Here is a 55738-nt window from a genome sequence, read left to right as displayed (position 1 = left end):
ATCGAACTGATGCATCGCATTCGCAAAGACCAGTTCGATCTCACCCGCGTGCACCTCAAAGATACCACTTCGCCGTCGGTCTGGATGGCGGTTCTTTCGGCTCGTTGAGGGGTCCGAAAGAAGAGCGTTACTTCGCCTGCCTACTCAGTTTGCACCACAACCATCATGAGTAACTCTGATCAATTGGCGTGCGAGCGCGCATGGTTGTGCAACTTGCACGACCTGCCCGATGGCGGCGCGCGCGGCTTCGATCCGTGCGAAACCGGCCGGGACACGATCTTCGTCGTGCGCAGGAACGGCGAACTGCGTGGGTACGTGGACTCCTGCCCTCATCATCCCGGCGCTCCGATGGCATGGCGAAAGGACGCCTGGCTGAACGCGCGGGGCACACATATCGTCTGTCATGGCCACGGTGCGCAGTTCGACATTCTGACCGGGGCATGTGTGCTAGGGCCCTGTCTCGGTCAGGCATTGACTCCCGTGGTTCTCCATGTCGCCAGCGGAGATGAGATATGGGTTCGACTGTCTTCGCCCTGGGAGCCTTGAGACGGGCCCACCTTCACCGCTGCGATACCTCCCGGCCCTGCGCCTTGACGGCGCGTTTGCGCTTCCCGTGAGTCGCTTCGCCTGAGGACGCCAGGCTCTCGGCAGCCTCCTTCAGCAGTCCTCGCAGCCAGAGGATCGCAGGGTCGTGCTCCTGATACTTGTTCCACTGAACCTTTTCGGTAAACGACGGAATTTCGATTGGGCAGGGCAACACCCGCAACGGGAAGCGTTCGGCGATCTTGTGGGCGAGGCGCGTCGGCAACGTGGCGATACGCCGGGTTCCGATCAACAGCTCCGGGATGAGGGAAAACATGGGGGCGATGATTTCCTGCCGGCGCACCCTCCTGCCCGTTGACAGGATGCGGGCGTCGTAAGTCACGCGCCGCCCGCCACCCCATTCGATCCCGACATGCCCGGCCGCGAAATATTCGTCGGCGCTCAGCGAATCCGCATGTGCGTTGACCGTGCCGCACACGAGGCACGAAAACGTATCGCTGAACAGGGGTTCGCCGGGATGCCCGGCGACCGTGTTGAACTCTGGCGCAATGAGCAGTTCGGTCTCGCCACTTTCCAGATGTTCGGGGGACTGCGGATTGATGGCGCGCAGATCGAACTGCATGAGGGGCGCGAGGTCTGCAGCCCGGCGCACGACTTCCGAAAGCAGCAGGCTGATGACGTAGTCCGAGGCTTCGATGGTGAATTGGCGCGCCGACGTTGCCGGTTCGAAGACCGGGCGCGCCCGGGTGATCGTCCTGATCTGGAGGAGGACGTCGCGGACGGGTTTGCTCAGTTCGGCGGCGAGCGGCGTGAGCACAAAGGTTTTCCCGACCGGAACGAGCAGTTCGTCATTGAAATACTCGCGCAGGCGGCCCAGAGCGCAACTGGTTGCGGGCTGGCTGAGGAACAACTGCTCCGCGGTGCGTCCGACGCTGCGCGTGGAAAGCAGCGCGTCCAGCACGACGAGCTGGTTGAGGTCGAGGTTTTCGAATCGCATGGCAGATTTATACAATCAATATTCGATATTTGAACAATAAATTTGATAAATGTCATCCCCGAAATCGATAATGTCCGAAACCCATGAAACGGGGCGGCCCACCGCGGCAACGCCTCGCATGTCGACAAAAAGCCGCCCGCCAAACGGGCATTCGCAGTGGAGACGGCGAAACATGACAGAAAGCAGCAAGGGCACATCGCGCAGGGCGCAGTGGGGGCTGGTCGCTTTTCTTACCTGTATCAGCATGCTTGCGCAGATCGACAAGAACATTCTCGTGTTGATGGTCGGGCCGATCCAGCGCGACTTCGGCGTGGGCGAAGTGGAGATCAGCTTCCTGATCGGCACGGCGTTCGCGGTTGCCAACGTCCTCTGCGGCTTGCCCGCCGGCTGGCTGGCCGACCGCGCCGACCGGCGCACGGTCGTGGCGCTCGCAGTGGCGCTATGGTCGATCGCGGTCGCATCGAATGCTGCGGCATCGACTTTCCTCGCACTTGTCGTGGCGCGCGTCGTGGTTGGCGCGGCGGAAGCGTTGGTGCCGCCGTCCGCATATTCGCTGATTCGCGACGGCGTCGACGAGAGCAGGCGGGCACGCGCACTGTCCGTCTACACGATGGCGCTCATGCTGGGCACCGGTCTGTCGCTCGTACTCGGCGGCCCGCTGATCGGCATGGTCAGCGCTTCCGGTATCCACGCGTTGCCGCTGTTCGGGCACGTCTTCAGCTGGCAAATCGTGCTGCTGCTGGTCGGCATCGCAGGCGTTCCGTTGAGCGGCCTGATTTTCCTTTCGGCCGATCCGGGGCGTCGAGCCGGCGCGTGCGAGCAGGCCGCAGCCGCGCCCGCGCGCGTGGGCCGGTATCTGGCAGACAACCGCAGGGTGCTGATGCCGTTGTTGGTGTTTGCCGTCGCGCACTCGATGATTACCTACGGGCTCGGCAGCTGGATGCCGACGATGACCGCGCGGCGCTTCGGGCTGGGCTTGAGCAGTATCGGCCTGTTGCAGGGCGGATTGCTGCTGACAATGGGGCCGCTCGGCCTCTGGGCGGCCGGGTGGGCGATGGGACGCGAAGGCGGCCAGCGCCCGGCCACGGCCATCGAAGTGGGGACGTTCGTCACGCTCGCGTTGACCGTACTGGTCGTGGCGATGTGCTCGACGAGATCGCTGGTGACGTTCTGGATTGTCGACGCGATGGTCGTGCTGTTTTCGTGGACTTTCATGGCGGTGACTTCGACCCTCGTCGCGGTGATCGTTCCGGCGTCGATTGTCGGTAGCGTCATGGCGGTCGTCCTGGTACTTGTCGGGCTGATCGGGCAGGGGAGCGCGCCTTCGGTCATCGCCCTCGTCAGCCGGTATGGCTTCGGTCCCGGAGTCGACTCGCTGCCTGACGCGATGGCGGTCGTGTTTCTCGCGTCCGGCGTGGTGGCGTTGATCGCGGCGCGGGTGCTGCGCAGGAGACTGCGCGACCTTGTGCACGACATTTCAGCGGACGATGCGCAGGTCGCCCGGGAGCGGCCGCTGCACTCGAACTGAATCACTGAAGTGGGCCGCTGCGGATGTGCATCAGGATATTTAATTCGGACTACAAAAAAATAATGCGGGAGATCGTGAATGAAATGGAGGAGAGACGTGAGGCTCTGGAGATCATTGGCGGGCGTGGGGGTGTTCGTGGCATTCCCGGTTGTGGCAACCGCTCAGTCCAGCGTAACGCTGGGCGGCCTGCTCGGCACCGGCATCGCCTACACGAACAACGCAGGCGCGGGACACGCCCAGGTTCAGATTAACGGAACCCATGCGGTGCCGTTCTGGCTGCTGTCCGGCGTCGAACAGCTCGATAGCGATTCGTCGGCATTCTTCCGACTCAGCCAGTATGCGTTCATCAATAACGGGACGAGCACGCCCTTCGAAAGCTATGTCGGCCTGAAGTCGAACAGGCTGGGAACGATCACGCTCGGATCGATGTACGACCTGCTGGCCGACCTGGTTCCCTATACATCGGAGCGCTATACGTCGCTGCTCGCAACCCACCCGGGGAACCTGGACAGAACGGTAGGCAATGCGCTGAACAATCTCGTGAAATACAAGTCGCCGCTCTACGGCGGTGTGTTGCAGTTTGGCGCCATGTACGGATTCGGACAGGCGGGCTCCACGACCAATACCGGGCGTGCCGTGGGCGCCGAAGTGAGTTTCGTCAGCGGTGGCTTTCAGTCGGTGGTGGTCGCGGAGTCCGTGAATGGCGTTCCCTACGCGCCATATACGCGTCTCGGCGTCCCGGAACTATACGGGATCAACTTTGCTGCCAAACCCGCCTTGACGATCAGTCAGTCGCAGAACACCGCGACGGTCGGCCTTGCCTACAGCGGGGACAGCTATCGCGTGATGGGCAACTACAGCTTCACGCATCTGAAGGCGGTGGGCGAAACGGAGAACGCGCAGACGGTTGATGTCGGTGCCCACAAGTACATCACCCCGAGTACGCGCGTGGGTGGGGGGTATTCGTACACCACCCTGGATTCGTACAAGTGGAATCAGTTTCACGCGCATGTCGACTACGCGCTCTCGAAGCGTACGAGCCTCTATGTGCTGAGCGTGTTTCAGATGGCCGGCAGCGGGCAGCACGCGGTCATGCGCAACCAGGCTCCGGCCAGCACCTCGCGGCAGGTGGAGTTTGAAGTGGGCGTGACCCATTTGTTTTAGCGACCCGACGGTGGCCGCGGGTGCGAGAGCTGTCTGAATCGCATACCGCGCGACCTCGGGCTGGACTCATTGTTTTTGACTGGAGAAGCGGGATGCTGTGGGACGTCATTGTCGTGGGAGGGGGGCCTTCCGGCCTTACGGTGGCAGCCGAACTGGCTGGGGCAGGCGTGCGGACGCTCGTGCTCGAACGCCGGACTGGAGGTGTCCAGTCCCGTGCGGGCACGATTTTGCCACGCGTGCTGGAGTTGTTCGACGCACGTGGCATTGCGGACCGCTTTATCGAGCGCACGCGGACGATCGTCGATTATCCGTTTCGCCGTGCGCATATCTGGGCCGGCTTTCCGGGAATTCAGTGGCGGTACCTGGAATCGCGTTTCGGGTTCACGCTGGGCCTTCCGCAGAACCAGACCGAGGAAATACTCTGGGCGTGGGCGCAGGAATGCGGCGTGGAAATACGCCAAGGCGAGGAAGTGCGCGCCCTGCGGCAGGACGAGGAAGGTGTCGAGGTCGATGCCGCCGACGCCGAGGGCAACACCCGGACCTATCAGGCGCACTACCTGATCGGCGCCGATGGCGGACGGAGCCTCATACGCACGAAAGCCGGCATCCCGTTCGACGGCCACTCCGGCACTTTCCGCGGGATCGCAGTCGATACGATTCTGGATGCCCCCTGGCCCGGCAAGCGTGCCGACGTCAACAACGAAATGGGCTGGGCGCGCGGGTACGCATTCGGCTCCGGCATTACGCGTTTCAACATCGTTCATCGCGACCGGCGCCACGCACCGAAAGACGAGCCCGTCGATGTCGAGGAGATTCGTCAGTGCCTGCGCGATATCCACGGCACCGACTACGGCATCGAGCGGCTGCACTGGGCGTCGCGCTTCGACGACACGATGCGCAGTGTGCCGACCTTTCGGTCGCGGCGCATCATGCTGGTCGGCGAGTCCGCGCGGATTCACTATCCAGCCAGCGGGGTCGGCATGAACTTCTGCCTGCAGGACGCCTTCAATCTGGGCTGGAAACTCACTGCCGTGATCAATGGCACTGCAGAAGAATCGATCTTGAACACCTACGACGCGGAACGTTTGCCGGTCATGCGGGCGCTGCTCGAAAGCGTAAAGGCGCAGTGCGCGCTGCAGTTCAACTTCGAACCGGATGCGGTAACGCTCAAGCGTCGTCTCGCGCAACACATCGTCGGGCTGCCCGAGGTGCAAAGCAAACTCGTGCGCGAACTGAGCGGGCTTGAGTTTCCCTACCCCTGCGATGCAGCGAGTCATCCACTAACGGGGCACCGGTTGCCCGACTTCGACGTCGTGATGCTCGACGGCCGGTCGGCGAGCGGCACCGAACTGCTGCGCAGCCGACGCTTCGTTCTGCTGGATCTGGAGGGCGAGAGCGCCCAGTTTGCGCCGATCGCCACATGTGGATTGCCGGTGGACGTCGTTCAGGCGCGTCTTGCGCGGGTTCCGTCGCAGATGGATGGTGTGAAAGGGATCTTGATCCGGCCGGATGCCTACGTGGCGTGGGCGTCGTCCGAGGTCGGCGAGTCGCAAGCGCTCTGGAATCAGTTGCGCAAGTGGCTGGAGGGACCGGCCACGCACGCGGCGTTTCAGTGCGTGGAGGCATCGTTGCGGGAGTCGGTCCAATGATCGCGCGGCAGACCTTGCTGGCCGGCGGGTGGGTGTTGAGCATGGACCCCGCTATAGGCGATTTGCGCGTCGGCGACGTACTCATGGAAGACGGGCGCATCGTTGCAGTGGCACCGAAGCTGGAAGCGCCCCATGCCGAACGTATCGACGCCGGCAACATGATCGTGCTTCCGGGATTCGTCGATACGCACCGGCACACTTGGCAAAGCTGCATGCGCCATCGCTACGCGGATATCGACCCGCAGATCTACTTCGCCGAGATGCTGGGCCCGCGCGGCGCGGGGTTCAGGCCCGAAGACGTGTATGCCGGCACGCTGCTGGGCGCCGTTTCTGCGCTGGATAGCGGCATCACGACGATGCTGGACTGGTCGCACGTCCAGAACAGTCCCGACCACGCCGATGCTGCGATTGCCGGCCTGCGTGATTCCGGAATACGCGCCGTATTTGCGCACGGTTGGCCATTGATCGACGGCGCCGCCTGGATGTTCGATAGCGCGCGCGGGCATCCCGAGGATATCCGTCGCTTGAAAGTCGAATACTTTTCCTCCGACGATCAGTTGCTGACCCTGGCCATGGCCGCGCGCGGCCCGGAGATGGCGCAGCGTGACGTATGGCTCCAGGACCTGCGCCTTGCGCGCGAGTTGTCGATTCGTTCGACGATCCATATGGGGGCCTATGCACGCAATGCGACCGTGAGAGGCATCGCGCAGATGCACGACGCGGGCGTGCTGGGCGAAGACCTGACCTTCGTTCACTGCTGCTGCAGCGGCGTGGACGAGATTGCGATGATGGCGGATGCGGGTGTCAGCGCTTCACTGGGCGTTCACTGCGAGCTCAACGCCCAGGGCATTGGCGACTTGCCGCTCGATCGCATGCTCGCGGTGGGCATCCGACCCAGCCTGAGCGGGGATACGGAAACGAAATGCTGCGGCGACATGTTCACGCAGATGCGCCATGCCTTTGCTCACTATCGCTCATGGATGGGCGGCGGACACTCGCGAACGACCGGTGCACCGGAAACGATCACGTTGCGCGACGTGCTCGAGTTTGCGACCGTGGCGGGCGCGCGGGCGACAGGGCTCGATCGCAGGATCGGCTCGCTTACGCCGGGCAAGCAGGCCGACGTCATCATGATTCGCCGCGACGACCTGAACCTCACACCGGTTTCGGACGCGATCGGCGCAGTCGTGCTTGCCGCTCACGCGGGCAACGTGGATACCGTGTTCGTCGCGGGGCGGCCCGTCAAGCGGCAGGGGCGGATGACCTGCATTGATGTGGATGCGCTCCGGCGGCGCGCACAGGCGTCGCAGGACCATGTGCTCGGAGGGGAAGCGTGAATTCAGCTCACGAAGCGTGCCCGCTCGACCCGGAACTGGCCGCGGTGGTGGCGGCGATGAAGTCGCGCGGCGTGCCGCCGCCGTTTTCGGGTACCCCCGCGCAAGCCAGGGAGCGCATGCGCGGCACGATCATGGCGGCGCGCGAACGCACGACGCTGCCACAGATCGGATCGTTCGAGGACGTGATGGGCCATCACGAAGGCTCGTGCGTACCCGTTCGCGTCTATCGTCCATTGAAGACAGGCAAGCTGCCGACGGTCGTTTTCTTTCATGGCGGCGGCTTCGTCCTCGGCAGTGTTGAGTTGATGGACGACATCGCGCGCAAGTTGTGTCGCGATGTCGAAGCGGTGATCATCTCGGTGGACTACCGTCTCGCGCCAGAGCATCCGTATCCGGCCGCGCACGACGATGCACTGACCGCAACGCTCTGGGCGTTCCACCACGCCGCATCGCTGGGCGGCGACACAAGCTGCGTAGCGGTGGCGGGGGAAAGCGCCGGTGGCAACCTGGCCGCGTCGGCAGTCCAGGCGTTGCGCGACAGGGCGTATGCGCTGGCGGCCCAGTTGCTGGTCGTGCCCGGTGTCGACATGGCGCGTGACGTGGCTGCGCTGAAGGCAAGAAACCGCGACTTCCCGATGCTGGGTACGGCGGACTTGGAGGACATCGTTCGACTCTACATGGGCGAGCGCAGGGAGGAGGCCACGCAAAGCCCGCCATCGCCGTTGCGCGCTGTGTGCCATACGGGCCTGCCGCCCGCGATCATTGCTGTGGCTGGGCACGATGCGCTTTGTGAAGAGGGACGCACGTATGCCCGCTGTCTGACCGATGCGGGAGTGGGCGTGCGTCTGCTGCAATTCGACGACATGTTTCATCCGTTCTTTGGCTTTTTTGAGGTGTCGGCATCTGCCCGGCGGGCCAATGACCTGATTTGCCGGGAATTCGCCCGGTTGCTTCGTGCGCAATCGACTCAATCGTGACGTGCCGGGTAGTCCGGCACGCATCCTGTTCCAGTTATTCAGTAGTCTTGGAGGTTTGCATGCGTTTTGTTTCATTCATGAAGGACGGAAAATCGTGGCTGGGTGTGCGCGAGGCAGGGCAGATTCGCGTGGTTGGTGACGAAAGCCTCGAATCGCTGCTCGCGCGCGGTGTCGATCTCGTCGAGTACGGGCGGGCCGTGGCCTCTGCACAGATCGTCGATCCCGATACGGTCACTTGGCTGCCGCCGCTGCGCCAGCCACCGAAGATCATCTGCGTCGGGTTGAACTATGCCGACCACACAAAGGAAAGCCGGTACGATCAACCCGATTATCCGACGCTGTTCTTCCGCGTTAACACCAGCTTGATCGCGCACGAACAACCGATGGTCCGTCCGCGCGTTTCGGATTCGCTCGACTACGAGGGTGAAATCGCCGTCGTGCTCGGCAAGGGCGGCCGTCACATCGCCAGCGCGGATGCGTTGTCGCACGTGGCGGGATACGCGCTCTTCAACGATGGTTCGGTGCGCGAATATCAGTTCAAGGCGCCGCAATGGACGTTGGGGAAGAATTTCGACGGAACAGGCGCTTTCGGGCCGGATCTCGTGACCGCCGACGAACTGCCGCCCGGGGCCAGCGGGCTGCGTCTGGAAACGCGCTTGAATGGCGAAGTGGTTCAGTCGGCGAATTCCGATCAGATGATTTTCGATGTCGCATCGCTCATCAGCATCGTCAGCGAAGCAATCACGCTTGAGGCCGGCGATGTCATCGTCTCGGGCACACCTTCCGGGATAGGCTGGGCCCGCGAACCGAAACTCCTGATGCGAGCGGGCGACGTGTGCGAAGTGAGCGTCGAAGGCATAGGCACGCTACGAAACGCGATCGTCGACGAACCGGCGGCATGACGTTGGCGCAACGAGTGACGGCCGGCCGGGAGGCCGGCCAGTCGATATCGGGAGATTGATGTGAACGATTTCAATTTGGCGAAGCCGCGGGCCGCCGTGCATTCGATCGATCATTTTGCCCTCGAAGTGCCGTCGGTGGCCGATGCCGAACGTTTCTTCGACACGTTCGGTCTGGAGGTCAAACGCACGGGCGAGCGGAACGAGGCGCTCGACCTGTACGCGGTCGACGGCCATCGCTGGGCGCGCATTTTGCCTTCGGCCCGTAAGCGGCTCGCGTATCTGAGCTTCAACTGCTTCGATTCGGACGTTGTCGCGCTACGCGATCAGGTCGAGGTGGCGGGAGGCGCGATTTGCACCGCGCCCGCAGGAGTGGACCCGTCGGGCATCTGGTTTCACGATCCCGATGGCAATCTCATTCAGGTCAAACCGGGTCCGAAGACCACACCGGATTCGAAGGACCGGCACGTGCACAGCGGAGGGGTTGCGAATGAGCGCGGCGCCTCCACCCGGTCAGCGACCGCGCCCGTCCGGCCGCGTAGACTCTCGCATGTACTACTGTTCACATCTGATGTGCTGCGCGCCGTCGATTTCTACGAGCGGGCTATCGGGTTGCGGCTTTCGGACCGGTCCATGAATCTGATCGCGTTCACGCATGCGCCCCACGGCTGCGATCATCACCTGGTCGCCTTCGCGAAAAGCGCCGGTCGCGGCTGGCATCATTCGTCGTGGGATGTCGAGAACGTTGACCGGGTCGGCGAGGGCGCTGCGCAGATGGCGGCTGCAGGCTATGTGCGTGGATGGGGGACGGGGCGACACGTGCTTGGGTCGAACTACTTTCATTACGTGCAGGATCCGTGGGGCTCGTTCTGCGAGTACTCGGCGAATATCGATTTCGTCTCGGCCGGTATCACCTGGGCCAGCGGAAACTTCCTTCCAGAAGAGTCGCTGTACCTGTGGGGGCCGGAAGTGCCGGACGACTTTGTCCGCAACACAGAAGTAGATGCACCAGGTGTCGAGGGATAAATGTGAGTCGCTGAATTTCCAGACGTGTTCGATCAACCGCAATACTGGAATAGACAGAGGTTTTCGGCGAGTGCGCCAAAGGTTCGGGAAATCAGGACTGGAGTCGAGCCCACATGCAACAGAAGTCTGCACTGCGCGTCCGATCGTTAGGCTGCTTTGTAGAACTGTCGCCGCTGCGACGGCAATATGAGTGACCCGTTGACCCGCCTTCGCCGGTGACACAATCATTTCGCTCTTCCAAACCCTTGTCGCGTAGAGTCGCGCCCCATCGGGACCGAGTTCCGGCCGCGCGGGCAGCGAGGGGCGCAGGGCAAGACGCCGTGCACGGTTCGGCTGACACACCGCGGGCCGCCTGCAAACGGGAAGCGTTTGCGCTTTTCAGGGAAATGCCGGAGGGATGGGGATTCCCTTCACCGAAGCGATCACATCGGGCCGTCTTCCGGTAGGGGGCGTATTTGCCCCACCGAGCTGGAACTGCGGGATCAGTACGGGACGAGCCGGCATACCGTCCGTGCGGCGTTGAATGAGCTTCAGCGACTGGGCCTCGTGTCGCGGCGCAAGAACGCCGGCACGCGCGTGGAATCGATGCGGCCGCGCAACGACTTCCGGCCGTCGCTCGCGTCGATCGACGACGTGGTCCAGTTCGGCACCGAACATCTGCGGGGCGTGCAGTTTTGGGTGCCTGGGTGAACCGATAAAGGAATAGGTGGCTGCGGCTCATGAAGGCAAACGCGTCATGCGGAAGCAATTCATCGGGGGTTGTGGTTCCGCGAGCGTTGTAATATGACGACGTCGCTGTCCGGTGAACTCTACGGAAGTGCTGATGGAAGGCCTGGCGATTTTTGCGGATCAGTTCCGTTGTGTTCCGCCATTGCGCCAACCATACAACACCACATCGACCAATTCCCAACGGGGGCTGGCCTGAGCGGTCTCAATGAGAGTGCGATTCGGTGCCGGAAAGACGTACCAATTGAAAGACCATTCGGTGTAGGTTTTGGCGTAACTTTCGAGATTCAGGCTTGAGGGGAAAAGGCAATTCACTACTTCGAAAAGAATGAGTAGTCAGATTGACATTCGGATGAACGCCGGTATCTGCGATTAGGTTATTGAGAAATAAGCGATTTTTAGAATTTCGTGGCGTGATTGCAGCTGCCTCTTCGCATATCAGAAAAAATAATGAACGAATTAAAGAAAAGTAATATTCGGCTCGATGAGGAGCGGTCGGATTTGCTGGGTTTAAATATAAGTAATTGATTTAAAATGCGTTCTGTTGGGTGCCAAGTACTGGGTTAGTTAGCCTCCGCTCACCTTTCTCTGTTTGAGTCGGCTATGCCGGCGTAGGTTTTTTCCCGTGTTGGGAGAGAACCTACGCCATATGTCTTTCTCCGCAAAAAACCTACGCCGGGAATCGACAACCCTTCGTGCATCGCCGCGATGCCACCGGCCCGAAAGAGTGATCTGATCGCCACGCTTCTCGACATGGACCAGTTCAATGAACTCGCGTCGCGCTTGAGCTTGACTTTAACCACCTGGCGCTATGCAAATGCGCTTGCGCCCCGCTGGCCTGACGCCTTTAGTGTTTTTGCACAGACTTGTGCTTCCAAAAGGCCGGGTTTTCGATTCCATTTCGGTCGCACTCACTCGCACGTTTGCATTGGTCAAGCGGCGAAATAGCGCTCTATAAAGATAGGAATACTTAGTGTGTCACGAACGTAGGCGAGAGCCTGCGGTGCTGTACTGAAGATGGGAGTAGGCCTCCCGGAGTCGGCTTTCAGGAGCAGGCTTCAAACCGCCCGGTGCTGCTGCGTCCAAAAGGCGTGGTGGTGAGCGACTGTGGAAAAGTCACCCGTCAAGGGTGGCAGGTACGTGTTGAGCAGATGAGCGAAAGCGAACCGTCCGATGACGCATCGTTACTTATTTAAAGGCGCTGTCAAAACTGGGGTCGTAAGTTTGCTCCAGGATCAGTCGGGACGACACCTGATTACGGACCCGACGGCAGCCGGTGTAAAGGCGGCATGAACTCAATACAGGCTTCGGTATGGAACGTGAGAACCTTGCTTCGAATGCAAAGGGAAATGACAAGTGGCAGACACCATGAGGAAGAATACCGATGTCGGAGCAAGGGGCGGAGCTGCTCGTAGTAGTGCTGAGGCCTTTGTAATGAAGGTGGAGCGAAGGGGCGGCGTTATCCTGTTGACGAAGGTCACCAACCTGCGCTGGGGATGAGTGACATGACATCAACGAAACCGTACAGCATTGCGAAGCGGGTCGTGTGGGAAGCATACCAGTTGGTGAGAGCCAATCGCGGCGCTGCTGGCGTGGATGATGAAACCGTCGCCATGTTTGAGCAGAACCTTTCGGGAAATCTGTACAAGCTGTGGAACAGGATGTCGTCGGGATCGTACTTCCCGCCACCGGTGAAGCAGGTTGAGATTCCGAAGGCCAAGGGCGGCACGAGAAAGCTGGGGATTCCCACCGTATCTGATCGGGTGGCGAAAAGTGTGGTTAAGCTGATGATCGAGCCGACGCTCGACCCGATATTCCATGAAAATTCATATGGCTATCGGCCGGGCAAGTCGGCGAAACAGGCGATTGCCGTGACGCGCACGCGTTGCTGGAAATACGACTGGGTTGTTGAGTTTGACATCAAGGCGGCATTCGACCAGATCGACCATGTGTTGCTGATGAAGGCGGTGCGACACCACATCAAGGACGGCTGGATCCTGCTGTACATCGAGCGGTGGCTGACTGCTCCGTTCGAAACTGCAGAGGGGGGCGAGTCTGCCCCGGATGCGGGGTACACCCCAGGGCGGTGTGGTCAGCCCGATCTTGATGAATCTGTTTATGCACTATGCGTTCGATAGCTGGATGCAGCGGACATGGACGCAGTCTCCCTTTGCGCGCTACGCAGACGACGCGGTGGTTCATTGCCGCAGTCTGGCGCAGGCACAAGCCGTGATGCAAGCGATTGAAGAACGGCTGGCAGAGTGTGGTCTGACGATGCATCCGGAGAAGTCCAAGATCGTGTATTGCAAGGACAGTAAGCGCACTGGCACTTATCCGAACGTGCAGTTCACGTTCCTCGGTTTTACGTTTAGACCGAGACGGGCATTGAGCAAGCATCGACGGCTATTTACTAGCTTTCTGCCGGCGGTGAGCAATGATGCCCTGAAGCGGATGAGGCATACCGTGCGGAGTTGGCGACTGCACCGACGAACACCGGCGACGCTTGATGAACTCGCGCAGCAATGCAACACGACGATACAAGGGTGGCGGAACTACTATGGGGCGTTCTATCGGACGGCGATGCACAGCCTCTTCGGCTACATCGACCTACGGCTTATGCGGTGGGCTCGACGAAAGTACAAGGGGTTGAGGCAGCACAAGCGACGTAGTGCGGAATGGCTACGCAAGATGAAGCGCGTCCACCCCCGGTTGTTTGTCCACTGGCGTGTCGTCGGGGTATCGGTTGGATAACGGGAGCCGAATGAGTCGAGAGACTCACGTTCGGTTGTGTGTCCAGCTAAGGCTGGCGTGTTCAGCAGGAGACAGACCTGCCGGAGTAGAAGTCAGAAGCTCCGTAGCTGGGATAGCAGGGTGGCGGGAAACCAAGACTCTGAAGCCTATCGACGACCGTCTCCTTGGGGGACGTGCGAGTCATCGGGCCGTAATGAAGGTGAACGTGGATGTGGCCTCGAAAGTGAATAGACCCGAGGGCCGAGCCCGCAACCGTGAGGGTGAAGGCAGCATGGGTAGCCGAATTCTGACCGACACGGCTACACCACTTCGGCGGGGTGGAAGCGACGGCACGATGACAAGGACATGCTAAGCAACTGGAGAAGCCCTCCTCGCCCCGGCGCGAAATCGCCGGAGCAAGGTAGGTCCTATAACCGGCGAACCCGGGAAGTGGACCGAAGGCGAGAGGGTGGCGGATGGGTCCGTAGTAGCGGTGAAGCCGGGTAACGCTGGTGGAGCGAAGGGGCCCTGCTGTTTGTAACGTCCTCGACAACATGGGAGGCAAGGACGAGATGACAAAGGCGTCCAGCAGTTTGCAGGACCTGAGGCGGGGAATATACGTCAAGGCGAAGGCTGAACCGTCCTGGCGTTTCTGGGGTTTGTACGTCCATGTCTGCAAGATGGAAACGCTGCTCGAAGCGTATACGTTAGCCAGAAAGAACAACGGAGCGCCGGGTATCGACGGCGTGACGTTCGAGGCTATCGAGGCGCAAGGTGTGGTGAGCTTTCTTGCGCAGATACAGGCCGAACTGATCGGGCGCACCTACCGGCCACTGCGGGCACGGCGACAGGAGATACCGAAAGATGGGGGCAAGGTCCGCGTCCTTTCGATTCCTGCTATCCGCGATCGTGTGGTCCAGGGTGCGCTCAAGCTCATACTGGAGCCGATCTTCGAGGCAGACTTCCAGTCGGGGTCGTATGGCTATCGCCCAAAGCGTACTGCGCATGAAGCGGTGCAGCGAGTGGCGACGGCAATTGTTCAGTGGAAGACCCGGGTCATAGATCTGGATTTGCGTGCCTACTTTGACACCGTGCGGCATCATCTGCTGCTCGAAAAGGTGGCGCGTCGGGTCAATGACCGGGACGTCATGCATTTGCTGAAGCTGATGCTGACGGCATCGGGTAAACAAGGCGTTCCGCAAGGCGGGGTGATTTCGCCACTGCTCAGTAACGTCTACCTCACTGAGGTGGATCGGATGCTGGAGCGGGCGAGAGAAGCCACGCGCAACGGGAAGTATACCTACGTCGAGTATGCTCGCTTCGCTGATGATCTCGTCGTGCTGATCGATGCACACCCGCGCCATGACTGGCTGCTGAGGGCGGTAAGCAGGCGACTACGGGAGGAGTTTGACAAGCTACAGGTCGAGGTGAACGCGGAGAAGAGCCGCACCGTGGATCTGAGATGCAAGGAGAGCTTCGGCTTTCTGGGGTTCGACTTCCGTCAACTCCGCAGCTTCAGGACACGGGCGTGGCGAGCGCACTACACGCCGAAGCTGAAGAAGCGTACGGCGTTACTGCGCAAGCTCAAGGAGGTGTTCCGTCGATACCAGTCGCAGCCGATAAATCGGGTGGTACAACTGATTAATCCGGTGCTGCGGGGCTGGGTGCAATACTTCGCTATCGGGGACTCTAACGAGTGCTTCAACTTCATCAGGGACTGGGTGGAAAAGAAGATCCGGCGCCACATGGGGCGATCCCGGAACCGACGGGGCTTCGGCTGGAAGCGGTGGAGTAGGCGTTGGCTGTACGAGGAACTGGGGCTGTTCAATGGCTACCGGGTTCGCCGTACCGTCGCACCGAAAGCGCGCGCGGCATGATAGGTCCCATAAACCTTGACGTGAAGCAGACAGGAGAGCGTAGTGCGGGAAAACCGCAAGCTGCGTTCGACGTGGCGGGAGCTGGAAACGTGACTATGGCAGCCGGACTGAGGTCCACCGCGAAAGCGGTGGAGAGACCACCGGAGCCTACCGTGCGCGCGCCAGTTCTCGACCCTACCTGCGAGAGACTCGGGGCGCAACTCCCCGGGTCTACTCACCTCTCAATAGTCCGGTTTAATTCCTATTTTCGATAGTTGGGGTATTCGCTCACGCAAGGAAAGTTGTGTCTAAATTGCAAGCAAAGTTGTGTCTATCGATTCAGGGCGCCCCGAACGCCTGATCAAGCTGCCTCGCACGCCGGACCTCATCCCCATGAAGGTAGATCGACGTGGTGGCAATCGATGCATGGCGCAGGTTGTCGCGTACCGTCACCAGTTCCACGCCGGCCGCGAGCGCATGCGAAGCGTGCGTGTGACGTAGCCAGTGCGGGCTGGCCCGGCGTAGCTTCTCGGCCAGCGGCGGCCGCTCCTTTTCCACGGCGAGCGCGGCCTGCAGAAAGAACCGTCGCAGGATGCGCCACAGCCGCAGGCTCGCGATCGGTTTGTCCTCTTTGTGCAGGCCAGCGACGATCGGTGTGCCGGGTGACCAGCGCGCGGGGGTGAGGGGAAGATCGCGCTGCAGCAGGTACTGAGTCAGTGCGCGGCGCGCGAGTGGCGGCAGGCCGACCTTGGCCGATTTGTCACCCTTGCCGCTTACGTGCAGCCAGTGGTCTCCGCCCTCATCCAGCTGGATGTCGCCGAGCTTCGCTTCAACGAGTTCGCCTGCGCGCAGACCTGTCGCGTAACCGAAGTCGAGCAGGAACCGCAGCCGCTGGGCTGCGGGCGCGCTCCAGCCGTCTGTCCATTCGAGGCCGCTAGCGACCGTGCGAACCAGGCGCCACTCGCTCGCAGTGAAGCTGCGACCTGTGTCGAGCTCGGCGTGCCGCGCGCGGCGTCGCACCCTGACACCGGCGAACGGGTTCGCGAACACGTAACGCTGTTCCACCAGCCAGCGAAACATCGCCGAGAGCACGCTCAACGCATACGCTGCGGATCGCGCGGTGAGCCCGGCGACGAAGGGGTGCCATTCGCCACTGTCGCGTGGCCGGGTGGGACCCGTCCAGCGCGCGTACGGGGTCGGCCGCCGCAGGAAGGCCCGGAACGCGATCGCGTCGTCCGTCGTCAGCGACGAAAGGGCCCGGCCGCGCTCGATAATCGCCCAGAGCATCAGGCGCTCGGCTTCCTTGCGGTAGGCGCGGTAGGTTCCGGGTGACTCCTGCAACGAGAGCCACGACTGCACGGCCTCATAGTCATTGGCCGCGGCAAGCAGGCAGGCCGTCCGGGGGGCACGGAACTGTCCACGGGTCCCGTTCAGCGCCGCCGGCACACGCAGTCTCTCCCATGGCGCAAGCGGCTGCTGTGCAGTTGTGGCAAGCATGGCAACAGTGTGCGCCGTCAGTTCTGGATGGGCATCGAGAAACGCCTCGACGCGCTGGCCACCAGCCTTTCCGATCCCCCGAAAGGTCTCCCACCAGCGACGCCGTCGGCGCACGCGTACGACAAGATCCGCGATCGTATGCAGTCCATGGGCCGTGAGCGGGCAGACGAGGCGCGGCGGCAGCCACATGCTGACGGGATCGCCCAGCCGAGGCGCAGGCAATGGCAACCGGCGCAGCGCCTCGATCGCCCTCGAGACGGCCGGCCCGTTGCCGCGTGCGGGGTGTTCCAGAAGTGGGCCTGCCAGCACGGCACGATTGCGCTCCCGCGCGTGGTCGACCAGTCGCCGGCGGATCCGGCCCAGCGTGCTGCGCGCGGAGGCGTCCGTGACGCATGGACGATCGAGATAACGGCAGACCGCCGTGCGCGCGCCGACACCTTCGTACCAGCTGCGCAACCCAGCGAGTTCGGCGTCGCTGGGGAATCGGGAGGACGGGGGATCAGGCGGGTGCGGTTGCATGGCAGCGACTTCCCGGGGTGAGAATCGCGCTTGTCAGTTTAGTGCTTCCCGGCGCTTGCGGGGCGACTGCGTCCCAGAGCCGGCACGACCGGGACACCGCGAAGCGGGCTCAAGCATCGAACTGGTATCAACGTCGGCGTCACGAAAATGTCACAATTCAGTTCCCAACCTGCGAGCCCCCTGCCTCGCAGACGTCCACCGGACCTGAAAAAAATGATCGGGAACTTCGAACTTCTGTCGCGCCTGCTGATTGCTGCGCTTCTCGGCAGCGTGATCGGATTTGAGCGCGAGAGACTGAACTGGGCGGCTGGCCTGCGCACGCACATGCTGGTCTGCGTCGGGGCCGCGCTCATGATGCTGGTTTCGGCGTTCGGGTTTGCCGACGTGCTGGGCGAGAAGAACGTCGTGCTCGATCCGTCCCGGGTCGCCGCCCAGGTGGTTTCCGGTATTGGCTTTCTTGGCGCGGGGTCGATACTTCTGCGTGGTGAAGTGGTACGCGGTCTTACGACGGCGGCGAGTCTCTGGTCGGTTGCCGGTATCGGGCTGGCAGTCGGTGGCGGCATGTACACGGCGGCCATTGGCGCGACGGCCATCATCCTCGTCATCCTGGTCGGTGTGAAGCCCCTGGAGCGGCGCTTTATTGCTGTGCGTCAGCAGCGCAACATCCAGTTGCTAGCCGAGCACGGGAGCGTCTCGCTGGATAGCGTTCACGAGGCACTTGGCACGGGGAGCGTTCGCGTCAAGCAGTTCATCGTCCAGCAGTCGGAGGATGACGCCGATCTCGACGACGTGCAGATCGCACTGTCGCGGGTGACGGCAAACGAGTTTACGACGATCTGTGCGCGGCTCGAAGCCATGTCGGGGGTCCGGGAGTGCCGGCGCGAGAAGTAAGGCGGGGAGACAGTCATGACGCGAAGCTACGATTACGAGGGTTTTACGCTCGAGATCGCCGTTGAGTCCGATATCCGCATCGGGCCGGCCAGGGGCGAGCCAACCCGGCCAGGGTACATTGCTGTTGTCCGGATATTTCAGGCAGCCAATACCGTTGCGGTGTTTTCCCCCCTGCGTTTCGGTGAGGTGGGTGGCCGTCCCTTTGCAACGGAGGCCGACGCGCTCATGGGCGGATACAGTGCGGCGTGCAAGATCGTCGATGATCTGTTTTGCCAGGACCGGCATTGAGCGTGGCTCGGCAGGCGGGACGTCGCCCGGCTGGCACCGGCCCTCACCCGGTCCAGGACACGCGGTAACCGTAACTCACGCAAGACCGGAGTCGACTGTTTCAATGGCGCATCGACAAGCGCCCATCCCCCGGGCGTTGCCGCCCGCCACCATCGTTCCCCTATCCCACATATTGGTGGAAATCCCTGGATCGTGTCTATTAATGGCATGGATTTAACAAAGTTAGAATAAAGACTCTAGATTGGCGCGACACTGCTCTTAACGGCTCTGTCCTGCGCGTCCATGCCGGTCACCAGCCGCAGTGGCAGCGGCCAAGCCTCGTCCGCAAGGACCTGAGAGACATTCATTGAGTACGCCTGAGAAGATGCTGTTTGCCACGACACACGAGTGCAGCGCAGTGAATCTGGCCATCCTGAACGGCCAGCTGTTTGACAGCCTCCATGAGCTGGCGCGCCTGAACATGGAGACCTGCAGGCTGGTGTTGTCTGGCGCCGGCCTGCATTGGGAAAACGTGTTGCGGGCACAGACGCCTGAGCAGCTCGCCATGCGTCAGGCCGCCACATTGCCCTGGCTCGCCATGCAGTTCGCCGGGTACACCCGTGGCTGGATGGACATCGCTTCGGAAGCGGCAGCGAAGCTCAGCCGAAGTGCCAGCGACAGTCATGACGGGCACGTGCGCCACCTGAACACAACGCTCGACGGTATGGCGAGGTGCGCACGCGGAGTCGATTCGATGTTGAGGGCGCTGCATCCGGCCCCCGTCGCGGTGGATGGTGATCTGGCAAGCCAACCGCGTGCGGCCACGCGTGATGCCGCATCCGCCGGTCTGGATAGTGCGCCAGAGGCATCTGCCGGGGCGATACCGCGAAGTCGCTCCCCTAGGCGACGACAGTCGTCCAGATAGCCGACGCTCCTTAATGTCTGCCCCGGTCCGGTCACACGCCGCGCGGTGACCACCCGACCGGATTACCGTTCACCGAGTCCCCTCCGGGAGGGAAACGCCGTGTTGAGCCCCCACGAGCTGGCCACGTTGTTGCTGGTCAAGGATGCGCCTGAGCGGATCGAGGCGGATCGTGCCGAACTGTGCGCGCTTCGCGCGCTCCAGTTCATCGCGAACGATCCACCAGAACCGGGCTTTCCGGTGCCTCGCGTCACGCCGCATGGGGACGCATTTCTGCGCGCGATCGCGCGGGTGCGCTGACCGACACTCAAGGACACAAAGCCCATTATCCGGACGGTCTATCTGTCAATATTCGTTGAGCGTGCCGCCCACGCGATCGGGCAGCGATCCTGACGAACCTGAGGAGGCTGACGTGGATCCATCCTGGCTGGGAATGCTTGTGGGCGCGATCGTGCTGGTGATCGCGTCATGCGGCGTCGCCGCTCACTATCGCCGTGAACGCCGTCGTGCCGACCTTCTGCGCAATCTGGATCACCACGAGTGGTGTCGCTGGACCAGGTCACGGCACTGAATGCCTTTGCGATGCATTTACATTCAAGAAGTAACACTGGAGGGCGGTGATTTCATTCACGCCGAACGCGGGAGGGGCGGGCAACGCGGCGGCGCACCAACACAGGGGAATCCATCGTGAGCTACGATTTCGTAGAAAAGGATCTGGCGCACATCCGCAACGTGCTCAATCATCTCGAGCACTCAGCCGGCAACCTGCACGCATGTGAAACCGGGGCAGCGATTGACTTACATTGGTGGCGGGCCAGGATACAGGCCGTTCTGGCCACGCCACTGCTACCCATTCACATCGAGAGACAGGCGAGGGACCTGCTCGTCCGCCTCGACCATCTGCCAGATCAGTCTGGACTGCGAACGGGTGACGCCCGGTGATGGTCATTGACGCCTCGCTTGCACAATATTTTCACTGTGTGGCGAGCCTCGCGGGCGTGCGACACAGTGGTGCGTTGTGGCCTCGTTGCGCACCAGCCGGGAGGAGTCTGCTCGCGTATGAGGCATTCTCGCCGGCAGCGGTCCTGTGGATGACGCCGGGGCGTCGGAATGCATCCCGCCCGGCGCAATGGCGTATTTATTGCTCTTAGACTGGCTGGTCGACGATGGCCACAGACGTAGTCCTCGACTTGTGTGGGGGAGAAGTTGCAGACGGGACAACGGCGTCTCGAAACGCAGACGTATGGAGCGATTCCATACGCGCGCTTCGGGACGCCTTTTTTTTTCATCCATGGATGACGCAACGACGCGGGCACGAAGGATGGAGCATGTGGGAGACAGATGCGTACGAGATGGATGCAGTTCTTCGCAGCCGTAGTGGGTGGAGGTGAGGCGCCACCGCGCAATACGGTGGCTGACGTTCAAAACCGCGAGATCGAACCAGAAGAGGACACGTTGCGCGAGTCGGCTGACTGGCGACCGGCGGCGCTCCGTACGCGGGGCGCTCGCAGACGCGCCGCTTTTCGCAACGGGACGTGGCGGCCGCGCCAACCGGTCCCCCGGACGTGCGGGAAAGCGCGTCGCTTCTGAAACTCCTGGCTGCGGGATGATCAGCGCAAGGGCGTCACGCCTGTGCACGGTCGCGGACACCATCCGCGGCGGCAGGGCGCTGACTAGCCGCGAGCAGCAAGAGCCTTTCGAGGTGTTCGCTTGCGCGGGCGACGATCTCAACGCGGGTCGTGGCGAGCTGGCGATCGTACTCGTTCACCACGGTCGTAAGCTCACCGATCAACGAATCAGGGAGGTTCCATTCTCCCGTCCTGTCTGCCCCGGCAAGCACCTTATCGAGATTGTGCTCGACGCGGTCAATGTCGTGAATATCGAGCCTGCCGAATCCGGCGCGGGTGATATAGCCGGTGATGAGGACGATCTGGCACATGTGATTCACCAGTGCTCGGCCGGCCTCGCCGTTGCGCAAACGCTCGAGCACAATCCGCGTGCGCAGCGCAAGATTGGCTGCTTCGTTTCGGGACATGGGAAGGAGCAATGCTTTCGAGAGAGCCCTGGAAGTCGGCTGTCGAAGGGATCGGGGCTTGTTGCTGCTGGACATGTCCAGGTCTCCGGCGCGAGAGGTTGGGGCTCGCCATGTTCTTGATGTTCCTCCCGAGGGGGAGTGAAGGCCGCTCGAATGAATGGGCCGCCTCAGTATTAGGGCGAATTGTCGGCAGCAGGAGCTTAAGGGATGCTTAAGTGTGCGTTAAGCGATGCGGGTCGACAATGAGGCGTCTCAGGAGAGGTCACGCCATGCGCCTGTTGCTGGTAGAAGATGACGGGGTGCTCGCCGGGGCCGTGCTGGAGACGATGCGGTGCGCTGGCCACGCGATTGACTGGGTGCGTGAACGATGCGAGGCGGAGCTGTCGCTTCGCGACGGAACTTACGACCTGCTTGTGCTGGACCTCGGGCTGCCAGGAGACGCAGGGCTCGACCTGCTGAACCAGTACCGGAGGCGCGGTGGCCGCGCCTTCGTGATCATCCTGACCGCGCGGGACGCGGTGCAAAGCCGCATTCGCGCGCTCGATGCCGGTGTCGACGATTACCTGATCAAGCCATTCGACCTTGAGGAACTTGCGGCGCGTGTGCGTGCTCTGATGCGTCGTCGAACCAGTCAGGCAGCGCAGGCCTATGCACACGACGGTCTTGTGCTTAACCGGGTCTCCCATGAGGCGAGCCTCCATGACGTAGCGCTCGACCTGGTACCGCGCGAATTCAGCCTGCTCAGGGCGCTCATCGAAGAACCGCACCGGGTCTTAACCCATCGTGAACTTTTAGGGAAGATGTACGGCCCGGACGACGCAATCGACAGCAATGCTCTCGAGGTGCATGTGCATCGCCTCCGGCAGAAGATTGGCGCGGAGCGGATCGTGACGGTGCGGGGCATTGGGTACGGCCTGCGGTAGCTCGCGTGACGCAGCTGTAGCCGGTGCTGGCGCAGGCGAAGGCGTCGCGCAACATCGACCGGCCGCACCTGCACGATCCGTGTCGCGTTTTGCCGGCGCCTTCACACCGGAGCGGGGTCCCGCTATCGTTCCTGCCGTCGCAACCCGGACAGCTCAGGTCCGGCGTCGCCTCGAACGTTCCGGACGGTCGCCATGGTGCGGTGCGACCGCCGGGTCTTGTGTGCGGCTTACTTCGATTTCGGTGGCCGGCCGGTCTTGACCGGCTCGACCGCCTTGACGGCTGCAAGAAGGCGTTTTGTCGGTCCGGATGCCAGCAGAAGCAGCCCCGCGCGGACGAGCTCGCTCTTTTTCACGGCGACACCCGCGTCGAGGCACCGCTGTTTGAGCACCGCGAGCTGTTCGTAATCCGCCCTGGGCATCGTGAAGATGTCACGCACGACCTTTTCCCGTTTGACATGCTCCCTGCGGTGCCCGGCAACGCGTCCGGGAGACGCTTCCACGGGCGCTGCCTTCTGGCCCTGTGGCTTTGATCCCCCGCGCCGGGCCTTTGCTGGTTGCCCGGCCTCCCCGGTTGCCGGTGCCTCACCGGACCCTTCGCCCGGGGGCGTACCCTGCCGCTTGCCGCTTCTGTTCCTGGTTGCCTGTTGTTTCATGGTTTTTTCAGGTTTGACAAATCGTATAAACAGTTTATCGTCTTTCTGGTAAGGGGAGTTTTTCAATGCCAGACAAGCACATTTCCAGCCAGTTCGATGCTGAACTTGAACACCTGTCGTCGAGATTTTTCGAGATGGGGGGACTGGTTGAGTCACAGTTGAACGATGCAATGGAGGCGCTCAGCCGCTTCGACATGGGGCTGGTCGAGAAGGTCATTGATGAGGAGCATCGACTCAATGCGATGGAAGTCGAAATCGACGCCGCGTGCAGCAACGTCATCGCGCGGCGCCAGCCCATCGCACCGACCTGCGGCGACTGATGGCTTTCTCCAAGGGCATCAGCAATCTCGAGCGCGCAGGCGATGAAGCACGCAAGATCGCAAAACGGACGAGAAAAATCGCGAATGACGCGGCGGGCCGGAATCTGAATATCGCGGAAATCCGGTTGTCCGGTCAGATGGCGGCAACCATCTTCCACGACGCGCTCGCGGCATTCGCCCGACTCGACACGGTTGAGGCCGCCAGGATCATGCGCGAGGATGAGGCGATCGATGAGGAGTACCGCGCGTTTGTGCGCAAGCTGCCGACGTACATGGCGGAGAATCCCCGCGTCATCTCTTCCGCACTCGACTATGTGTCCATTGCGTCGGCCATCGAACGGATCGGCGACCATGCAAAGAACTTGGCGGAGCTCGTCATTTATGTTGTCAAGGGCAAGGATGTCCGTCACGTTTCGCGCGCTCAGCTAGAGCGGGAAGCCCTGGATGGTTGAGGTCATCCCAGGCGCGCCATTGTGGCGGAGCGCTTCAGCCAGGACGTTGCAGATCGCCCGGTCACGCGCCGGCAGTCGCCGGACGTGCGCCCCCAGCCCGGAAGCCGGTTCAACCGGTTCTCGTACGTCGCACGCGAGCGCTGAGAGTTCGTGCCGCAGCTGTGCAGCGACGCCCGGCAAAAGTCCGGAACCGCGAAGGGCATTCAGGGCGTCCGTCCCGCTATCGAATGGGTGGCGGCCTGCTTCGCGCCGTCTGGGTGGAGGCAATCGGTCGCCGCGCTGCCTGCCCCGCAAATCCGGGCGACCGCGACAATGCCCCGATGTGCGTGTTGGGCGACTGCGCAAACTGGACCAGAACTCCTCCAGCGCATAGACAGACTGGCTGTGCGCTGGCGCACCAATGTCACCCGAAATTTTCTGAACAATGGTGTGTGTTCCTCCGTGCCGCCTGCGGCGCTGATGTACACGGAAGGCGGCAACACGCCGGAGCGCGTGGGGAAAGCCGGCAATATGACGGTACAAGTGGAGCACGGGCATGCCGACGACATTCACGCTGATCGATCTCGCGGGTTCCATCGCGCTGCTTGTGCTCGGCACGCAGATGGTCCAGACGGGCATGCAGCGGGCGTTCGGTGTGGCGCTCCAGTCGCTTCTCGCGCGCTCGCTGCACGACCGGGGGCCCGCCTTCATTGCCGGTATGGGGTCCGCCGCCGTACTACAAAACGGTGCGGCAGCCGGCTTGATGACCGCCGGTCTCGCTGCAGAGGGGCGCGTTGACCTTGTTCCAGCGCTGGCCGTCATGCTGGGGGCGAACATCGGTGCGACGCTGATTGTGCAGGAGCTGTCGTTCGATGTGGCGGCTGTCTCACCAGCACTGGTACTGGTCGGTGTACTGATGTTTCGCAAGGCGTCGAACACGCGGGCACACGATCTGGGTCGCGCGTTCATCGGACTGGGCCTGATGCTGATTGCGTTGCACGAACTGCTCGATCTGATGACCGAGTACGAAGACGCACCCAGCCTGCGTGTGCTGCTGGGCGCCACGTCGACTGTCCCGCTGGTGGATGTTCTGCTCGCCGCGAGCCTGAGCTGGGCTGCGGATTCGACCGTTGCTGCGGTCTTGCTGGTCGCGTCCCTGTGCGCCAAAAACGTCGTGCCGCCGGATACTGCTTTCGCGCTGGTGCTCGGTGCGAACCTGGGCGCAAGGCAGCCGTTGGGGGCTTAAGGGTGCGGAAGATCTTGGCGGGGGATTGAAGGCCGTTTTCCAGTTTGAGAACGGATTCAATGTGAACAACGGGAAACTGGGGCAGGGTGGCTTGATGTTTGGCCGGCAGGCGTACGTCGGCATCGCAAGCGACCATTACGGTACATTGACACTGGGCCGCCAGTACGATTCCGTGGTGGACTACCTCGCGCAGACGACCGCCAATGGCAGTTGGGCTGGCTACATGTTCTCCCACCCGTACGATAACGACAATACGGACAACAGCTTCCGCGTCAACAACACCGTGAAATATGCGAGCCCGGTCTTCGCAGGGTTCCAGTTTGGCGGCACGTACAGCTTCAGCAACAGCACGAACTTCGGGAACAACCGGCAATACAGTGTCGGTGGTCAATACGCCAATGGCGGTCTCCTGATTGCGGCGGCGTACCTCCAGGCAAATAACCCCTCCTCAAATGCATCCGGTGCGATCGATACCTTCGATCGCGGATAACTCATTGGCCAGGACGCGATGACGGCGGCGAGCCCGCCAAGCCCGAGCGATGAATCGCGTACGTGTAACGCGTTAGGCGAGTTCGCCTTCAAAAATGAGAAGCGCTCGATTGGACGCCTTGAGCGCGTACTGCTTCGCCTCCTCGTACGATGGGTCCGCGTAGCAAGCTTTCGCCTGTTCCAAGGACGGGAACTCCACGACCGACACTCGCTTTGCCGAACCGGCTTCGAGCAGGACGGCCGTGACCTCTGCCGACCTTAGCTTGGCGTCATATTTCTCGGCGATGGGCCCCCAAAGCTTACCGTACTGAGCCTGCGCGTCGGAGTCAGTGATGTCCGCGCCTAAAACAATCCAATATCCCTTCACTTGTGCCTCCTTTGTTGCCGATGTTAGTTTAGAAAAAATTCCGTAAGGCACTTGCCCGTGCGGGCGCAAGTCGCTTATGCCTACCCCTGCACGCGAGCGAGAACTCGGTCAAGCGCTCTACCGTAGTGATCGTAGGCACCGGCAGAAGAAAGTTCAGCATGAAGCTGCTCATTCAGCCCCCCGGGCGTCATCAGATAATCGATCATCTCTGTGAACGACTGAGGTGTCCTGGTCGTTTCGAGCGCCAAGCCAACGGAATATCCCGACAGGAATGTGCGAGCCGCATCGTACGAGAGGCCTTGCTTCGTCAACCAGACGGCCTGAGCTTCCAACACGGCGTAGAAACTCGCCGTAGTCGCGGTAACTGCATGTAGCGCGTCGAACTGGTTCTCGCTTGTGACTTCGATGGCTTCTCCGAGCGCAGAAAATATGGACCGGGCGATATTGTCCGGCGGAAATATCGCGGTTCCTCCGCTACGATCCGCGACCGCAGGCAACGGGATTGCGCGGGCAAGCGTGGCCGCGGGGCGAGCGAGCCGATGCAGTTTTTCAATCGACGTTCCGGGAACGAACGTGATCACGTGATGCCGCACTTCGAACCGCAGCGCTCGTAAAACGTCTTCGACAATCTGAGGAACGACGGCCACGCATATCACGTCGCTAGTATCAAGCACCTCCTGATTGGAAACGCAAACCCTAATCCGCGCGTCGAGCGTAGCCAGTTCCGCTGCAACGGCCGCATTGCGCGGTGACAACGCAATGCTCTCGAAACTTAGTTGAGAGCGGACAAGTCCAGTCACGACGGCTCGTGTGATAACACCGGTTCCGACAAAGCCAATACGCATTTCTATCCTCTTGCACAAACGGCTATCGATCCCACGATAGTCCCAACGGTCGGATCGTCGATCAACATCAGTAGTCGCAATGCTAAAAACAACGCTCCGTTAGAGTCCTGTGTTGTGGCCATGACAACTCATTCTGTCCTGGACCCAGCTCGCCCTCCCAGATGATCGTCCTACGCATTCACAGCTGCACGATGAGGAGATGAAAACGCCAATCCGATCTCACCAGCCTCGTTCAGGTCGTTCTCCCGGATGTGCGCCTTTGATCACCTTTGACGTCAAAGATGAGATGACTCTTCACATCCGTAACATCGCAATATGCGAAGGAACCGATCTGTACCAGGAATGCAGCGGTGCGATTGTCGAAATCGGCGCGTGCACAAAGCTGCATACAGCACTTCCTGTCGATTAGACCATTTCAAAATACTTGAATTATTTCAAACTATCTGCTGCCGCCCGCCGAATTGACTGTTTTGCGCCCCCCAAAACAGCACGATCTGCGGCGTGTCGTCATCGTGGCGGCGCCCTTATTGGGCTCAAATTTCCCCACATCTCATGTGCAGTATTTGGTCAGCAGCGAATGATTCGCTTGCAAACCGCGGCAGACAACATGAATTTCGCGCAACTTCATTGATTGTGATTTATGTGTTGCATCGTCTAGCCCCAGTGACCTTGACGATTGGGCGAGCGACGAGTTCAGCCCGGCGGATCTGGGCGATGCGCACATGACGTAGCGACTCGTGGCCCTCGCGCGTCGCGCTGGCTCAGAGTCCGCAGTGCTGGCTCCCGCAATCGCTCAACGGCGCCGAGCTGAAGGTGACATATCGCTTCCATTTGAGACCCGGATCGCGCAGCTCAGTTCGATTGGCGGTTTGACAATCGCGGTTTCCACGTCTGGATGAATCTTCATGGTTCGCCTGCCGCTATCCATCAGAAAAACTGAAGATATCGATCAAAACTATGAGCTTTTCTTGTTGCCGCACTTCCGCCATAGTTCTTGCCTGCCTCGTTATCGAAGCATCGCTCTTACTGCGTGAATAGCATCGTGAAAATGCCGAACCCGGAATACCTGGACCATCCGTTACGCGGCGCTTTGGCTGCAGAGCTGCACGCTCGGCCGTTTCTAAAGCTGGCCGAATCCGTTTCGCTCATCCACTACGCGGTTTTCGCCGAGCACAAGCCGTGGTTACACGAGGCGCTATTGCAGAGGTTGTGCAGGGACGCGAAAATCCCGGACCCGGCAGAAGGTGCCACGCACTATTCCGTTCAATCACCGTGCGGATGGCATCTCAAGTGGGAGCGCCATGCCGAATTCTCCACGTTTACGTTCGTCAGTCCCCGCAGCGACAAAGAATTATTCGATGACGTCGCCATTCAGGGCATTCCTGCGAACTGGTTTGCGCAACTCGCCGGGAGCCGGTTCGTCGCGTCACGCATGGAACTGCTCGCCGGTGAAGCAGCGCGTGTGGCACGTGGCGCGATACGCCATTGGATCGATGGACCGATTCTCGTCGGAAGCAATGTGCTCGGCGGGGGCCAGGCGTTTTGCGACTGGTGCGTGCGGCCCGATGGCTTCACACGCTTTCTCGTCCTCGATGACGGCTTTCGCGAGGAGCAGGGTGGCCGTCTGTTGCAGCGACTGTACGAAATTGAAACGTACCGGATGATGGCGCTTCTGGCGCTGCCTGTCGCACGCCAGATGAGCCACGAACTGGACGAGATTCACATGTCGCTTCAGGCGCTTATGCAAGGCATGGACGCGGAGGGAGCGGAGGGCGACGACTCGCAGCTACTTGTCAAACTCACGCACCTTGCGGTTCGCGTCGAATCATTGGCGGGCTCAGGCGCACGCTTTAGCGCGTCACGTGCTTACGAGAAACTGGTCCTGGCGAGAATTCACGAGTTGCGCGAAGAGCGCATTGAGGGCATGCCCACGATCCAGGAGTTTATGGAACGCCGCTTCGCCCCTGCGATGGACACATGTCGCAGCGTCTGGGCGCGCCACGAGGTGCTCGCAGCCCGTATCGCGCGTGCGGTCGATCTGTTGCGCACGCGAGTCAATCTCGCGCAGGAAAGGGATGTCACTCGCCTGCTCGGAGGCATGGAGCGCACGGCACGGAATCAACTCCATTTGCAGCATGCTGTCGAGGGGCTCTCCGTTGCCGCGATCTCCTACTACGTGCTTTCGCTGGTGGCGGCCGCCTTCAAGGCGCTACACGTGCTCAGTCTGCCCATCCAGCCAGAACTGGCCGAAGGTCTGGCGATAGGGCCCGTGGTCATGGCGGTGATCGTAATCACGAGACGCACCCGAAGCCGGCTGTTGAAGCGAAGCGCAGGCACCGAAACAAACGACATTCATCCGTTGAAGCAACCGATCTGAAATTACTGACCAACCAGCAGGAGCATCAATGAACCACCCCGAAAGCAGCGACGCGCAGGAAAATACGCAGCGCGACGACACGACGAGCGCGACCTTCATGCTGCCGTACCGTTCCCTACTGCTGGCGCCAACGGTCTCACTGGCCGGCAACCCGATCGATCGGCACGATGTCGAGACAGCCGCAATCCTGGGCTACAACTGAGTCGACTCGATCGCCTACGGTACGCGTTTGGCCGTGGGGCGACGTGCGAGTTGGTTGCGCAAGCATCTAGGTTCAGGTTGCGCAGCGGGATTCAAATAACTGGAAAGGGAGACATCAGGCTGTCTGGGCCGCCAGGTGATCTCGGTACGGCACTACGACGCGGGCGCAGCCACTTGCACGCCGCGATCAATCGCTTCGACGCCTTTTGACCGAGTATCTCGTTCTCTTACTGGCGCTGCCAGCGGGCGCTATGTGATTCATCAAGGGTTCGCCGGCTTGATGCCACCGCAATCTGCGTTAGTTCGCACAATTTTGTTCCCGTGACATGGCCGTGAAACAACCGCAGCCCGGGCCACCGGGAACAAATTTACTTTAAGAAATTCTGCAACATTTTGTTCCTCAGCCGGACACTCGAAGTAATTTTGTACCTTCGGCAACGGGGGGATGCAGGCGGCGTCCTCGACCGATCGAGCGGTTGAGGACAACACTTGCTGGGGGTATCAGCGGGACAACTTCGGCCCCGGGGGGCGGGCACAAAGTTGTGCAGAAAACGGAGCCCAAATTCTGCAAGCCAACTGGTTCGCGGGCTCTGTTGCAGTAAGGCGTTCCGCTATGATGTATGGAACGACATGAAACTGAAAGCGTGATATCCGATATGTTGCTCAAGCGCGATCCCGCGACCGCGTTCATCGACCCGGTGAGCGAGACGACCACGCTCTCACTGATCTGCGATGTGGTCGATTCCGTGCTGCATCAGCCGTACTCGCGCGATCCGCGTCATATCGCGAAGAAGGCCGAGGCTTACCTGCGGCAGACCGGCATTGCCACGACCTGTTACTTCGGGCCCGAGCTCGAGTTTTTCATCTTCGATTCGATTCGTTTTGGCCAGGACGCGCACAGCGGCTACTACTACGTTGACTCCGCCGAAGGGGACTGGAATACGGGCCGCGACGAAGGCGCGTATGGCGGCGGCAACCTCGGCTACAAGTCGCGCTTTAAGGAGGGCTATTTCCCGGTGCCGCCGCACGACACCTTGCAGGACATTCGTTCGGAGATCGTGCTGTTGCTGCTGCAGGCCGGCGTGCAGGTGGAAGTGCATCACCACGAGGTGGCGACAGCCGGGCAGAACGAAATCGACATGCGTTTTTCCACGCTCACCCGCATGGCCGACAACGTGATGATCTACAAATACATCTGCAAGAACGTGGCGCGCCAGCACGGCAAGGTGGCGACCTTCATGCCAAAGCCGCTCTTCGCCGACAACGCCAGCGGCATGCATTGTCACCAGAGCCTCTGGAAGGACAACGAAAATCTGTTCTACGACGCGCACGGCTGGGCGCTCACGTCGGCGTTGTGCCGCTGGTACATCGGCGGCCTGCTCAAGCATGCGCCGGCGCTGATGGCGTTTTGCGCGCCCACCACGAACTCTTATAAGCGGCTCGTGCCGGGCTACGAAGCGCCGGTGAATCTGGCAATCTTACAACGCAACCGCTCGGCGGCCGCGCGCATCCCCACGTACTCCGATTCGCCGGCTGCGCGGCGGTGGAGTTCCGCTGTCCCGATCCATCGGCCAATGCGTACCTCGCATTCGCTGCGATGCTGATGGCCGAGCTCGACGGCATCGAAAACAAGACGGACCCGGGCGATGCGCTCGATGTGAACATCTACGATCTGCCGCCCGAGAAAGCGAAGAACGTGCGCCAGGTGCCGGGTTCGCTCGATGAAGCGCTCAAGGCGCTGGAAGCCCACAACGAGTTCCTGCGCAGAGGCGATGTCTTCACCGAAGACGTGATCGACACGTGGCTCGAGTACAAGAGAAAGCGCGAGATCGACGCGATCCGGATGCGGTCGCATCCCAGGGAGTTCTATCTGTATTTCGATGTCTGATGCCGCGTTGACGGCGAGTGTTGAAGGCTGGTGTTGACGCCCATATTCGCCAAAGTTTCCCGCCGGATCCGCTGAATATTGGGGCTGTTTCGTCAGGGAATACGGCGCATAATTGGCCTATGTTAGTTCCCGGCCGCGACGAGGTGCTATGCGCTGCACAAACTGCGGATTCGAGAATCTCGCCAGGGCCAGATTCTGCGAAGCGTGCGGGACGCTGCTCGCGCGCGCGTGTCCCCGTTGCGGGCACGAGGCCGCTGCAGCTGCCCGATTCTGCAGTGAATGCGGGGCGCAGCTTACCGAAGCGTCGGAGCCGGCGCCACCCGCAGAGGAGTCACCGCCCGCGCCGATTCACTACACGCCCCATCATCTTGCTGAGCGTATTCGTGCTGAGCACGTCGCCATGGAAGCAAGAGGCGAGACCGCAGGCGAACGCAAGACTATCACCGCGCTGTTCGCGGACATGGCCGGTTCCACGGCCTTGATTCATGGTCTCGACCCGGAAGAAGCCCATCACCTGATCGAACCCGTCGTTGCACTGATGATGGAGGCTGTCCACTATTACGAGGGCTACGTCGCGAAGTCGTTGGGTGACGGCATCCTCGCGCTCTTTGGCGCGCCGATCGCTCACGAAGACCATCCGCAACGCGCGCTGTTCGCCGCGCTACGCATGCAGCAGGCAATGCGCTGGCACGGCGATCGCATTCGGCTGGAGAAAGGCATTCCTCTGCAGATTCGTGTGGGCATTCACACCGGCGAGGTCGTCGTGCGTTCGATCCGCACCGACGATCTGCACACCGATTACGACCCGGTTGGCCACACGATCCACATCGCCTCGCGCATGGAGGGCATCGCCACGCCCACGTCGATCCTCGTGAGCGAATCGACCCACAAACTGGCCGAGGGCTATTTCGAGTTCAAGCCGCTGGGCGCAGCCCAGGTCAAAGGCATTCCCGAGCCGCTGCCCGTGTATGAAGTGCTGGGCCCGGGTGCGCTGCGCACGCGATTACAGTTGGCGGCGCATCGCGGCCTCGCGCGTTTCGTCGGGCGCGAAGCTGAAATGGCCCATCTTGACCGGGCGCTGGAAATGACACGGGCGGGACGGGGACAGGTCGTCGCCGTGGTCGGCGAAGCGGGCGTCGGGAAGTCGCGCCTTTTCCATGAATTCAAGGAACGTTCACGGCGAGGAAGTCTGGTGCTGGAAACGTTTTCTGTTTCACATGGCAAGGCGTTTGCCAATTTGCCGCTGATCGAGCTCATGAAGAGCTATTTTCAGATCAACGCGCAAGACGACGAGCGACGTCGCCGCGAGAAAGTCGTTGGCAAGGTGTTGACGCTCGAGCGCAGTTTCGAGGATCTGGTGCCTTACCCGCTCTATCTGCTGGGCACGGGCGAATCCGCTTCGGTGCTGGCGGGCATGGATCCCAAGGTTCGGCGCGACCGGACGTTCGACGCGATCACGCAGATTCTCACGCGCGAGAGCCAAAGCCAGCCGATCGAGCTGCTCTTCGAGGACCTGCAATGGCTGGACCGGGAGACCGAGGCGTTCCTTGTGCACCTGGTTGAGCGCGTGCCGGGTACCCGTGTCCTGCTGCTCGTGAACTACCGGCCGGAGTATCAGCCGGCGTGGGATAGCAACCAGCTCCGGCTGGAGCCGCTTGGACTGGCGGAGGCCGAGGGACTGCTTGCGGCCCTGCTCGGCGAGCATGCCTCGCTTTTGCCGCTCAAGCAGCGCATCCTCGAAAAGACCGAGGGCAACCCGTTCTTCATGGAGGAAGTGGTGCAAACGCTCGTGGAGGAGCGCACCTTGTACGGCGAGCCCGGGCGTTATCGCATCGAAACGACACCCTCTGCGCTGCATATCCCGACCACGGTGCAAGGCGTGCTCGCTGCACGTATCGACCGCCTCCCGCTCACTCAGAAGGAGCTGCTGCAAACGCTCGCGGTGATCGGCAAGGAGTTTCCGTTCAGCCTGGTCCAGCGTATTTGCGACGGGCAACTCGCACGCACCGACGATGATCTTCGCGCGCTGCTCGCTCACCTGGAAGCCGCGGAATTCATTTACGAGCGGCCCGCCTACCCGGAGGTCGAGTATTCGTTCAAACACGCGCTGACGCAGGAAGTGGCGGGCCACTCGCTGCTCACGGAGCGACGCAGCGTGTTGCACGAGCGGACCGCGAAGGCTATCGAGGCGCTGTTCCCCGCGCGCATCGCGGACTACTGCAGCGAACTGGCGCACCACTACAGCCTGAGCGGCAATATTCCCAAGGCGGTGGAATACCTGCACCGCGCCGGGCAGCAAGCGCTCAGGCATGCTGCTCACCCGGATGCCATGCACCATCTCGGCGCCGCTCTGGGTCTGCTCGAGCGATTGCCCGATACGCCTGCCCGCGCGTCCCGCGAGCTGATGCTGCTGCTCGCGCTGGGTCCAGCCTTGATGAACGTGCGCGGTTATGGGGCGCCCGAGGTGGCGGCGACCTACACGCGAGCCCGGCAGTTGGGTGAACAGCTCGGCGAGGTGTCGCAGCTATTTGCGGCTATCCTCGGCTTGCGAATTCATAACATGGCGTGTGCGCAGTACGCCGTCGCGTGCAATCTGGGCGAGCAGATGCTGCGCATGGCGCAGCAAGCAAACGATCTGGACTGGCTCATGGAGGCACACGGTGCACTCGGTGCCAGCCTCTTCCTTCAGGGCGAACTGGACGCTGCTGCAGCACACCTGGAGCAGGCGCTGACCCTCTATGATCCCGAGCGGCATCAGGCACATGCGGTCTCCCATGGCGTGGACCCTGGCAGCCGGGCGTTGAATTTCCTGTCCTTGATACGCTGGCTTCAGGGCTATCCCGATCAGGCGGTCAAGCGAAGCATGGAGGCGCTCGTGCTCGCGCAGAAGCTTGCCTACGGGCCGACATTGGCATTCACGCTGGCTTACGCAGCCGAACTGCATCAGCTTCGGCGCGAGGCTGCGCTGGTCAAGGAGCGAGCCGAAGCGGCCATCACTGTCTCGACCGAACACGATTTGCCGTACTGGCTCGCATGGGGAACCATTTTGTCGGGCTGGGCGCGCATCGAACCGGGAAGCTTGCAGGAGGGCATCGCCCAGTTGCGCCAGGGGCTGGACGCCGAACAGTCAGCGGGCGGCGAGGAGCATCGCTCCTACTTTCTGGCCTTGCTTGCCGAGTGTCAGTGGCGGGCCGGCGACGTGGCGGGCGGCCTGCGCACGCTCGACGAGGCCATGGCGATCGCGGACGCAACCGGCGAGCGTTTCTACGAGGCTGAATTGCATCGGCTCAAGGGAGTCATGCTGCTCGGGGCATCGAGCGAGGACGAACGCGCGCCTTCGTCCAGCGAGGGCGCGCAAGCGTGTTTTCTCAAGGCGCTTGCCGTGGCTCGCGCGCAGGGCGCACACTCACTGGCGTTGCGCGCGGCGTCGAGCCTGGCACATCTGTGGCAGCGTGAAGGCAGACCAGACGAGGCAAGACAGGTGCTGTCCGAAACCGTCGGCAACTTCACGGAGGGTTTCGACACCGGCGATTTGCGAGAAGCCAGGGCGTTGCTCGACACGCTAGCATCGAGCAACGCGCGAACCATCGACGACGGACGGTGCTAACCCGGCAGCGAGGCGACCCATGGCGACGAAGCAGACAGAAAGCCGTGAAAGAAGCAACGACCCCGCAGCGCCAAGGCAGATCGCGCTGGCGTTGCAGGGCGGCGGGATGCATGGCGCGTTCACTTGGGGCGTGCTCGACCGCCTGCTCGAAGACAAAAGACTCGCGATCGAAGGCGTAAGCGCGACCAGCGCCGGTGCAATGAACGGCGCCGTGCTGGCGTACGGGCTGTTGAAGGGCGGCGAGAGCGGCGCGCGGGAGGCACTGCACGACTTCTGGCATGCGGTTGCCGAGTCGGCCGAACGCTATAACCCGCTGCGCTGGGTGCCGTGGCTCAAGGGGTCGCACAGTTTCGGGCTCGACCATTCGCCGCTTTATGCGTTCGCCGACATGATGCTGCGAATGTTCTCTCCCTACCAGTTCAATCCGCACAACCTGAATCCGCTGCGGGAGGTCCTTGAGCGCCACGTCGATTTTGTGGCGCTGCGCAAGGCGTGCCCGATACTGTTGTACCTGTGCGCCACCAACGTAGAGACGGGCAAGATACGCCTGTTCACGGGCGAGGACGTTTGCGCGGACGCCGTGCTCGCCTCCGCATGTGTGCCGACGCTGTTTCAGGCGGTCACCATTGCAGGCGAGCACTACTGGGATGGCGGCTATATGGGCAACCCGGCCATCTATCCGCTGATCTATCACTGCAAGACGCGCGACGTGGTGATCGTCCATATCAATCCGCTCGTGCGCCCCGGGGTGCCGGTCACGGCGGCCGATATTCTTAACCGGATCAGCGAAATCAGTTTCAACTCGTCATTGATGCGCGAAATGCGCGCGATTGCGTTCGTTACCGATCTGATCCAGCAAGGCAAATTCGCTCGCGACGAGATGAAGGAAATGCTGATTCATTCGATCCGCTCCGACGCGGCAATGTGCGAACTCAGCGTATCGAGCAAGTACAACGCGGATTGGGATTTCCTGTGCGAACTGCGGGACAACGGCCGAAAGGAAGCCGATGCGTGGCTCGCCCAGCACTATGCCGATATCGGTCAGCGCTCGAGTATCGACATTCGCGAGGAATTTCTCTGAGGCTTTCGATGGCGGCAGCGCAAGACAGGGGCGGGGACGCGCAGTGCGCAAAGGAGCAAGGGTGAACCTGACGCAGGAGCGCTTCGTCGAGTTGTGGTCGCGCAACGGGGGGCAGCACGCCGACACCGTGTATGCCGATCTCGCGCGCCGTTATGGGGAACCGGGCCGTCACTATCACACGTTGCGTCACGTTCGCCGCTGCCTGCGCTATTTCGATCTGGCGTGTCATGCCATTGAACGTCGCGATGTCGTGGAGTTGGCCCTCTGGTGCCACGACGTGATATACGTTCCAGGCGATCAGGATAACGAACAGTGCAGTGTTGACTGGGTGCAGCGCTGGGCCGGCGATCGCTTTGTGATGTGCGAGCGCATTTGCGAAGCGATTCTCGCGACCCGGCACACCCGTGCTCCGGTCGAACCCGATTCGCGCTTCGCGTGCGATATCGATCTCGCGGCGCTCGGCGCTTCGCGTCGCCGGTTTCAGGAAGACGGCATGCGCCTTAGGGCCGAACGCCCGGACCTCGACGACCACGCGTATGCCGTGCAGGAGAGCAAGATCTTGCGAGGCTTGCTCGCGCGGCCGCGCATCTACCTGACCGATTACTTCCATTCACGCTGCGAGGCGCGCGCACGCGGTAATATCGCATGGCGGCTCGGGGGGCAGGGGCTGGAATAGCGGTGAGGTTCAGCGTACACGTCCACACAGATCCCCGGCCTCGTCGCGGTGCGATTCATCGGCGGCGGTCGATGCCGTGCATGAGTGGATCACTCGCACTGCGCAGACGAGGAGCCAGAAATCGGCGATTATGGAAGGCGCAATGATCGAGCCACAGAATCTGACCCGAGTAGATCCTTGATCTGATGAAACATCGGGAGGCATTGTGGCCATCACCCCGACGTCCGGCGCGAACCCGAGCGCCGAATCCGCGCGTAGCGGTCTGAGCATCGACGCGCTGCGGCGCGGCGTGCTCGACAATATGATCTGCCTGCAAGCCCGCACGCCGGGCATTGCAACGCCGCACGACTGGTACATGGCGCTCGCTATAGCGTGCGTGACCGCATGCTGGCGCGCCGGGCCGCAACGATCCAGACCTATGCCGAGCGCGATTTACGCGTGGCGTGCTACCTCTCCGCCGAGTTCCTGATCGGCCCGCAACTGGGCAACAATCTCGTCGATCTCGGCATCGAAGACAATGCGCGCGAGGCCATGCGCGCAGGGCCAGGATCTCGACGAACTGCTCGCGGTAGAAGAAGAGCCGGGGCTCGGCAATGGCGGACTCGGCAAGCTTGCAGCCTGTTATCTGGATTCGCTCGCGACGCTCGAAATTCCCTCCGTGGGCTACGGCATCGAAGTCGAGCGGATCGCCCGGTTCCTCCTACCAGAACATGTCGTATTGCGAGAGCGCCTTCGCGTACTGGATCGCGGTATCGAGATCGAAGTGGCCGTTCGCATCGACAGCGAGTTTCTGGCCGTCGCCGAGCACGCTCAGGATCGAATCGATGCGGCGAAGATCTTCGTCAAGCGAAGCGCCGCCGATCCTTTTCTTCACGACCGTATAGCCGCGATCGATGTAGCTGCGCATCTCGTCCTTCAGCTTTTCGTGATCCTGGCCCGGATAGTAGTAACTGCCCGCAGCGTAGACGAAGATCTTGCGGGGCCCATTCTCACGGTGCCACGTGTGTCAGCATGAACGGCGGCGCGGCAAAAAAGGTCGATGGCGCGGCGCCAACCTGGAACTGCATCACCTGCTGGGCGACGAGCTTCAGTTCGAACATGATGCCAAGCGCCGCATCCAGTCGTTCAGGCCGACCGTTGAACGTCTGGTCCAGCGCCACGAGCAGGCTCTGGTACGCCTCGTAGAACTGCTTGCCGGCGATATACGCGCCGCTGCCCTCGGGATAGTCGCTCAAGGCGGCGTTCGGGAACAGATTGACAATGTTGCTTTCGTCGAGCGGAACCGGCTCGCCCGTATACGACCACCCAGAGGGGTTCGCGCCATCGGGCACGAGCCGATGCCCGTAGAAGATTTCCCCGAACTTGAAGTAGTGCGCGTAGTTGCCATCCGGGTCCGCTTTCGGATTGATCTTGTCCTCCCTGATCTGCAAGCCTTCGCCCTGGCGCACGATCGTTTCGAGCACCGCGCGCGCGGATTCGAGCGACGACACCTTGCCGTCCGGAAAGCGTTGGATTTCGGGCGGAAACCATTTGCTGATGTCGATCTGCTGTTCGAGCCGCGGATGTGCGAAGATCGGCTGCCCGGCGGCAACGAGTTCCGCGAGCTTGTCGATCAGCGCCGCATAGAAGTCGCCGATGGAGTCGTAGCTGGCCTGCGCATCGGCGAGCAGCCGGGTCTCGCCGGGAAGGATCGCTTTCGTGGCCGGCCGCTCGATGGCCATGAACACGTTGCCGACCTGCGGCTTCGTCAGTGAGCCCAGCGTGACGGTCAGGCCTTCGTCGATACACATCGGCAGCGGGCCAGGATACTGGAGCTGCTGCGCGATCTCGAGCAGTTTCGGGTTGCCGCCGATCGCGATCAACGTATTGCCCGCGAGCGTCATGTGAAGCATTTCCTCGACCACGATCGAATGCACCAGCGCACGCGCTTCGCGGTTTTCCGCTTTGATCGAAAACAGCGCGGTGAGGTAGGGCGGGATCGTCGAGAGTTCGAGCGACATCGCGCCGCTCAGCATCGTCTGCACCTCTTCGACACTATCGGCCGCGCGCAGACGGGCGATGACTTCCTTTCTGATCTTCAGCATGGCGAATCATTCCTGTTCAATAAGGAGCGGTGACGGGTCCGCACACTACCTTCAGCTCTTGCTGCCGATACGTTGCGTGGCGATGCCAGTGAGGTCGGGCGCTGCGTCGCGGTCGCCGGCGAGGTCGCGCAACGGGCATCGCTTGCCGAACAGCACCTGGCGATCCATTGTTTTGCCGGTACGGTTCATCACATTGCGGAAGTAGTTGATGAGCATGCGGCGCTTCGTGGCGGACAGATCCCGTGTCACCGGCATCTGGTCAGGGTCGTCGATGGTCTTGTCGAAAACGAAATGCATGACGAACGCGGCGGAATCCGCGACTTCCTGCTTCGAAAAGTCGAACAGCCCCTGGCTCATCACCGGGTAGAGATTGGCGTACTGCTGGAGGATGGGCTGCACGTCCTCCCAGCGCGGGTTGTCGAGATCGACCGGCTCGTCGCGTGCCGGAAAGGTGCTGAAGACCACGATCGCCAGCTTGTCGTATGGCTGCTGGATGGCCGTGTCGCCGCCCGCGAAGTTGTACGAGATCACATAGAGCTGGCCGTCGATGTAGCCGCGCGGATTGCCCATCGATTCGGGGCCGGTGATCGCGATGCGCGCCACGCCGCGCTCGTCGGTCTGTGCGCGCTCTGGTGTCAGTTGCAGGCCGCCGGGTACGTTGTTGATGGGCAGCAGCGCCCGGGGCGTCGCGCCGGCTTTCCCGCTCGCTGGCGTGTTCGAGTAGTCGGGGGCGGGCGAGCCGATCCAGAAGTCCAGCTTCTGATGCGCGCATGGCTCGCCGTAGCGCGCCGCGTAGAGGCTGGTCTGCGTGCGGTTCTGGGCGGGATCGTTCGGGTCGAGCTTGAACGTGAACGCATCCGCGCGAACCTCGAGGCCGTGGGGCGCTTCGCGCACGCAGACGGTCGCGCTGCCCGAGCCGTCAACGGCCTGAACGATGGCGAGCGGCTTGCCGCGCACTTTTTGCAGCAGATCGCCTGGCAGCGGCAGCGACTGGACCCCGCCTTCGAGGTCCTGCAGGCTCTGTGTCTGGTCGACGTTGCCGAGAGCGATGTAGCCGTCTTTTGTTAATTCAGTATCCTGTGTAACGGCGTCGTCGAGCAGCACCGCGAACTGCAGCGGCCGGCCGCTCACCGGCGCGATCTTGTAGCCTTCGCCGAGCGGCAGCGCATTGCTGAGATCGACGTTGAGCGTGCTCGTTTGCTCATCTACGAACGACGAAAAACACCCGATGCCGTTGCCGCTGACGAGGTCGCCCGCGCCGTTCGACGTGGTGGGCATGAAGCGACGCCCCAGAATGAACGAGTGCGGCTGACTGGCCTTCGCGGGCCCGATGTTGCCGAGGAGAATGCCGTAGCCGAAGTCGGGCACGAGTACGCCGTTCTTCTTCACGCGCTGCTGGTAGCCGTAGGTGCTCAAACGGATCGACAGCTCGTCGCGTTCCGAAGCCGAGCGCAACTGGTCCAGCAACGCGCTTTTCAGGTCGCGATGCCAGACGATGTTGGTCAGGACCGACTGGAACATCGCCGACGCGCCGCTGTCGCCACCGGCGGTGGAGCGCGTAAACCAGAGGTCGCGAAACGGATTGCTTTCGTAGGCGGCGGTCATGATCGGCAGCCCGTCGGTCCCGATCAGCGACACCTCGAGCCCGTAGATATTCGACGCGAGCTGCCAGTCCGGGTCGAGGTCGACGAGCTTGCCAGCCGGGCGGCTGAGCGAATTGCCCACCGTGCAGCCGATCAGCGGATCGGATTGGGGGGCGGTCAGCAACTGACCGGTCAGGCCTCGCAGGCTCTTCACCGTGCAATCGGTGAAACGCATGATCGCGGTGCCGGTCGGATTCCACCAGCCATTCATCGCGTCCTTGCTCTGGAACTCCTGAAACGACGCTTCGAAATGCTCGTTGTCGAAATGGCGGGGATCATTGTTGACTGTCGAGACGTCGGCCTGAAACTTGCCGGTGAACGCAAACCTCGGGAATTGCAGGTAGCTCATCTCTTCTCCTTGCAGGAATGCTGCGGTGTGCCGCAATCGCAGGCGTGCTCCACCTGTGCGCCGCCGTTCTGCTTCCGGTGGTATTCAGAACGGCTTGATCAAACCGATCGTGTTGCCTTCGGGATCTTTGACCATCGCGAACGTGTAGCCGTCCACGCTGACCGGATCGACATAGCGTTGCCCGCCGTGCGCGAGCACGCGCGCGATCGCGGCCTCGAGGTCGTCGACGCGCAGATAGAAGTTCTTGCCGGGCTCGTAGCCGGGCGTGTTCGGCTCGGTCTGCCCGATGCCGCCCAGCAGCGGGGTGACGCGCGCCGGGAACGGGATGTAGGCGAAGCCGGCGGTGCCCGTCGAGTACTGCCAGCCGAATACGCCGCTATAGAACGTCTTGAGCGTCGCCTGGTCGCTCGCGATGATCTCGAACATCACACTGGGATGCAGGTTGGCTGCCGCCTCGGCTGCGCTGGCACCAGAGACATGGGAAACCTGCGTCGTCCGAACGAACCCGGCACGTGTTTCGAGAAACTCGACCGTCGTGAAGGGCTTGCCATCGGACTGGACGAAGAGATTCCCGTGCTGCTGCACGAAGCTCGTGAAGACGGGGCCGCTGACGTGACGCAGGAAGGCATCGGCATTGCGGTAAGTTTCAAAGAACAGCACGCTCAGCGGATCGACGGGGGGCAGCGTCTGTAACTGCTCCGTGCCGCGCCATGGGCGGTGGACGAGGTAGGTCAGCGTATCGGGCTCCTCGCGCTCAACGTCGTGCGCGAGTTCGCGCAACGCGGCGTCGGCGGCTTCCTCGCATCCGGGGCGGATGAACCAGTTCGAGGTGAGGCTGACGGTGCGGGCATCGCTTGGGCTCATGTCGTTTCCCTCTACTTGCAGTGAATCGGCTGGCGCGGCTGCGCCAAGGGGTGCCCCGCACCTCGGACGGTCGTGCACGCGCCGGGGCGGCTGCGTGCCGTATTCGCGGTCTCAGTCTCAGTCGCCGCGCACGTGACGCTGCGCGGCACGGGTCAGCGCCATGCCGGCCACGCCGGCGACGAGCCAGGCAGGATGCACGAGCACGGCCAGCACGACGCCATCGCACAGCGGAATCGCCGCGAGCATCCAGGGGACGACGGGCCACGCGTAACGGTGATTCGGCATGCGGCTTTCGTAACGCGCGACGAACGTCAGCGTCAGGATGTAGGCGGCTTGCACGATGCCGGCCAGCCAGACGAGACCGGGCACTGTGCCCGTCAACGCCAGTGCGGTCACGGCATAGGCGAGCAGCCTCGCCCCCGCCATCAACACCACGGTGGACGGATGGCGTTTGTGAAACCGGTCATAGAGCCAGATGACCGCGAGCAGCGCCACGCCCGCCGCGAGGCCCGCGCGATACGGCGCGGCGACCAGGCACAGGAAGCCGAGCGCGAACAGCGTGCAGAGGGTTGCGCTCGCCTGAGCCAGCGTGATGCGTCCCGCGACGATGGGGCGAAAGCGTTGATGGACGCTGTCGTAATCGAGGTCGCAAACGTCGTTGAGGGCCATGCCGCCGCAATAGAAGCAGGACAACGCAAGGCAGAGCAGCAGCACGGCGAAGACACCTTGTGCGCCTTCGGGCGGGTTCGCGAGCACCGCCGCAGTCAGCACGTTCATCCACAGCGTGGGCAGGTTGCTGATGCGGCACAGCGCGAGGATCGCGCCGATGCGGTTATTCAACGTGACTGTGCTCATGGTCGAAGATGTGCTCGAGCAAAATGGAACAGACATCGGTCGCCGCGACGTTGCCGTCGCGAATCCGGCCGCGTTCGGAGCTCATGAGGATAGGTGCGTCGCCGTCGTCCGCCGTGCGAACGCCGTGCGAACCTTGGACGAGCGACGCGTCGAGCGGAATTACGTCCATCACGTAACGCATGCCCAGCGTCTTTCTCGCCAGCACGGACGCGACTTTCAACGCGGGAAAGCGCAGCGCGGGATCGATGAACAGCTCGACCGGGTCGTAGCCTGGCTTGTTGTGGATATCGACCGTGCGCGCATAGTCTGGCGCGGCGGCGTCGTCGCGCCAGAAGTAGTACGTGAACCAGCTATCTGGCTCTGCGAGCAGCACGAGCTCGCCGGCACGCGGATGCGCGACACCATGATGGCGTTTGCCCAATTCGCCCAGCACTTCGGCGACGCCGGGTAGTGCTTCGCACAGGCGTTGCACCGTGGCGACGTCGCGCCGGTCGCGCACGTACACGTGGGCGATCTGGTGATCGGCCACGGCAAATGCGCGCGAAGCGCCCGTGTCTAGATAGTCGCGCCCGAGGTCGCGCTTGATCTCGACGAGGCCGGCGTCGCGCAACGCACGATTGATGTGGACCGGCCGCTGCACGGGCATGATGCCGTACTCGGAGAGCACGACGACGCTCACGCCGCGCGACTGCAAGGCGTCGCTGAGGTTGCCGAACACGGTGTCGATTTCGCGCAGATCGGCCGAAATATCGCCATGCGGCCCGCCGCGTTGCAGGCAGTAGTCGAGATGGGGCAGGTAGATCAGGTTCAGCGTGGGCTGGAAGGCTTTCTCGACCTCAAGCGCCGCGTCCGCGATCCATCGGCTGGAGCGGATGCTCGTGCGTGGCCCCCAGAAGTCGAAAAGCGGAAACTGCCCGAGCCGCTCGCGCAGCGAATCCCGCAATGACGCGGGCTGCGCGTAGAAGTCGGGGAGCTTGCGGCCGTCCGCGCAATAGAGCGGTCGTGGCGTCAGTGTGATATCGGCGTCGGTGGCCATCGCATACCACCAGAACGTGTTCGCGCACGTGAAGCTGGGGTCGCGCTCACGCGCGAGGTGCCAGATGCGCGGCGCCTGCACGAGGCGGTTGCTCTGGCGCCACAGCAGGACCTGGTCCAGCTCGCGAAAGTACCAGCCGTTGCCGACGATGCCATGCGCGCCCGGCAGCTTGCCGGTGAGGTACGTCGTCTGCGCGGAGCAGGTGAGGGCAGGCATCACCGCGTCGATGGTGGCGATTGCGCCGCCGGCGGCGCGGCCGAATGCGGCAAGACGCGGCGTGTGCTCGCCGATCAGGTTCCGGGTCAGACCGACCACGTTAATGACGGCCGTGCGCTGCATCGAGCGTCTCCCTGACCCAGTTGAGTTCGCGCGCGATCGAATGGCCGAGCGAATCGAGGCGCAAGGCGGGGGGCAGCGCGCCGAAGCTGTACGTTTCGACTTCGAGCGGCGTGCCCGCTGGCAATCGCGGCAGGCACGTCTCGAGAAAGAAGCGTGTCGTGCCGATTCCGCCCAGTTCCTCCAGAAAGATCGGCACATGGAAATGGACGCGGCATTCTTCGGCCAGTTCGCCTTCCTGCAGCCAGCGCGCGAGACCGGGCAGGTCGGTGAAACGTCGAAGCTCGCCGTTTCGCCGCAACACGACGGCCTGATGCAGGTACGTGGGCTCGTCGAACTGGAGCAGCGCGGTCACCGCCTTGCCGTGCGCGCGCAATGCGGACGAGACCTGAACCTTGGCGATGGGAATGCCGGCACTTGCCAGTTTCGCGAGGCAGTCGGCGGGCTCCTCGAATTCCACGGCCTGATGGCAGCAGTCGAAGCACAGGCCGACGTGCGCGGCAAGCGGTTCCGGAAATGCCATGCGCTCGAACAGCGCGACGGCCTCGTCGGTTCGCTCGACCACGCAGCACGGTTCCGGCTCGATCGCGAGGCGGATCAGCGGGCCGCCGCGCTCGCGAATGCGCGCGAGATGCGCCACCACGTCGAACAGGTGAGTCCTGACGATCGTCCAGTGCGCAGGCTCGAAGCCTGCGCGAAACGCCACCGGCACGGTCGAGATCGAGATGGGCCGATGGCTCGGTGTCCACTGCGCGGCGATGTCGGCGAGCCGCTTCGTATAGCTGACCCGGAGTGGATCGCGCCAGTCGGGCAGATAGACGTTCTCCTTGACCGCCGTGCCATGAAACGAGCCATACGGAAAGCCATTGAGCGTCAGCACATGGCAATCATGCTCGCCGCACCAGTCGGCGAAGCGGCGGATTTCGGCTTTGTCGAGCTCGAACGCGGCCTGTGCCGAAAGGCGCAAGCCGAGCGGAAACGCCTCCCCCGGCGAACAAAGCCTTTTGACTTGCAGCCCATGGTCTTCGAGGTTGCGTCGCACGTCCGCCCACGTTTCGCCGGGGTGAATGTTCGTGCAGTAGGTCAGCGGATAGTCGCGGTTCACGCCTCCACCTCCCGTGAGACCGGTTGTGGGGGCAACTGCATTGCCGGACCGCCGGTGCGCAACGCGGCAATGCATTCATGCATCGCTGCGATGTCGATCGTATCCACCTCGACGCCCTGGCCGATACGCGCAAGCAGCGTGATGCAGAGCTGGCCGCCCAGGTGCTCGCGAAATTCGTTCAGTGCCTGCGCGATGTCGAGTTCGTCGAGCGCATCGTCGTCGAGCACGAAGCCGATGTCGCGCAGTGTCGACAGCACGGCGCTTGCATCGGCAGCGCCGATCATGCCGAGCCACTGCGAATACAGCGTATCGACCGCAATGCCGATGGCAACGGCCTCACCATGCCGCAACCGGTGATGGGAAAGCTCTTCGAGCTTGTGCGCGACCCAATGGCCGAAGTCGAGCGGGCGGGCGCTGCCATGCTCGAACGGGTCGCCGCCATGGCGAATCTGCGCGAGATGCAGTTCGGCGCAACGGACGATCAGCGGCTCCAGCGCGTGCGGCGCGAGGCGGGCGAGTTCGAACCGCTGGCGGTGAATCTCGTCGAAAAAGTCCGCATCGCGGATCAGCCCGACCTTGACGGCCTCGGCGATGCCCGCGCGCCGGTCGGCAGCGGGCGCGCCGCTCAGCAGGTCAAAGTCGTTGACGACCGCGAAGGGTGGCATGAAGGTGCCGGCGAAGTTCTTCCGGCCGTGCCAGTTGACCGCGTTCTTCACGCCGACGCCGGCGTCGTTCTGGGCGAGCACCGTCGAGGGCATGCGGATGAGCCGGAGGCCACGATGGGCGGTCGCGGCGGCGAAACCCACCGCGTCGAGCACCGCGCCGCCGCCAATCGCGACGACGTAACTGTGCCGGCATAACCCGAAGTCCTGCGCCATCGCATAGAGCGCAGCCACCTCGCACAGTCCTTCCTTCGATGCTTCTCCGCCGCGCACGATCCACGCGGGGCCGGCGAGGCCGATCGCATCGGCATGGGCGTGCGCATAGCAGTCGATCGCGCGCAGCAGCCCCGGTCGGGCCGCTGCGAGACCGGAATCCACCGCGAACAGCACTTGCGCCGCGCGGCCGCGCCCCGGCTGCCGGATCAGGTCCGCAAGAACCGTATTGGACGGTTCGAACGCGTAGCGCGTGAAGCACACCGGATAGCTGTAGCGAACGGCAAATGATTGCTCGATGCGATGTTCCAGCATGCGGATCTCCGTGCGAGAAACGTGTCGCGTCTCGTTGTGGCACAGCCGTCACGGCCGCTGAAGACGGGCGACGCCGTGGGCTGTCAATTGGGAACGAATTCGTCGACGCGCGGTGTTTGACCGCGAAGAACCGAGTTGTCGGCGAACAGTTGCCGCTGATCGAGCCGCGGCGTCTGGTCCAGTGCGGCGACGTCGATCTGCTGCGACTGTGCATACGCCTGCAATGCGTTACCCCACGTGACCGCTTCGACGGCGGCGAGCGGAATGCCGCGTTCGAGCATCAGCCGCGCGGTTTTCGGCACCGACAACGGGTCGCTGACGCCCCAGTCCGCCGAACTGTCGACGATGATCCGCTCCGGCCCGTACTGCCGGACGACCTCGACCATCCGCTCCGAACCCATCTTGGTGTTCGGATAGATGGTGAATGCCGCCCACGCGCCGGAATCGAGCACGCTGCGTACGGTTTCTTCGTTGTTATGATCGATAACCAGCTTCGTCACGGGGATGCCGTGTTCGCGCGCAACCTCGATCGAGCGCAGCGTGCCGCCTTTCTTGTCGCGATGCGGCGTGTGAACCATCACGACCATGTCGTGCTGGCGCGCGATATCGAGCTGTGCGCGATAAGCAAAATCCTCCGCTTCGGTGATCTCGTCGTAGCCGATCTCGCCGATCGCAACGACGCCTTCTTTCAGCGCGAATTGCGGAATCACTTCCAGCACTTCGCGCGCGAGCTTTTCGTTGTTCGCCTCTTTCGAATTCAGGCCGATCGCGCAGTAGTGCGCAATGCCGAACTGCGAGCAGCGAAAGCGTTCCCAGCCGACCAGGCTCGAAAAGTAGTCGATGAAACTGCCGACAGTGGTGCGCGGCTGCCCCAGCCAGAACGCCGGTTCGATGACCGCGCGCACGCCAGCGGCGGCCATCGCCTGCAAGTCGTCGGTGGTGCGCGAGCTGATGTGGATGTGGGGGTCGAAGAATCTCATGACCGGTCCTCTTGTAGTGGCGACAGAAAGCGGAAGGTGCGCTGTGTGAAGCCGTCCTGGCGGGCTTGTTCGATGAAGGGCGTGTGAGTGTTGAAGGCGGTGCGCAGCCAGTGGCGCTCGGTGGTCAATGCGCCGGCTCGGGCGATAGCGAGCAGGGCGCCGCGCTTGCCTTGCTCGTCGCCCTCGGCCAGTTCCTTCTGCAATGCTCGCAGCCCGCGTTCGCCCGCATACGGGCCGAGGCAAAGCCATGTCTGCGGCGACACCGCGCGGCCCGCGCTGCGCCGTTCGTCGGCGAGATCGAGCGCCATCCGCGCAAGCTCGGGGGACAGCCGTCGATCGAGGCCGTCGACCCGCCAGAGCGGTGCGTCGATGAATACGGCCTTGATCACGAGCTGACGCCAGGCGACGTCGTCGAAGTGTTGCGCCGGGTAGGGCGAGTCGAGCGCCACCGCCTCGAACAGCGAACGCATGTTGGAGCGGCAGCCCTCGCGTGCGCGCCAGACGAAACGTTCGCCGCGCGGCAGCAGCGGCAGCGCACGGTACAGCGCGCACGATTCGCCGTGGTCCGCGAACTGGAAGCAATGTTGGAACGCTGCGGGGAAAGCGTCGCTCTCCCTGTCCGGGGACGCGAGCAGCAACGCGATACGCAGCGTCTCCAGCAGGCTCCACTGCGCCGGATTCCAGCCGGGAACGCCGATGTTCAGCGGGTGCAACTCGTCGGGAGTCAACGCCAGCGGGACGCCAGCGCGAGCGTGTCGACTCGCGAGCGCGAGCAGTTGCGCGAGCCGTTGCATCGATACGCCGTTGCGTATCTCATTCATTGCGCTCGACCGGAAGGTGTTCGCTTCGTGCGAAAGATGAGCGCCGAGAAGCGCCGAAAGCGCTTCAGCGGCGTCGAATCGCATCGGGGTATCCATGATTCATTGTCGATCGCTTGACGATGTTGCTGAACGCGCTTCCTGTCCTGCGTGGACGAGAAGCACGGGGAGAGGCGTGAGGCGCTAGTTGCCTTTGGGTCCTCCGCGCAGGCTGCGGCTGAGTTCCGTTTGCGTCATGGTCTCAAGGGGCAGGGTGGCCTCTTCCCGCCGCTGAACCGCAGTCGCTGTCTGCGTCCGCAATACGTTTTTGAGCAGTCGCACGCGCGACGGCAATTCCGCCTCGTGATCCTTCGGCGAATCGAGCCACGCATACAACAGTGAACGCATGCCGGCGCTCATGTCTCGCGTGATCGGCATGAAGCGGAAATGTTCGAAGGCCGCGGGGTCGGTCAAGCGCTTGAGGACAGTCGCGTACGTACGGATCTGTTCGGGATCGTCGAGACGCAACCAGTTATCCATGCAGGGCGCCATCGCATTCCAGTTCGACAGCACGTACTTGTACACATTGGGCCAGGTGGGCGGTAGCGCGCCGATCTGCGGATCGTCGGGTAGCACGCGCACATACATATAGGTATCGAGCTGTGTGCTCAACGAGCTCACCGTCTGGGACGGAAAGCTGGGCACGTAGGCCGTGATGCCCGGCAGAGCGGCGGACAACGATACTTTCGCGATACCCGTGGCGTCGGTCGTCATGGGGATGCTTACTTCAACCGTCTGTCCATCGGACGACATCTGATTCAACTGAAAGGCGATACCGTTGCCGGCCGGCACGCCGTGCTCGTACACCTGGAACGAAGCCGAGGTTGCCGTTTCCTGGTCCGCGTAGAAGTTCGGCGTCAGCGGAATGGCGCGAAACGCCTGTTCCTGGAGGATCGGCCCTTGCACGGTATTTACCTGGAGATTCAGCACGGCTATTTTTTCCGCCATGCCGGGCGCGAGCGGCAGGGTCACGAGCCCGGCACTGGCCTCGTAAGCCGTACGGTCATACGACTTGTACGGGATCGATCCCAACTCCTGCTGGACCGCGCCCGACTGATCGATGGCCACGACGGAGAGCCTGCCGAGATCCTGCTTCGTCAACGCCACATCGACTTCCGGCACGCTATTCGAAAGGTCGATGACGAGCGAGTCGACGTTGCAACGGGCCGAGGCGGTGCCCACCGCGGGTTGAGCCCCTACCTGAATGAGCGCGCGGTCGCCGGGTTCGTGAACCGGCTCGTTCTTGCGCCACAAGCCCGCCACGCCGACGATCAGGCTGCGGGCCGGATTCGGCTGAAAGCCGCCACTGGCGATTTTGTCGGCCAGCTGCTGCGCCTCCTGCGCCATGGCCGGCGAGCCGTTGGTCAGCGCTGCGTTGTCGTAGTAGACGGTGCGATAGGCATTGAACCGGACGGTCAAGCCCAGCACGTCGTCGGCTTCCAGCGCTTTTTTCAGATCGGCGAGGATGCCCGAGTCGAGTGCGTTGATGCGCAGGCCGTCCGCCTTTGCGAAGCAGGTCGTCCAGATGACCGACGCGATGCCCGCGATCGCGGTCTGTTTGGACGTATTGCGGCCGAAGTTGATCTGCCGCGCAATGATGCGCGACGTGCGCGGCAACTGAATGCTGTAGCCACCCTCGACGCCGAACAGCATCGAATCGAAAAAGAGCTGCGAGCTAACGCTGCCGAACGGTTCGAGGTCGACCAGCATGCCGGTGAAGTTCACTGCGCTGGTCGCGAACGGATCGTCGGTTTGGGTTCCGTGGCCACGATCGAACCCGCAGACGGCCGTCTCGTAGAAAGACGAACGATAGGTGCCGTGGGGGTTCCAGTTGCCGCTGGCCCCAATCTGGGCCACCGCTCTATCGCGGAATGCCTGAACGTCATCCTGGATAGTCGGCAGGTTCTGCGGCAGGACGGTGGTGCAATCCGTCTCGTCGTAGTTGACGGGGTAGTTGTTGGTGGTCACCGGGTCCCACGACACGTTGCCCTTGAAGTAAATGCGAGGAATCTCGAGCACACTCATCATTTGTCTCCATGAAGGTTGGGCACGTAAAGAAAGGCGGGACCGGCGAACTGACCGTTGTTCAACGGCACGGAGAAAGCGTGCAACGCGGCCATGCGCAGATCGAACATGAAACGCACTGCCTCGCCGAGCGCGCCGTCCACACCGGTAACGGCGCCCTGCAGTGCATCGAACATCCGGGTGAACGCCGCGTTGCAGGCCGCTTGCGCCGCCTGCGCGGCAGGCGGCTCGTTCGAGAAATTGTGCAGGGCAGGGTCGGTGAGGTCGCGCCCGGCAGGCGGCCACGTCACTTCCAGGCGCGCCGGGCCCCACGTGTAGCCGGATTGGCTGTCGGGATCTCTGGTCAGCACGCGCTCGTAAAAGACTTCCCCGAAGCGGAAGTAGTGCGCGGGCTGGTCCTGGAAGTCGAGCGGATCGTACTCGCTACCTTCGCTCGTTCCCTCTCCTTCAGAAACGATCTGTGTGATCGCCTTGTGCGCATCAGCATAGTTGTTGACCGCGAAGAGCTGACCCGGAAAGAATTGTTTGTCGACGATCTGATTCCGGTTCGGCGTCCATGTGCTCGCGGGCAAGGTCGCGAGGAACTTGTCGAGTGCGTCGTAGAACTGGCCGATCGTCACGGCTTTGGGCGCCGCTTCCGCCAGCAGGGCAGCAGTCTTGACCGGATAGTCGGGAGGATTTTCCGGCTCTTCGATCGCCATGCCCTGCGCCAGTGCGTCCCTGGAGAACGGATACAGGTGTACGGTCAGCGGCGTGTTGTTCGGACCAATATCGCCGGGCAGCGGCCCGGGGTACTGCTGCACGTGGATGACCGGATTGCCGCCCAGCGCGTTCAGGATATTGCACGCGAGGCACATGTGAATCATCTCCTGCAGCGCCACCGAACGAATGAGTTGGGTCGCTTCCGGGTTGGTCTCCGGTGGGATGGAGTACAGCGCATAAAGATACGGAGGCAATGTGCCGAATTCGACACCGATTGCGGTTTGCAGCAGGGATTGCGCATCTTCTACGCTCGTCAGCTTTGTAACGGCCAGGCGAATCACTTTGACCTCCGTAAAGCTATTGCGGTGGTTATCGAAACAGCAGGTGAGTGTGCGTCGCAGCGCTACGGCTCAGGAGCCGAACTGGCAGACCGGGATAGGCTGTCCTTGCGCCAGCTGTGCGACGAGGTCCCACGTCGTGGCTGGGTCGGGCTTCGTGAACGAAAAGTCGTAGAAGTTCTGACTGACGATAGGCGCGTTCGGCGGATCTGCCGGCCACCCGGAGAAATAGAACGACTGCGGCAGCCGATACAGTGCGGGTTCGGCGCCGCTCGTCCTGTCTTCGGTCCAGTCGCTGTGGAAGGCATAGCCGAACAGCACCGCGCCGTCTTTGGTGCGGTCCGGACTGACGCCAATCTGGACCGGCGGACGATTTCCTTCGGGGCTCGTCCAGAACGAGTATCCCTGCACGCGTGAGCCGAGCCGTTCACTGTCTCCCTTGCTGTAGGGCAGATGCTTGATGAAGTCGCGCATGGGCGGATGGTTCAGCGCCGAAAACAGGCACACGGGAACCATGGTGGCAGGGCGGCTTTCCTCGAACGTGAGGAAGTAGGCGTTGTCGCCGAGGGAGATGTACGCGCAACTATAGTGATTCGAGCCAGGAAAGATCGGCAGCGCGCGGTCCTCGTAATACTCCATCATCGCGCCGCGTTCGCCGTCTGGCCCGACCCACGTGCTGTCGTAATAGCTTGCGCCATTAGACACTTCGTAGTCCACGCCCTCCTTCAACGGATGCGACGGGACGCCGTCATACGGCGGCGGATACTCGTCGTACCGGTTGTACACGCGGTACATCTTCCATTTCGCGGACCAGTAGAGCGGCAGGATCGGATCGGAAGGCTCGCCGGGCGCACGCGCATACAGGCAGTCCGGCGCGGCGCACGGGCTGTATTGTGGTGGATTGTGAACCCCGTAGGTCGGATAAATCGGAGCGGTGGGTGTCTGCGTTGCCGACGATTCTTCTTCTAACTTCACCGCAGCATCATTGGAGAGTTTTTGCATAATGCATAGTTATCCGATTTATATTCTGGAGAGGAAGTTGTCTTTTATTTTTGGAGAGTTTCTACGCGAGTGTTTGGTCAAGGCAAGTTAAGGTTTTACATATTATTAGGAATGCATATAAACAGAAGTAGAGTGCGGGTTTTCCTGATGCAGCAGGGTCTGCTATCTGTCGGCAGTGAGCGTGACTGCCGACAGGAGCAGGATCAAAGCGTTCAAGTGGCGATCAGGTGTTGGAACCCGTCACGTTCAAGCCGCCGGCGCCACTGAATGTGAGGGTGTCGTTCGTATTCAGAACGTTGTCCCATGAGCTCCCTCGGGAAGTCACGATCTGCGAGCCGTTGGAAAACGCGCCATCGGAACTCGACGAAACGACGAGGCCGTTGAGATACGGATTCTGTGGATTGCCGTACTCGACGGTTTGCTTCCCGCTGGCCGGCAATGAAACCGTCACAATGGGACCTGACTGATTGGGATCCGAGCCCAGGCGGGAAACAAACTGAATGGAAAGTGCAAGGCCACTTTGGTTGACGAGCTTTTTGTAAGCCATGATTGAACCTCCTTCATCACAATGATGCGCGTTGAGCTGCGGCCGTTCTGCCAGTGATCCTCCGGGATCGCGCCGCAGTTCGCGTCCACGAAAGGGCCATCGCGGCAGCGACCGTTATCGCGGATCTGCCGCGCCAGAAGATTTGCTCGCCTGATCCTGTCAGGCTGAAGAGAGGGAGCGCACGGCTATCAGGCGTGCCGCTTTGCGGACCGCGAACCACGGGTCGGGTTCGGTACTATCCGCATTGCTTTGGAGAGTTGAAATCACAGGTCTCAAGGAATCGAAGTGTGGTCTGGACATACCCCTGATAGCACCGCGTGACGAACCTCTTCAAATGCGCTGTTGGACCATGAAGACTCGTGGTCCCCAAGGTTCTATCTCTTTCTTTTCTTCTGACGAAAATATAGTCGATGCAGAGCCGGCGGCGGGAAGCTTCAACGCGGTCCTATCCAGGTTGATAGGTGCCGGGGGCGCTGTCACATTGACGAGGCCGTGACGTAAAAGATGGGCATGAAGAACACCAAATCGCTCTACCATGGGCACCGGTATCCGGCGGTGATCATCGGTTGCGCGGTTCGCTGGTACCTTTGCTTCAACCTTGGCTTGCGCGATATCGACGAGTTGCTGCTTGAGCGCAGCGTGAGTGTGACGTACGAAAGCGTTCGACGCTGGTGTGAAAAATTTGGGGCTGCCTTTGCCGGCCGCGCGAAAGCAGCGCGGCGAAAGCCCGGCTCGACGTGGCATCTCGACTAAATGTTCGTGAGCCAGCGCGGCGAGCCGTACTTGCTGTGGCGTGCGGTCGACGAACACGGTGCCGAACTGGACGTGCAGGTGCAAAAGCGGTGCGCCAAGGCTGCAACCAAGCGCTTCTTCCTGCGCGTGCTGCGTTCGGCACCTGCGCCCCGCGGCATCCTCACTGACCGGTTGCGCAGCTATCCGGCAGCGAAGGCGGACATTCCGGAACTGGCTGGCGTGAAGCACGTGTTCGTGAAAGCCGCAGTACGGGTCAACAACCGGGCAGAGAACAGGCGTCAACCCACGCGCCGGCGTGAACGTGCCATGTCCGGCTTTCGTGATTCGAAGCGTACACAGGCATTTCTCTCATCCTTCGGCCCGATCCGGCAGCACTTCGCGTTGCCCAGACATCGGATGAACGCGGTATGTCATCGCACCATACTCAAGGAACGCCTTGCCTCCTGGCATGGTTGGACTATTTATGCCGAAGCCAATTTCATTGATTAATAAGGATAACTTGTTTTTATGACCACATAGCCTGCGCATGTCAACGTAACAAGGCCAGCGCATCATTACGCTTGCTCTCGGATGCTGTGCCCGAGGGGGGAGCCTCTTCGCATTTGTGCTGGACTCGGCTGATCTGCGCACGGAGGTCGTCGCGCACGTCCTGCGCCTCGTGTGTCGTCGCACCGCGCGCCGTGCAAAGGTTTCGTTTCCGCCGGCCCGAGATGTGCTGCAGCAGGGGCTTTTCTAGTCAGTGACAAACCAGGCGCGGAAGCGCCGTGGTGAGTTCGCAGATCCAGATTCCCGCCGTTACGACGGAAGGCCGTCTGGCGATCGCATCAATGCGAAGCGCGCTATGATCGCCCTCACCATATCCGCTCAGGGAGATCAATCTTGGCGACATACAAGGAGCTGAAGCAACAAATGGCCGAGCTCGAGGCAGAGGCAGCGGCGGCCCGGGCGGCAGAATTTCAGGAGGTGCTCGCGGACATCCGGGCCAAGGTCGCAGACTACGGGTTCACGGAGCAGGAGATCTTCGGACGGGGGCGGGGCAGGCCGAGGAAGCCCGCCGAAAGCGGCGCGCCGCCACAATACCGTGACCCCAAGACGGGGGCGACCTGGTCGGGCCGGGGGCGTGCCCCGAACTGGATCAAGGATGCGAAGAACCGCGACAGATTCCTGATCCGCAACTAGGTTGCGCACCGAAACGCAGCCCTCGGGGGAGCGATTGCCACCCGAGGGCGGAGAACAGGTCGCGTATGGCATCAGTTCGATGGGGGTCTCGCCCGAACGTCAGGATCCGCAGTCGGTCACCCGGTGCTGGGCGCCATTCGCAAGGACAGGCTCGTTTCGGTAGTTGTTGTCGATCCAACGTTTTGTCCACTCGAGGACGCGTTCGTGTGCATCGTCGCGGGTCGAGCGATCACCCAGATCCGAAAAAATGAAGCGTTCGCCATCGAGGAGCCGCTCGACAATCGCGCTTGAACGGAAGAGCGTGCCAACCAGGACTGGTGCGACGTCGATTGACCACCCGCGATAGTGTGCAAACCGATCCATTGGAGCCTCCGGTTGAGCCGTCGATGAAGCGGTAGTTTCGCGCGCAATCGAGGGCTTTTCCATACTGAATATCCGTACAGCCCGACGGACGATTGCTATCATGGCCGCAGGCAGGAGTCTGCCGCATCCAACGCGTGCGGCAGGGCAGCGCGGTTCGCGCCAGACGCTTCCTCTTGACGCACACCTTCGTGACGCGTGCTGGCGGTGCGGCGAGCCGGCAGTCACGGGAAAACCCGGAACCCGACTTCGCAGAGACGCCGCCATTTCCGCAGCTCCCGACGAACTTGAGTTCGCAATGCTCTCCCCGGGGTTGTGTCCCGTTAATGGGGAAGGGGTTAGCAAGTACCTGCAATGTAGAGGGCGGCTTACATCACGAGAGAATAAAATTGTTCGGCAGCAGTCGATACAACGCCATCGTCACACATTTGTCCCTTGCGGATCATGTGCGCAATCTCGATGCCGGACAGGATGATGCGCGCACAGCGGAAAGCCTTGAACCCCATCATCGGTTTGATGATGGGCTTGATGGCGCGGTGATCCTGCTTGACGACATTATTCAGGTATTTGTTTTGCCGGATCTTGATCGATTTTGGTCGCTCAGCGTTGAGGGCTTCAAGGGCCGCCAGATTAGCGCCGCTCTTGTCCACCGTGATCGTTTCGGGCTCGCCGTTCTGGTCAATCGCCTTTTCGAAGTAATGCCGGGCTGCGGCCTTGTCGCGATGGGCGCGCAGCAGGAAGTCGACCGTATTGCCCGGAACCTGTCCGCATTTTTGTGGGCGAGGCGGTTAAAGGAATCGTTACCCGCGCGCCTGCGTGAATCGGTCGCCAAACAGGATAGCAAACTGGTTCATCGCCGACTTCCA

44 protein-coding genes and 9 pseudogenes are annotated in these 55738 nt (G+C 62.0%); 31 read left to right on the top strand and 22 right to left on the bottom strand.

The window, feature by feature from the left end:
* Together HV773_RS37595 and HV773_RS31920 are read left to right on the top strand one after the other, a co-directional pair.
* Nucleotides 1–108: pseudogene (locus HV773_RS37595) on the top strand (IS6 family transposase); the annotation flags it as partial.
* A 57-nt stretch (nt 109–165) separates the two neighbouring features.
* Nucleotides 166–546 (top strand): Rieske (2Fe-2S) protein, encoded by a 381-nt coding sequence (locus tag HV773_RS31920; RefSeq protein ID WP_175197916.1) that lies wholly within the window; start codon nt 166–168, stop codon nt 544–546.
* Between the two features lie 13 nt (nt 547–559).
* Here the strand turns inward: HV773_RS31920 and HV773_RS31915 are convergent, their stop codons facing one another.
* Nucleotides 560–1540: a LysR family transcriptional regulator gene (locus HV773_RS31915; protein WP_175197915.1), complete on the bottom strand. Its 981-nt coding sequence runs from the start codon at nt 1538–1540 to the stop codon at nt 560–562.
* Nucleotides 1541–1712: 172 nt separating this feature from the next.
* Here HV773_RS31915 and HV773_RS31910 point away from each other — a divergent pair, with 172 nt between their 5' ends.
* From HV773_RS31910 to ltrA, 11 genes and pseudogenes are all read left to right on the top strand, one after another.
* Nucleotides 1713–3068: an MFS transporter gene (locus HV773_RS31910; RefSeq protein WP_175197914.1), complete on the top strand. Its 1356-nt coding sequence runs from the start codon at nt 1713–1715 to the stop codon at nt 3066–3068.
* Between the two features lie 78 nt (nt 3069–3146).
* Nucleotides 3147–4232, top strand: a complete 1086-nt coding sequence (locus HV773_RS31905) for a porin (protein WP_175197913.1) — start codon at nt 3147–3149, stop codon at nt 4230–4232.
* A gap of 92 nt (nt 4233–4324) precedes the next feature.
* Entirely contained in the window at nt 4325–5881 is a 1557-nt protein-coding gene (locus HV773_RS31900; protein WP_175197912.1) for an FAD-dependent oxidoreductase, read from the top strand.
* Nucleotides 5878–7218, top strand: coding sequence for an amidohydrolase family protein (locus HV773_RS31895; RefSeq protein ID WP_175197911.1), 1341 nt, complete (start codon nt 5878–5880; stop codon nt 7216–7218). Before HV773_RS31900 ends, HV773_RS31895 begins: the two co-directional genes overlap by 4 nt.
* Nucleotides 7219–7274: 56 nt before the next feature.
* Nucleotides 7275–8195: an alpha/beta hydrolase gene (locus HV773_RS31890; RefSeq protein ID WP_175197910.1), complete on the top strand. Its 921-nt coding sequence runs from the start codon at nt 7275–7277 to the stop codon at nt 8193–8195.
* Nucleotides 8196–8254: 59 nt separating this feature from the next.
* Nucleotides 8255–9097 carry a fumarylacetoacetate hydrolase family protein gene (locus HV773_RS31885; protein ID WP_175197909.1) on the top strand — a complete coding sequence of 281 codons (843 nt, stop codon included), beginning with the start codon at nt 8255–8257 and terminating at the stop codon, nt 9095–9097.
* Nucleotides 9098–9157: 60 nt separating this feature from the next.
* Entirely contained in the window at nt 9158–10120 is a 963-nt protein-coding gene (locus HV773_RS31880) for a VOC family protein (RefSeq protein WP_175197908.1), read from the top strand.
* Between the two features lie 397 nt (nt 10121–10517).
* A pseudogene (locus HV773_RS37590) lies at nt 10518–10792 on the top strand (GntR family transcriptional regulator); the annotation flags it as partial.
* Nucleotides 10793–12351: 1559 nt separating this feature from the next.
* The gene (locus tag HV773_RS37105) at nt 12352–12984 is read left to right on the top strand and encodes a reverse transcriptase domain-containing protein (RefSeq protein ID WP_281365317.1); all 633 of its coding nucleotides are present in this window, start codon (nt 12352–12354) and stop codon (nt 12982–12984) included.
* Nucleotides 12911–13597 carry a reverse transcriptase domain-containing protein gene (locus HV773_RS37310; RefSeq protein ID WP_465263009.1) on the top strand — a complete coding sequence of 229 codons (687 nt, stop codon included), beginning with the start codon at nt 12911–12913 and terminating at the stop codon, nt 13595–13597. Before HV773_RS37105 ends, HV773_RS37310 begins: the two co-directional genes overlap by 74 nt.
* Before the next feature lie 551 nt (nt 13598–14148).
* Nucleotides 14149–15453, top strand: a complete 1305-nt coding sequence (gene ltrA / locus HV773_RS31865; protein WP_175197906.1) for a group II intron reverse transcriptase/maturase — start codon at nt 14149–14151, stop codon at nt 15451–15453.
* A 318-nt stretch (nt 15454–15771) separates the two neighbouring features.
* On the opposite strand, the gene HV773_RS31860 is transcribed toward ltrA, so the two are convergent.
* Complete coding sequence (locus tag HV773_RS31860) at nt 15772–17448, bottom strand: phage integrase family protein (RefSeq protein ID WP_175197905.1); 1677 nt, start codon at nt 17446–17448, stop codon at nt 15772–15774.
* A gap of 213 nt (nt 17449–17661) precedes the next feature.
* Between HV773_RS31860 and HV773_RS31855 the strand changes: the two genes are divergently transcribed.
* From HV773_RS31855 to HV773_RS31835, 5 genes are all read left to right on the top strand, one after another.
* A complete protein-coding gene (locus tag HV773_RS31855) occupies nt 17662–18339 on the top strand; it encodes an MgtC/SapB family protein (protein WP_175197904.1) in 678 nt (225 codons plus the stop codon).
* Nucleotides 18340–18354: 15 nt separating this feature from the next.
* Entirely contained in the window at nt 18355–18627 is a 273-nt protein-coding gene (locus HV773_RS31850; protein ID WP_175197903.1) for a hypothetical protein, read from the top strand.
* A gap of 397 nt (nt 18628–19024) precedes the next feature.
* Nucleotides 19025–19531, top strand: a complete 507-nt coding sequence (locus HV773_RS31845; protein WP_246282544.1) for a phasin family protein — start codon at nt 19025–19027, stop codon at nt 19529–19531.
* Nucleotides 19532–19630: 99 nt separating this feature from the next.
* Nucleotides 19631–19828 carry a hypothetical protein gene (locus tag HV773_RS31840; RefSeq protein WP_175197902.1) on the top strand — a complete coding sequence of 66 codons (198 nt, stop codon included), beginning with the start codon at nt 19631–19633 and terminating at the stop codon, nt 19826–19828.
* Between the two features lie 387 nt (nt 19829–20215).
* The gene (locus HV773_RS31835) at nt 20216–20470 is read left to right on the top strand and encodes a hypothetical protein (protein ID WP_175197901.1); all 255 of its coding nucleotides are present in this window, start codon (nt 20216–20218) and stop codon (nt 20468–20470) included.
* A 682-nt stretch (nt 20471–21152) separates the two neighbouring features.
* Here the strand turns inward: HV773_RS31835 and HV773_RS31830 are convergent.
* Nucleotides 21153–21638 carry a hypothetical protein gene (locus HV773_RS31830; RefSeq protein ID WP_246282543.1) on the bottom strand — a complete coding sequence of 162 codons (486 nt, stop codon included), beginning with the start codon at nt 21636–21638 and terminating at the stop codon, nt 21153–21155.
* 194 nt (nt 21639–21832) lie between these two features.
* On the opposite strand from HV773_RS31830, the gene HV773_RS31825 reads away from it, so the two are divergent.
* Nucleotides 21833–22486, top strand: a complete 654-nt coding sequence (locus HV773_RS31825) for a response regulator (RefSeq protein ID WP_175197900.1) — start codon at nt 21833–21835, stop codon at nt 22484–22486.
* A gap of 227 nt (nt 22487–22713) precedes the next feature.
* On the opposite strand, the gene HV773_RS31820 is transcribed toward HV773_RS31825, so the two are convergent.
* Complete coding sequence (locus HV773_RS31820; protein ID WP_343052407.1) at nt 22714–22923, bottom strand: hypothetical protein; 210 nt, start codon at nt 22921–22923, stop codon at nt 22714–22716.
* A gap of 281 nt (nt 22924–23204) precedes the next feature.
* On the opposite strand from HV773_RS31820, the pseudogene phoU reads away from it, so the two are divergent.
* The 3 genes and pseudogenes from phoU to HV773_RS31805 form a co-directional block, all read left to right on the top strand.
* Nucleotides 23205–23911, top strand: a pseudogene (phoU, locus tag HV773_RS31815) (phosphate signaling complex protein PhoU).
* A 535-nt stretch (nt 23912–24446) separates the two neighbouring features.
* Entirely contained in the window at nt 24447–25136 is a 690-nt protein-coding gene (locus HV773_RS31810; protein WP_343052406.1) for a Na/Pi cotransporter family protein, read from the top strand.
* Nucleotides 25108–25608, top strand: a pseudogene (locus HV773_RS31805) (porin); the annotation flags it as partial. The gene HV773_RS31810 and the pseudogene HV773_RS31805, both read left to right, overlap by 29 nt.
* Before the next feature lie 90 nt (nt 25609–25698).
* On the opposite strand, the gene HV773_RS31800 reads toward HV773_RS31805, so the two are convergent.
* Both HV773_RS31800 and HV773_RS31795 read right to left on the bottom strand, forming a co-directional pair.
* A complete protein-coding gene (locus HV773_RS31800) occupies nt 25699–25992 on the bottom strand; it encodes a DUF1330 domain-containing protein (RefSeq protein ID WP_175197899.1) in 294 nt (97 codons plus the stop codon).
* Between the two features lie 80 nt (nt 25993–26072).
* Nucleotides 26073–26837: a pyrroline-5-carboxylate reductase gene (locus HV773_RS31795; RefSeq protein WP_175197898.1), complete on the bottom strand. Its 765-nt coding sequence runs from the start codon at nt 26835–26837 to the stop codon at nt 26073–26075.
* A gap of 1048 nt (nt 26838–27885) precedes the next feature.
* Here HV773_RS31795 and HV773_RS31790 point away from each other — a divergent pair.
* The 7 genes and pseudogenes from HV773_RS31790 to HV773_RS31760 form a co-directional block, all read left to right on the top strand.
* The gene (locus HV773_RS31790; RefSeq protein ID WP_175197918.1) at nt 27886–29214 is read left to right on the top strand and encodes a DUF3422 family protein; all 1329 of its coding nucleotides are present in this window, start codon (nt 27886–27888) and stop codon (nt 29212–29214) included.
* Between the two features lie 28 nt (nt 29215–29242).
* Nucleotides 29243–29416: a hypothetical protein gene (locus HV773_RS31785; protein ID WP_175197897.1), complete on the top strand. Its 174-nt coding sequence runs from the start codon at nt 29243–29245 to the stop codon at nt 29414–29416.
* A 649-nt stretch (nt 29417–30065) separates the two neighbouring features.
* Nucleotides 30066–31303 (top strand): annotated as a pseudogene (gene glnA, locus HV773_RS31780) (type I glutamate--ammonia ligase); the annotation flags it as partial.
* 148 nt (nt 31304–31451) lie between these two features.
* Nucleotides 31452–34910: an adenylate/guanylate cyclase domain-containing protein gene (locus tag HV773_RS31775; protein WP_175197896.1), complete on the top strand. Its 3459-nt coding sequence runs from the start codon at nt 31452–31454 to the stop codon at nt 34908–34910.
* A 19-nt stretch (nt 34911–34929) separates the two neighbouring features.
* Nucleotides 34930–35991 carry a patatin-like phospholipase family protein gene (locus HV773_RS31770; protein WP_175197895.1) on the top strand — a complete coding sequence of 354 codons (1062 nt, stop codon included), beginning with the start codon at nt 34930–34932 and terminating at the stop codon, nt 35989–35991.
* A 61-nt stretch (nt 35992–36052) separates the two neighbouring features.
* Nucleotides 36053–36667 (top strand): HD domain-containing protein, encoded by a 615-nt coding sequence (locus HV773_RS31765; RefSeq protein ID WP_175197894.1) that lies wholly within the window; start codon nt 36053–36055, stop codon nt 36665–36667.
* A 301-nt stretch (nt 36668–36968) separates the two neighbouring features.
* A pseudogene (locus HV773_RS31760) lies at nt 36969–37349 on the top strand (glycogen/starch/alpha-glucan phosphorylase); the annotation flags it as partial.
* A 21-nt stretch (nt 37350–37370) separates the two neighbouring features.
* On the opposite strand, the pseudogene HV773_RS31755 reads toward HV773_RS31760, so the two are convergent.
* The 14 genes and pseudogenes from HV773_RS31755 to HV773_RS31690 form a co-directional block, all read right to left on the bottom strand.
* Nucleotides 37371–37646 (bottom strand): annotated as a pseudogene (locus HV773_RS31755) (enolase C-terminal domain-like protein); the annotation flags it as partial.
* Nucleotides 37647–37656: 10 nt separating this feature from the next.
* The gene (locus HV773_RS31750; protein WP_175197893.1) at nt 37657–38751 is read right to left on the bottom strand and encodes a ferritin-like domain-containing protein; all 1095 of its coding nucleotides are present in this window, start codon (nt 38749–38751) and stop codon (nt 37657–37659) included.
* A 51-nt stretch (nt 38752–38802) separates the two neighbouring features.
* The gene (locus HV773_RS31745; RefSeq protein WP_175197892.1) at nt 38803–40743 is read right to left on the bottom strand and encodes a hypothetical protein; all 1941 of its coding nucleotides are present in this window, start codon (nt 40741–40743) and stop codon (nt 38803–38805) included.
* Nucleotides 40744–40827: 84 nt separating this feature from the next.
* Nucleotides 40828–41607 carry a VOC family protein gene (locus tag HV773_RS31740; RefSeq protein WP_175197891.1) on the bottom strand — a complete coding sequence of 260 codons (780 nt, stop codon included), beginning with the start codon at nt 41605–41607 and terminating at the stop codon, nt 40828–40830.
* A 117-nt stretch (nt 41608–41724) separates the two neighbouring features.
* The gene (locus tag HV773_RS31735) at nt 41725–42462 is read right to left on the bottom strand and encodes a UbiA family prenyltransferase (RefSeq protein ID WP_175197890.1); all 738 of its coding nucleotides are present in this window, start codon (nt 42460–42462) and stop codon (nt 41725–41727) included.
* Nucleotides 42440–43837, bottom strand: a complete 1398-nt coding sequence (locus HV773_RS31730; RefSeq protein WP_175197889.1) for an alkaline phosphatase family protein — start codon at nt 43835–43837, stop codon at nt 42440–42442. The genes HV773_RS31735 and HV773_RS31730 overlap by 23 nt, the downstream gene beginning before the upstream one ends.
* Nucleotides 43815–44939 carry a metabolite traffic protein EboE gene (gene eboE, locus HV773_RS31725; protein WP_217481965.1) on the bottom strand — a complete coding sequence of 375 codons (1125 nt, stop codon included), beginning with the start codon at nt 44937–44939 and terminating at the stop codon, nt 43815–43817. Before eboE ends, HV773_RS31730 begins: the two co-directional genes overlap by 23 nt.
* A complete protein-coding gene (locus HV773_RS31720; protein ID WP_175197887.1) occupies nt 44936–46129 on the bottom strand; it encodes a 3-dehydroquinate synthase in 1194 nt (397 codons plus the stop codon). The genes eboE and HV773_RS31720 overlap by 4 nt, the downstream gene beginning before the upstream one ends.
* An 83-nt stretch (nt 46130–46212) precedes the next feature.
* Entirely contained in the window at nt 46213–47109 is an 897-nt protein-coding gene (locus HV773_RS31715) for a TatD family hydrolase (protein WP_175197886.1), read from the bottom strand.
* On the bottom strand, nt 47106–48026 hold the full coding sequence (locus HV773_RS31710; RefSeq protein ID WP_175197885.1) for an EboA domain-containing protein: 921 nt from the start codon (nt 48024–48026) through the stop codon (nt 47106–47108). Before HV773_RS31710 ends, HV773_RS31715 begins: the two co-directional genes overlap by 4 nt.
* Nucleotides 48027–48110: 84 nt before the next feature.
* Nucleotides 48111–49994, bottom strand: coding sequence for a hypothetical protein (locus HV773_RS31705; RefSeq protein WP_217481964.1), 1884 nt, complete (start codon nt 49992–49994; stop codon nt 48111–48113).
* Nucleotides 49991–51034: a ferritin-like domain-containing protein gene (locus tag HV773_RS31700; protein ID WP_175197883.1), complete on the bottom strand. Its 1044-nt coding sequence runs from the start codon at nt 51032–51034 to the stop codon at nt 49991–49993. Before HV773_RS31700 ends, HV773_RS31705 begins: the two co-directional genes overlap by 4 nt.
* Nucleotides 51035–51103: 69 nt before the next feature.
* Nucleotides 51104–52006 (bottom strand): hypothetical protein, encoded by a 903-nt coding sequence (locus HV773_RS31695; protein WP_175197882.1) that lies wholly within the window; start codon nt 52004–52006, stop codon nt 51104–51106.
* 250 nt (nt 52007–52256) lie between these two features.
* The gene (locus HV773_RS31690) at nt 52257–52580 is read right to left on the bottom strand and encodes a hypothetical protein (RefSeq protein WP_175197881.1); all 324 of its coding nucleotides are present in this window, start codon (nt 52578–52580) and stop codon (nt 52257–52259) included.
* A 510-nt stretch (nt 52581–53090) separates the two neighbouring features.
* Between HV773_RS31690 and HV773_RS31685 the strand changes: the two are divergent.
* Together HV773_RS31685 and HV773_RS31680 are read left to right on the top strand one after the other, a co-directional pair.
* Nucleotides 53091–53822: pseudogene (locus HV773_RS31685) on the top strand (IS6 family transposase).
* Nucleotides 53823–54212: 390 nt separating this feature from the next.
* Nucleotides 54213–54512 (top strand): H-NS histone family protein, encoded by a 300-nt coding sequence (locus HV773_RS31680; protein ID WP_175197880.1) that lies wholly within the window; start codon nt 54213–54215, stop codon nt 54510–54512.
* A 99-nt stretch (nt 54513–54611) separates the two neighbouring features.
* Here the strand turns inward: HV773_RS31680 and HV773_RS31675 are convergent, their stop codons facing one another.
* Together HV773_RS31675 and HV773_RS31670 are read right to left on the bottom strand one after the other, a co-directional pair.
* A complete protein-coding gene (locus HV773_RS31675; RefSeq protein WP_246282540.1) occupies nt 54612–54938 on the bottom strand; it encodes a hypothetical protein in 327 nt (108 codons plus the stop codon).
* Between the two features lie 302 nt (nt 54939–55240).
* Nucleotides 55241–55627: pseudogene (locus tag HV773_RS31670) on the bottom strand (IS6 family transposase); the annotation flags it as partial.
* Between the last annotated feature and the right edge of the window lie 111 nt (nt 55628–55738).

The sequence above is a fragment of the Paraburkholderia caffeinitolerans genome (assembly GCF_902859945.1).
Lineage (GTDB): Bacteria > Pseudomonadota > Gammaproteobacteria > Burkholderiales > Burkholderiaceae > Paraburkholderia > Paraburkholderia caffeinitolerans.
The sequence above is the reverse complement of the archived record's forward strand: the minus strand, read 5'-3'. Positions and strand labels throughout refer to the sequence as shown.

Coding starts and splice junctions, on each gene's coding strand:
- HV773_RS31745 (WP_175197892.1), bottom strand. CDS start 40,743: ATGAGCTACCTGCAATTCCCGAGGTTTGCGTTCACCGGCAAGTTTCAG.
- HV773_RS31705 (WP_217481964.1), bottom strand. CDS start 49,994: ATGATGAGTGTGCTCGAGATTCCTCGCATTTACTTCAAGGGCAACGTG.
- HV773_RS31900 (WP_175197912.1), top strand. CDS start 4,325: ATGCTGTGGGACGTCATTGTCGTGGGAGGGGGGCCTTCCGGCCTTACG.
- HV773_RS31855 (WP_175197904.1), top strand. CDS start 17,662: ATGATCGGGAACTTCGAACTTCTGTCGCGCCTGCTGATTGCTGCGCTT.
- HV773_RS31825 (WP_175197900.1), top strand. CDS start 21,833: ATGCGCCTGTTGCTGGTAGAAGATGACGGGGTGCTCGCCGGGGCCGTG.
- HV773_RS31710 (WP_175197885.1), bottom strand. CDS start 48,026: ATGGATACCCCGATGCGATTCGACGCCGCTGAAGCGCTTTCGGCGCTT.
- HV773_RS31790 (WP_175197918.1), top strand. CDS start 27,886: ATGCCGAACCCGGAATACCTGGACCATCCGTTACGCGGCGCTTTGGCT.
- HV773_RS31810 (WP_343052406.1), top strand. CDS start 24,447: ATGCCGACGACATTCACGCTGATCGATCTCGCGGGTTCCATCGCGCTG.
- HV773_RS31735 (WP_175197890.1), bottom strand. CDS start 42,462: ATGAGCACAGTCACGTTGAATAACCGCATCGGCGCGATCCTCGCGCTG.
- HV773_RS31830 (WP_246282543.1), bottom strand. CDS start 21,638: ATGTCCAGCAGCAACAAGCCCCGATCCCTTCGACAGCCGACTTCCAGG.
- ltrA (WP_175197906.1), top strand. CDS start 14,149: ATGACAAAGGCGTCCAGCAGTTTGCAGGACCTGAGGCGGGGAATATAC.
- HV773_RS37105 (WP_281365317.1), top strand. CDS start 12,352: ATGACATCAACGAAACCGTACAGCATTGCGAAGCGGGTCGTGTGGGAA.
- HV773_RS31860 (WP_175197905.1), bottom strand. CDS start 17,448: ATGCAACCGCACCCGCCTGATCCCCCGTCCTCCCGATTCCCCAGCGAC.
- HV773_RS31920 (WP_175197916.1), top strand. CDS start 166: ATGAGTAACTCTGATCAATTGGCGTGCGAGCGCGCATGGTTGTGCAAC.
- HV773_RS31730 (WP_175197889.1), bottom strand. CDS start 43,837: ATGCAGCGCACGGCCGTCATTAACGTGGTCGGTCTGACCCGGAACCTG.
- HV773_RS31715 (WP_175197886.1), bottom strand. CDS start 47,109: ATGAGATTCTTCGACCCCCACATCCACATCAGCTCGCGCACCACCGAC.
- HV773_RS31885 (WP_175197909.1), top strand. CDS start 8,255: ATGCGTTTTGTTTCATTCATGAAGGACGGAAAATCGTGGCTGGGTGTG.
- HV773_RS31740 (WP_175197891.1), bottom strand. CDS start 41,607: ATGAGCCCAAGCGATGCCCGCACCGTCAGCCTCACCTCGAACTGGTTC.
- HV773_RS31770 (WP_175197895.1), top strand. CDS start 34,930: ATGGCGACGAAGCAGACAGAAAGCCGTGAAAGAAGCAACGACCCCGCA.
- HV773_RS31775 (WP_175197896.1), top strand. CDS start 31,452: ATGCGCTGCACAAACTGCGGATTCGAGAATCTCGCCAGGGCCAGATTC.
- HV773_RS31720 (WP_175197887.1), bottom strand. CDS start 46,129: ATGCTGGAACATCGCATCGAGCAATCATTTGCCGTTCGCTACAGCTAT.
- HV773_RS31895 (WP_175197911.1), top strand. CDS start 5,878: ATGATCGCGCGGCAGACCTTGCTGGCCGGCGGGTGGGTGTTGAGCATG.
- HV773_RS31850 (WP_175197903.1), top strand. CDS start 18,355: ATGACGCGAAGCTACGATTACGAGGGTTTTACGCTCGAGATCGCCGTT.
- HV773_RS31690 (WP_175197881.1), bottom strand. CDS start 52,580: ATGGCTTACAAAAAGCTCGTCAACCAAAGTGGCCTTGCACTTTCCATT.
- HV773_RS31910 (WP_175197914.1), top strand. CDS start 1,713: ATGACAGAAAGCAGCAAGGGCACATCGCGCAGGGCGCAGTGGGGGCTG.
- HV773_RS31915 (WP_175197915.1), bottom strand. CDS start 1,540: ATGCGATTCGAAAACCTCGACCTCAACCAGCTCGTCGTGCTGGACGCG.
- HV773_RS31675 (WP_246282540.1), bottom strand. CDS start 54,938: ATGGAAAAGCCCTCGATTGCGCGCGAAACTACCGCTTCATCGACGGCT.
- HV773_RS31905 (WP_175197913.1), top strand. CDS start 3,147: ATGAAATGGAGGAGAGACGTGAGGCTCTGGAGATCATTGGCGGGCGTG.
- HV773_RS31795 (WP_175197898.1), bottom strand. CDS start 26,837: ATGCGTATTGGCTTTGTCGGAACCGGTGTTATCACACGAGCCGTCGTG.
- HV773_RS31890 (WP_175197910.1), top strand. CDS start 7,275: ATGAAGTCGCGCGGCGTGCCGCCGCCGTTTTCGGGTACCCCCGCGCAA.
- HV773_RS31785 (WP_175197897.1), top strand. CDS start 29,243: ATGAACCACCCCGAAAGCAGCGACGCGCAGGAAAATACGCAGCGCGAC.
- HV773_RS31750 (WP_175197893.1), bottom strand. CDS start 38,751: ATGCTGAAGATCAGAAAGGAAGTCATCGCCCGTCTGCGCGCGGCCGAT.
- HV773_RS37310 (WP_465263009.1), top strand. CDS start 12,911: ATGCGGGGTACACCCCAGGGCGGTGTGGTCAGCCCGATCTTGATGAAT.